The 57,671-nt window shown below is 36.4% G+C and carries 48 protein-coding genes and 2 tRNA genes (1 of these 50 only partly in view); 32 read left to right on the top strand and 18 right to left on the bottom strand.

Going from position 1 to position 57,671, the window contains the following annotated elements; genetic code table 11:
* The 24 genes from LUA91_RS08975 to feoB form a co-directional block, all read left to right on the top strand.
* Positions 1-1,113 carry the 3' portion of an amidohydrolase family protein gene (locus LUA91_RS08975; protein WP_231425710.1) on the top strand. The gene continues 54 nt to the left of window position 1, outside the view, so only the last 1,113 of its 1,167 coding nucleotides appear in the window; its start codon lies off the left edge, out of view; its stop codon occupies positions 1,111-1,113.
* A 3-nt stretch (positions 1,114-1,116) separates the two neighbouring features.
* Positions 1,117-2,070: a nitronate monooxygenase family protein gene (locus LUA91_RS08970; RefSeq protein WP_231425709.1), complete on the top strand. Its 954-nt coding sequence runs from the start codon at positions 1,117-1,119 to the stop codon at positions 2,068-2,070.
* Positions 2,071-2,124: 54 nt separating this feature from the next.
* Positions 2,125-2,409, top strand: a complete 285-nt coding sequence (locus LUA91_RS08965) for an acylphosphatase (RefSeq protein ID WP_231425708.1) — start codon at positions 2,125-2,127, stop codon at positions 2,407-2,409.
* Between the two features lie 144 nt (positions 2,410-2,553).
* Positions 2,554-4,038, top strand: a complete 1,485-nt coding sequence (locus LUA91_RS08960) for a lipopolysaccharide biosynthesis protein (protein ID WP_231425707.1) — start codon at positions 2,554-2,556, stop codon at positions 4,036-4,038.
* 46 nt (positions 4,039-4,084) lie between these two features.
* Complete coding sequence (gene dut, locus LUA91_RS08955) at positions 4,085-4,519, top strand: dUTP diphosphatase (RefSeq protein ID WP_231425706.1); 435 nt, start codon at positions 4,085-4,087, stop codon at positions 4,517-4,519.
* 73 nt (positions 4,520-4,592) lie between these two features.
* Entirely contained in the window at positions 4,593-6,287 is a 1,695-nt protein-coding gene (locus LUA91_RS08950) for a tetratricopeptide repeat protein (RefSeq protein WP_231425705.1), read from the top strand.
* Positions 6,265-7,056, top strand: coding sequence for a DUF4292 domain-containing protein (locus LUA91_RS08945; protein WP_231425704.1), 792 nt, complete (start codon positions 6,265-6,267; stop codon positions 7,054-7,056). The genes LUA91_RS08950 and LUA91_RS08945 overlap by 23 nt, the downstream gene beginning before the upstream one ends.
* 237 nt (positions 7,057-7,293) lie before the next feature.
* Positions 7,294-8,598 carry a murein hydrolase activator EnvC gene (locus LUA91_RS08940; RefSeq protein ID WP_231425703.1) on the top strand — a complete coding sequence of 435 codons (1,305 nt, stop codon included), beginning with the start codon at positions 7,294-7,296 and terminating at the stop codon, positions 8,596-8,598.
* 45 nt (positions 8,599-8,643) lie between these two features.
* Positions 8,644-9,006 carry a twin-arginine translocase TatA/TatE family subunit gene (locus LUA91_RS20695; RefSeq protein WP_304622635.1) on the top strand — a complete coding sequence of 121 codons (363 nt, stop codon included), beginning with the start codon at positions 8,644-8,646 and terminating at the stop codon, positions 9,004-9,006.
* An 11-nt stretch (positions 9,007-9,017) separates the two neighbouring features.
* Positions 9,018-9,218 carry a twin-arginine translocase TatA/TatE family subunit gene (locus LUA91_RS08930; protein WP_029287719.1) on the top strand — a complete coding sequence of 67 codons (201 nt, stop codon included), beginning with the start codon at positions 9,018-9,020 and terminating at the stop codon, positions 9,216-9,218.
* Between the two features lie 17 nt (positions 9,219-9,235).
* Complete coding sequence (gene gatA, locus LUA91_RS08925) at positions 9,236-10,657, top strand: Asp-tRNA(Asn)/Glu-tRNA(Gln) amidotransferase subunit GatA (RefSeq protein WP_231425702.1); 1,422 nt, start codon at positions 9,236-9,238, stop codon at positions 10,655-10,657.
* 46 nt (positions 10,658-10,703) lie between these two features.
* Complete coding sequence (locus tag LUA91_RS08920) at positions 10,704-12,107, top strand: lytic transglycosylase domain-containing protein (RefSeq protein WP_231425701.1); 1,404 nt, start codon at positions 10,704-10,706, stop codon at positions 12,105-12,107.
* 18 nt (positions 12,108-12,125) lie between these two features.
* On the top strand, positions 12,126-12,542 hold the full coding sequence (locus LUA91_RS08915) for a hypothetical protein (protein ID WP_231425700.1): 417 nt from the start codon (positions 12,126-12,128) through the stop codon (positions 12,540-12,542).
* Between the two features lie 161 nt (positions 12,543-12,703).
* Positions 12,704-15,232, top strand: a complete 2,529-nt coding sequence (locus LUA91_RS08910) for a phosphocholine-specific phospholipase C (protein ID WP_231425699.1) — start codon at positions 12,704-12,706, stop codon at positions 15,230-15,232.
* A gap of 210 nt (positions 15,233-15,442) precedes the next feature.
* Complete coding sequence (locus LUA91_RS08905; protein WP_231425698.1) at positions 15,443-17,761, top strand: NADP-dependent malic enzyme; 2,319 nt, start codon at positions 15,443-15,445, stop codon at positions 17,759-17,761.
* A gap of 58 nt (positions 17,762-17,819) precedes the next feature.
* On the top strand, positions 17,820-18,404 hold the full coding sequence (gene ruvA / locus LUA91_RS08900) for a Holliday junction branch migration protein RuvA (RefSeq protein ID WP_231425697.1): 585 nt from the start codon (positions 17,820-17,822) through the stop codon (positions 18,402-18,404).
* A gap of 12 nt (positions 18,405-18,416) precedes the next feature.
* Positions 18,417-25,613 (top strand): cell surface protein SprA, encoded by a 7,197-nt coding sequence (gene sprA / locus LUA91_RS08895; protein WP_231425696.1) that lies wholly within the window; start codon positions 18,417-18,419, stop codon positions 25,611-25,613.
* Positions 25,614-25,769: 156 nt separating this feature from the next.
* Complete coding sequence (locus LUA91_RS08890) at positions 25,770-26,000, top strand: LuxR C-terminal-related transcriptional regulator (RefSeq protein ID WP_231425695.1); 231 nt, start codon at positions 25,770-25,772, stop codon at positions 25,998-26,000.
* A 496-nt stretch (positions 26,001-26,496) separates the two neighbouring features.
* Positions 26,497-26,877: a glycine cleavage system protein GcvH gene (gene gcvH / locus LUA91_RS08885; protein ID WP_231425694.1), complete on the top strand. Its 381-nt coding sequence runs from the start codon at positions 26,497-26,499 to the stop codon at positions 26,875-26,877.
* Positions 26,878-26,889: 12 nt separating this feature from the next.
* On the top strand, positions 26,890-27,288 hold the full coding sequence (locus tag LUA91_RS08880) for a VanZ family protein (RefSeq protein WP_231425693.1): 399 nt from the start codon (positions 26,890-26,892) through the stop codon (positions 27,286-27,288).
* A gap of 258 nt (positions 27,289-27,546) precedes the next feature.
* Complete coding sequence (locus tag LUA91_RS08875) at positions 27,547-30,363, top strand: outer membrane beta-barrel protein (RefSeq protein ID WP_231425692.1); 2,817 nt, start codon at positions 27,547-27,549, stop codon at positions 30,361-30,363.
* 163 nt (positions 30,364-30,526) lie between these two features.
* A complete protein-coding gene (locus LUA91_RS08870; protein WP_231425691.1) occupies positions 30,527-33,295 on the top strand; it encodes an outer membrane beta-barrel family protein in 2,769 nt (922 codons plus the stop codon).
* Positions 33,296-33,423: 128 nt separating this feature from the next.
* A complete protein-coding gene (locus tag LUA91_RS08865; protein WP_010600239.1) occupies positions 33,424-33,639 on the top strand; it encodes a FeoA family protein in 216 nt (71 codons plus the stop codon).
* 10 nt (positions 33,640-33,649) lie between these two features.
* Positions 33,650-35,758: a ferrous iron transport protein B gene (feoB, locus tag LUA91_RS08860; RefSeq protein ID WP_231425690.1), complete on the top strand. Its 2,109-nt coding sequence runs from the start codon at positions 33,650-33,652 to the stop codon at positions 35,756-35,758.
* 208 nt (positions 35,759-35,966) lie between these two features.
* Here the strand turns inward: feoB and LUA91_RS08855 are convergent, their stop codons facing one another.
* On the bottom strand, positions 35,967-36,443 hold the full coding sequence (locus tag LUA91_RS08855) for an Lrp/AsnC ligand binding domain-containing protein (RefSeq protein WP_056848148.1): 477 nt from the start codon (positions 36,441-36,443) through the stop codon (positions 35,967-35,969).
* 155 nt (positions 36,444-36,598) lie between these two features.
* On the opposite strand from LUA91_RS08855, the gene LUA91_RS08850 reads away from it, so the two are divergent.
* The 3 genes from LUA91_RS08850 to LUA91_RS08840 all read left to right on the top strand — a co-directional run bounded on the left by LUA91_RS08850 (position 36,599) and on the right by LUA91_RS08840 (position 38,121).
* A tRNA-Asp gene (locus LUA91_RS08850) sits at positions 36,599-36,707 on the top strand.
* A gap of 83 nt (positions 36,708-36,790) precedes the next feature.
* Positions 36,791-36,934: transfer RNA gene (locus LUA91_RS08845), tRNA-Asp, on the top strand.
* A 164-nt stretch (positions 36,935-37,098) separates the two neighbouring features.
* Positions 37,099-38,121, top strand: coding sequence for a LacI family DNA-binding transcriptional regulator (locus LUA91_RS08840; RefSeq protein ID WP_231425689.1), 1,023 nt, complete (start codon positions 37,099-37,101; stop codon positions 38,119-38,121).
* A 55-nt stretch (positions 38,122-38,176) separates the two neighbouring features.
* Here the strand turns inward: LUA91_RS08840 and frr are convergent, their stop codons facing one another.
* The 7 genes from frr to rplM form a co-directional block, all read right to left on the bottom strand.
* Positions 38,177-38,740, bottom strand: a complete 564-nt coding sequence (gene frr, locus LUA91_RS08835; RefSeq protein WP_231425688.1) for a ribosome recycling factor — start codon at positions 38,738-38,740, stop codon at positions 38,177-38,179.
* 37 nt (positions 38,741-38,777) lie between these two features.
* Positions 38,778-39,482, bottom strand: coding sequence for a UMP kinase (pyrH, locus tag LUA91_RS08830; RefSeq protein WP_231425687.1), 705 nt, complete (start codon positions 39,480-39,482; stop codon positions 38,778-38,780).
* A 64-nt stretch (positions 39,483-39,546) separates the two neighbouring features.
* Positions 39,547-40,641, bottom strand: coding sequence for an N-acetylglucosamine-6-phosphate deacetylase (gene nagA / locus LUA91_RS08825; RefSeq protein WP_231425686.1), 1,095 nt, complete (start codon positions 40,639-40,641; stop codon positions 39,547-39,549).
* Between the two features lie 300 nt (positions 40,642-40,941).
* Positions 40,942-41,787 carry a translation elongation factor Ts gene (tsf, locus tag LUA91_RS08820; protein WP_231425685.1) on the bottom strand — a complete coding sequence of 282 codons (846 nt, stop codon included), beginning with the start codon at positions 41,785-41,787 and terminating at the stop codon, positions 40,942-40,944.
* Between the two features lie 99 nt (positions 41,788-41,886).
* Positions 41,887-42,747, bottom strand: coding sequence for a 30S ribosomal protein S2 (gene rpsB / locus LUA91_RS08815; protein ID WP_231425684.1), 861 nt, complete (start codon positions 42,745-42,747; stop codon positions 41,887-41,889).
* Positions 42,748-42,765: 18 nt separating this feature from the next.
* Positions 42,766-43,152: a 30S ribosomal protein S9 gene (gene rpsI / locus LUA91_RS08810; protein ID WP_055913282.1), complete on the bottom strand. Its 387-nt coding sequence runs from the start codon at positions 43,150-43,152 to the stop codon at positions 42,766-42,768.
* A gap of 3 nt (positions 43,153-43,155) precedes the next feature.
* The gene (gene rplM, locus LUA91_RS08805) at positions 43,156-43,599 is read right to left on the bottom strand and encodes a 50S ribosomal protein L13 (protein WP_010602007.1); all 444 of its coding nucleotides are present in this window, start codon (positions 43,597-43,599) and stop codon (positions 43,156-43,158) included.
* Between the two features lie 522 nt (positions 43,600-44,121).
* On the opposite strand from rplM, the gene LUA91_RS08800 reads away from it, so the two are divergent.
* Positions 44,122-44,601, top strand: coding sequence for a hypothetical protein (locus tag LUA91_RS08800; RefSeq protein ID WP_231425683.1), 480 nt, complete (start codon positions 44,122-44,124; stop codon positions 44,599-44,601).
* A gap of 242 nt (positions 44,602-44,843) precedes the next feature.
* Here the strand turns inward: LUA91_RS08800 and LUA91_RS08795 are convergent, their stop codons facing one another.
* From LUA91_RS08795 to LUA91_RS08780, 4 genes are all read right to left on the bottom strand, one after another.
* Positions 44,844-45,305: a hypothetical protein gene (locus LUA91_RS08795; RefSeq protein ID WP_231425682.1), complete on the bottom strand. Its 462-nt coding sequence runs from the start codon at positions 45,303-45,305 to the stop codon at positions 44,844-44,846.
* 97 nt (positions 45,306-45,402) lie between these two features.
* Entirely contained in the window at positions 45,403-46,011 is a 609-nt protein-coding gene (locus LUA91_RS08790; RefSeq protein WP_231425681.1) for a superoxide dismutase, read from the bottom strand.
* 160 nt (positions 46,012-46,171) lie between these two features.
* Entirely contained in the window at positions 46,172-46,639 is a 468-nt protein-coding gene (locus tag LUA91_RS08785; RefSeq protein ID WP_231425680.1) for a nucleoside deaminase, read from the bottom strand.
* Positions 46,640-46,763: 124 nt separating this feature from the next.
* Positions 46,764-47,099: a tRNA-binding protein gene (locus LUA91_RS08780; RefSeq protein ID WP_231425679.1), complete on the bottom strand. Its 336-nt coding sequence runs from the start codon at positions 47,097-47,099 to the stop codon at positions 46,764-46,766.
* Positions 47,100-47,348: 249 nt separating this feature from the next.
* On the opposite strand from LUA91_RS08780, the gene LUA91_RS08775 reads away from it, so the two are divergent.
* The 4 genes from LUA91_RS08775 (at position 47,349) to LUA91_RS08760 (ending at position 52,592) form a co-directional block, all read left to right on the top strand.
* A complete protein-coding gene (locus tag LUA91_RS08775; RefSeq protein WP_231425678.1) occupies positions 47,349-48,827 on the top strand; it encodes a xylulokinase in 1,479 nt (492 codons plus the stop codon).
* Between the two features lie 20 nt (positions 48,828-48,847).
* Positions 48,848-50,179, top strand: a complete 1,332-nt coding sequence (xylA, locus tag LUA91_RS08770) for a xylose isomerase (RefSeq protein ID WP_231425677.1) — start codon at positions 48,848-48,850, stop codon at positions 50,177-50,179.
* A gap of 114 nt (positions 50,180-50,293) precedes the next feature.
* Complete coding sequence (locus LUA91_RS08765; protein ID WP_231425676.1) at positions 50,294-51,961, top strand: sodium/sugar symporter; 1,668 nt, start codon at positions 50,294-50,296, stop codon at positions 51,959-51,961.
* Positions 51,962-52,319: 358 nt separating this feature from the next.
* The gene (locus LUA91_RS08760; RefSeq protein WP_231425675.1) at positions 52,320-52,592 is read left to right on the top strand and encodes a glyoxalase/bleomycin resistance/extradiol dioxygenase family protein; all 273 of its coding nucleotides are present in this window, start codon (positions 52,320-52,322) and stop codon (positions 52,590-52,592) included.
* Here LUA91_RS08760 and LUA91_RS08755 read toward each other — a convergent pair whose 3' ends face one another.
* The 6 genes from LUA91_RS08755 to LUA91_RS08730 all read right to left on the bottom strand — a co-directional run bounded on the left by LUA91_RS08755 (position 52,593) and on the right by LUA91_RS08730 (position 57,617).
* Complete coding sequence (locus LUA91_RS08755) at positions 52,593-52,976, bottom strand: hypothetical protein (RefSeq protein ID WP_231425674.1); 384 nt, start codon at positions 52,974-52,976, stop codon at positions 52,593-52,595.
* A gap of 1 nt (position 52,977) precedes the next feature.
* On the bottom strand, positions 52,978-54,204 hold the full coding sequence (locus tag LUA91_RS08750; RefSeq protein WP_231425673.1) for an ABC transporter permease: 1,227 nt from the start codon (positions 54,202-54,204) through the stop codon (positions 52,978-52,980).
* A gap of 69 nt (positions 54,205-54,273) precedes the next feature.
* The gene (locus LUA91_RS08745) at positions 54,274-54,912 is read right to left on the bottom strand and encodes an MBL fold metallo-hydrolase (RefSeq protein ID WP_231425672.1); all 639 of its coding nucleotides are present in this window, start codon (positions 54,910-54,912) and stop codon (positions 54,274-54,276) included.
* Positions 54,909-56,210 (bottom strand): alpha/beta fold hydrolase, encoded by a 1,302-nt coding sequence (locus LUA91_RS08740; RefSeq protein ID WP_231425671.1) that lies wholly within the window; start codon positions 56,208-56,210, stop codon positions 54,909-54,911. Before LUA91_RS08740 ends, LUA91_RS08745 begins: the two co-directional genes overlap by 4 nt.
* Before the next feature lie 6 nt (positions 56,211-56,216).
* Positions 56,217-56,804: a gliding motility lipoprotein GldD gene (locus tag LUA91_RS08735; protein ID WP_231425818.1), complete on the bottom strand. Its 588-nt coding sequence runs from the start codon at positions 56,802-56,804 to the stop codon at positions 56,217-56,219.
* A gap of 69 nt (positions 56,805-56,873) precedes the next feature.
* Entirely contained in the window at positions 56,874-57,617 is a 744-nt protein-coding gene (locus LUA91_RS08730; protein WP_231425670.1) for a shikimate dehydrogenase, read from the bottom strand.
* Positions 57,618-57,671 lie beyond the last annotated feature (54 nt).

The raw sequence follows: 57,671 nt of genomic DNA, 5'->3' as shown, positions 1-57,671 counted from the left end.
AAAAATGGAGTAATTGCAGTTAACCACGATGGCGAAATAAAAGAAATCTTAACCGCAGCTGCCGCCCAAAATCTTAATTTAGAGGTAAAGAAGAATAAAGGCGCAATTGTTCCAGGCTTTATTAATACACATTGCCACTTAGAACTTTCGCACATGTTAGGCCAAATTCCGGAGCATATGGGCTTGGTAAAATTTGTGCAAACGATTATTAAAAGCAGGCAAGCCAATGCGGAACAAGTTAACATTGCGATGCAAAACGCAGACGCAAAAATGTTCGAAAATGGCATTGTTGCCGTTGGCGATATTTCCAATCAAATCGCTTCAAAGGATATTAAACAAAACAGCAAAATCTATTACCACACTTTTGTAGAGGCAATGGGTTTTAATCCGGAAAGGGCAAATGCAATAATGGATTATGCAACAGGAATAAGAAATGAATTCTCACCATTGCCTGCCTCTGTAGTTCCACATGCGCCATATTCGGTTTCGCCAGCACTTTTTGGTTTAATAAACGAAGCGGCAGAAAAAGAAGAAACTTTTATCAGCGTTCATAACCAGGAAACTACCAATGAAAATGATTTCTTTAAAAACAAAACTGGAGGTTTTTTAGAACTGTATAAATTCCTCGGATTAAACATTAATTTTTTTGAGCCATCAAACAAAACATCATTACAAACCTGGTTGCCTTATATCAAAAAGCAAAAAACACTTTTAGTTCATAATACCTTTTCAAGTAAAGCAGATATTGAATTTGCAAAACAAAACCATCAAGATTTATATTGGTGTCTTTGTCCGCAGGCTAACTTATATATCGAAAATACTTTGCCAAACGTTGATTTACTTCTATCAGAAAATATTAAAATCACCTTAGGTACCGATAGTTTAGCCAGCAACCACCAACTGAATATTTTATCAGAAATGAAGATTTTACAACAGTACAAAAATGTTGCTTTTGAAACACTTCTGCTTTGGGCAACGCTTAATGGTGCCGGGTTTTTAGGCTTAAGTAATCAATACGGTAGTATAGAGGCCGGAAAAAAACCAGGATTAAATCTTGTTCAATTATCTGATGATTTCGTGATTGAAAGCGATAAAGTGATTAAATTGATTTAAAGTATGAACCCAATCTGCAATCTATTTAACATTAAATACCCAATCATCCAGGCCGGAATGGTATGGTGCAGCGGTTGGAAACTGGCATCAGCTGTTTCAAACGCAGGCGGTTTGGGCATTATCGGTGCAGGCTCTATGTATCCTGCGGTATTGCGGGAGCATATCCAGAAATGCAAACTTGCAACAGAAAAACCATTTGGCATTAACATTCCTTTATTGTATCCAAACATCCAAGAGATTATTGATGTAGTAATTGAAGAAGGTGTAAAAATCGTTTTCACATCGGCAGGCAATCCTGCTACCTGGACAAGCCTTTTAAAAGAAAATGGAATTACAGTTGTTCATGTTATAGCAAATACAAAGTTCGCACTAAAAGCACAAGAAGCTGGTGTAGATGCCATCGTTGCTGAAGGCTTTGAAGCTGGCGGACATAATGGTCGCGAGGAAACCACCACCATGTGTTTAATACCAATGATTAAAGCTGCAGTGAATATTCCCGTAATTGCTGCTGGTGGAATAGGTAGCGGAAAATCGATGTTGGCCGCTTTCGCTTTAGGAGCAGATGCTGTTCAAATCGGTTCGGCTTTTGCCATTGCTGAAGAGTCATCTGCACATCCGGAATTCAAAAATAAAATAATCTCATCAGCAGAGGGCGACACCAAACTCGCCATGAAAAAACTCGTTCCCGTGAGGTTATTAAAAAATGAATTTGCCGATGCCATTGCACAGGCAGAAGCAGAAGGCGCTGATCGAAACACATTAATGGAATTGTTGGGTAGAGCCAGAGCAAAGTTGGGCATGTTTGAAGGCGATATGGATAATGGCGAACTCGAAATCGGGCAAATATCAGCTATGCTGAATGAAATTAAACCTGCCAAACAGATTTTGGAAGATATTTGGGCAGAATATCTTTCGGGATTAAAATCGTTCAGGGATTTGTATGATGAAACAGTTTAATGCGCAATCGTTTATTAACTTTGCAACGTTAAAACATTTCAATTTCCCATACCAATGAAACACATTAATATAAAAGTAACGGGTAAAGTGCAGGGCGTTTTCTTCAGGGCAAGCACCAAAGCTGTTGCCGATCAAATGGGCATTAAAGGCTTTGTGAAAAATGAAAAAGATGGCTCGGTAAGTATTGAAGCAGAGGCGGAACAATTTATTTTAGAGCCATTTATTGACTGGTGCAAAGAGGGACCTGATAAATCGGTGGTTGAGAATGTAGAAATAAGCGATGGCGACCTGAAAAATTTTCGCAATTTCGAAGTGGTTAAAAAGAATCTTCTTTGGTAAATATAATTACGATTTTAGTTTGAAGAGTTACAATTTCAAAGCCTAAAATCAATAATGATATAGTTTAAAATAAATTAATAACAGGTTAGGATTATAAATTGGCAATGCTAATCTAAAATCGTAAATCTAAAATCTTAAATTCTTTTGTCGGTATATAAAAAATTTCTGGGGCAAACAATGGTTTATGGTATTAGTACCATTCTCTCACGCTTGTTTAATTTTATTTTAACACCCATTTACACCACAGTTTTTGCTCCGGGGGTGTACGGCGTTTTTACCAAAATGTTCAGTTACGTTTCCATCATTAATCCCATTTTGGCATTTGGGATGGAGACCACGTTTTTTAGATACTTAAATAAACATGAAGACAAAAAACAAGAAGTTTACAACAACAGTTTCTTGGTTATTGCTTTCATCTCTTCACTGTTTTTAATAACAGCACTAGTTTTTACTGATTTTCTGGCAAAATACACTCTGAACGGGAACATTTCTGGCTTTGCTGATCAAAAATCTTACATACAATTTTTCGCATGGATCCTATTTGTAGATGCCATTAGTGTAATTCCATTTGCAAAATTAAGAGCAGACGGTAAACCTTTTAAATATAGTTTAATCAAATTTATAAATATTGGCACATTCATCGGTTTCAATTTGATATTCATTTTCGTTATTCCGCTGCTTATTAAACACGATATTTTAGCTGATTGGTGGTCTAGCTGGTACAAGGGTAGATGGGTAGGCTACGTTTTTGTAGCAAACTTAATTGCAAGTGTAGTTACTTTGATAATGCTTGTACCACAGTTTTTAGAACTTCGATTAAAATTCAACAAAGACCTGTTTTACAATATGTTTGGCTATAGTTGGCCAGTTTTAATTGCAAATTTATCCTTTATCATTAACGAAAATCTCGATAAAATCTTATTAGGTAAATATCTGCCAAATAACATTGCCAACCATGATGTTGGTATCTATGGCGCAGTATGTAAGTTAGCCATTTTCATAAGCATTTTTAATACCGCTTTCAGATTGGGAGCCGAACCTTTCTTTTTCAGTCATGCTAAAAACGAAAATGCAAAACAAACTTATGCTACCATTTTATATTACTTCGTTTTAGCTTTATCTATTTTATTTCTTGGATTAACAGCCAACATCGAAATCATTAAACATTTTATCAATTCGAGATATTGGGAAGGACTAAATGCCGTTCCAGTATTGCTTTTTGGCTATGTTTGCCTCGGCATCTATATGAATTTGTCGGTATGGTACCGCCTTTCCGATCAAACCAGATATGGTTTATATATCTCTTTGGTTGGTGCAGTTTTTACTATTGTGATGAATATTATTCTCATTCCAAAATATAGTTACATGGGCTCTGCATGGGTGTCGATGTTTGCCTACTTTATTATTATGGTTATTTCGTATTGGTTAGGTCAGAAACACTATCCAATACCTTATAAACTCAAATCAATGAGTGCGTACATCATCATTTCTATCATTTTTGTTGGCTTATCTTTCTGGGTATTTCACCGCAACATTTACATTGGCAACGCCATTTTAATTTTATTTTTAATAGGGATATTTTATTTTGAGAAGGATAACGTAAAGAAACTTTTAAAAAAAGGATCTTGATATTATAGATTTGACATACGCAGGAGTCATTTATGATAAGTAATATATGAACATAAAAATCATCAATAAATCCGAACATCCATTACCACAATACGAAACAGCACATGCTGCCGGAATGGATTTAAGAGCATCGATTACTGAAGAAATTATGCTCAAACCTTTACAGCGTCAATTAATCCCGACAGGTTTATATATTGAACTACCAACGGGTTTTGAAGCGCAGATTCGCCCGAGAAGCGGATTGGCATATAAGCACGGGATTAGTATTGTAAATTCTCCAGGCACAATTGATGCCGATTACCGAGGAGAATTAAAAGTTTTATTGGTTAATTTATCAGATACCGAATTCAAAATCGTTAATGGAGATAGAATTGCGCAAATGGTTGTGGCTAAACATGAAACAGTTGAATGGCAGGCCGTTGAAGAATTAGGAGAAACTTTGAGGGGTGAAGGTGGTTACGGGCATACGGGAAAAGGTTAATGAGAGAATTTGAGAATGATTGATTGAAAGAATAAGGAAATAGCTGAATATTCACTCATTCAAAATTTAATTTATGAATAGAACATACGTTTTTCTTGCAGCAATAATTTTAAACCTAAATGCCTTTGGGCAAATGCCCGTTGTATCCAACGCCACTAGAGATAGCAACATGGTTAAGCAATTGTTTTTTGCCGGTTTGCGAGAAAAAATGTCTGATAATTACATGCTTGCCGCTACAAACTTTAACAAAGTTATTGGGTTAGATGCCAGCAACCATGCCGCTTATTTCGAATTGGCAAATGCCAATCTCCGCTTAGATAAATTAGCCGAGGCTGAAATAAACATCAAACAAGCCATCAAATTAAATAATAACAACCCCTGGTATTATCGCATTCTGGGTGAAGTATATAAACGCAGCAATAAAATGCCAGAATTGGTAGAGGTATTTTCACAATTGATACGCCTTGATCCAGAAAATGATGCCTATTATTTTGATAAAGCTAATGCACTTTATTTATCCAATAAAGTTGAGGAAGCCAAAAAGGTTTACGATCAGATAGAAATAAAATTTGGAGAATCAAGAGATTTGATTACAGCCCGAAGAAGAGTCCAATCAAATGGAAATGCTTCTGAAAGTGATATTGTCAAACTATTGGAAGGCAACCAAGCAGATGTAAAAAACTATCTCTATGCAGCCGGCTTGCTATTACAAAAAGGCAACGACCCAGAAGCATTAAAGGTACTTTTAAAAGCACAACAAATAGAGCCTCAAAATTTTGAAGTTAATTTAGCCCTTGCTGATATCTATCGCAAACAAAAAAATGATGATGCCGCATTTTCATCACTAAAATTAGCATTTGGCAGTATCGACATGCCACTAACTGAAAAGGTAAAGATTGTGGCTGCACTTTTTTCTAAAATAAGTGAGCCCGTTGTAGCTAAAAACCTTACTGATTTAAGCAAAATTGTAGCTGAACAGAATCCAAAAGATGCAAAAGCTTTAGCGCTTTATGGCGATGTGCTGTATCAGCAAAATAAACTGAGAGAAGCGCTGGTTCAATATCAGGAAGCATTAAAATTGAATGAGCAAGTTTATGTAGTTTGGGAGCAGGTAATCAACATCCAAAGCCTGATCGGGCATTATGCCGAGGCGGTGAAAATAGGCGATGAAGCACTTACCATTTATCCCAATCAAGCCAGTTTATATTATTACATGGCTTATGCATTGTACAAAACCAGCAAATTTGATCTTGCTTTAAATAATCTGAAAACTGCATTACAGCTTGATGTGGATAATAAAAGTATGCAAGCCCAGGTTTACGCACTTCAGGGTGATATTTACATCAGCCAAAATAATTTCAATCAGGCAAAAAATGCTTTCGAAAAAGCAATTGCAACAGAACCCGATAATTACCTCATCATGAATAATTATGCTTATTATCTGGCTCTGAAAAATGATGATTTAACCAAGGCTGCAAAATATGCCGAAACCGCTGCCAATGCAATGCCTTTTAATTCTTCGGTTGCAGATACTTATGCCTTCATTTTATTTAAGCAACAAAAGTATGATTTGGCAAAAACCTGGATCGAAAAAGCACTTCAAAACAATACCAATAAGAATGGTGTTTATTTGGAGCATTACGGAGATATTCTGTATATGAAAGGCGAAAAAGATGATGCTTTGTTGCAATGGCAAAAGGCAAAAGAAGCCGGAAATGGAACCGAAATTTTAAATAAGAAAATTAATGAAAAGAAATATTTTAAATAGCGCAATTATTATCAGTACAATTTGCTTTGCAACAGCCTGTAAGCCGAAAAAAGAGATTGTTACAGTTCCTACCAAGCCTACAGAAATTCCTACCGACAATACAAAAGCGCAAGCCCTATCAGCATTAAACGATAAGCAATTAAAATTCAACACGCTCTCATTAAAAGCAAAAGCTACATTAAATATTTCTGGCGATGCAAATGATGTGACCATGAACTTCAAAATGAAAGATAAGGAAACCATTTGGGTAAGCATTACGGCATTGGGCGGCCTGGCCGAAGTAGCCAGAGCTTTAATTACGCCAGATAGTATTAAAATTATGAACAGGCTTAAAAGCGAATACATTAAAAAACCTTTCAGTTACATTTATACATTCACCAACAAACAAGTTAACTTTAATACGCTTCAAAGTATTTTAACCGGAAATGCCATGGGCGAATTTTTAACCCAGCAATCTGATGTTAAGCAAGAAAATGGGGTTTGGGTAGTTTCGGGCAGAAAACAAGAACTTGATTATCGTTTGCTTTTCAACACGCTTTTAAAAGTATCGGAAACTAATTTAAATGATTCTAAAAATGGTCAGGCTTTAAAAGTTAACTATACCGATTATCAGAAACTAAATGAGTCGCTGTTTCCAAGTGCACTTCAAATCAATACATTATCTGGAGCTAAAAAAATTAATATCGATTTACAATATGTAAAAATTGATGGCAATGTTCCTGTAGATTTTCCGTTTAGTGTTCCAAAGAGATACACGCTTATTAAATAGGATTTAACTTTTTACTTAAAATTTTCTTATTTTTTTTGATTCAATGACAATTAATGAAACTCTATTATCTGATTCATTAAGTAGAAATTGTTTACGCATATGCCGAATGATTTTGATTGTATTGTTAAATTAAAATTTGATGAAGAATAAGTGAAGATCGTTAAACACACCATTTTAATGATTTAAGTATCTCAATTTTAATGTATTTTCCTATAAAATTTTTATACTTTTGGCTCAATGAAGCTACACAAACTCGTATTTATTCTGTTTTTAAGCGGTTTTGCCTTTTCAGCCCTAGCGCAAACTGAAAGTCAATTAAGAAGAAAGAAGGAAGCTATACAACGTGAAATTGAGCAGCTTCAAAAGAATTTAAGTAAAACAGCTAGTGGTAAAAAGCTAACACTGCAGCAAATTAACGGCATCAATGCGCAGATTAGATTGCGTCAGGAAAAAATTGGAACCATCAACTCTGAAATTAAAAACCTTGATAGCCAAATCTCTCAGAACACGAATACCGTACATACATTACAAGGCCAGTTAGGCGACCTTAAAAAGGAATATGCGGGCATGATTCGCTTTGCACAGCGAAACAGAAACTCATACGATAAAATGATGTTTATTTTTGCTGCAAAAGATTTTAACCAAGCTTACAAACGAATAAAATACTTACAACAGTTTAGTCAGTACCGCAAAAAACAAGCAGGTTATATAGAAAATACGCAGCAAGATCTTAATGGAAAAATTAAGGTTCTGGATAAAACCCTTCGTGAAAAAAGTGAGCTTTTAAGAGAGCAGGAAAAGGAGAGGGAACGTTTAGGTAAAGATAAAAACCAGCAATCTGCTGTACTTGGTAAATTAAGTAAACAGGAAAGGCAGTTTACGCAAGATATTGCTTCGCGAAGAAGACAGCAAAAGCAGATTGATGCCGCTATTGATGCCGCCATTAAACGGGCAATTGAAGCAGCCAGAAGAAAAGCAGCAGAAGAAGCAAGAATAGCCGCAGCAAAACGTGCTGCTGAAGAAAAAGCAGCTGCAGATAGAGCAAGAGCAGAAAACAGACCTGCACCTGCACCAAGCAAAGCGCCGGTGGTGAAAGAAAAAACCACAAGCGAAGCGCTAACTGCAACGCCAGAGGCCGCCCGGTTATCAGCAGGTTTTGAAGGGAACAGAGGAAGGTTGCCTTGGCCGGTTTCAACGGGTACAGTTACCGAACGATTTGGCTTGCACAAGGTAGATCAAGCATCATACACAAATGATGGTATTGATATTACTACCGCTGATGGAGCTGCAGTAAGGGCTGTTTTTGCTGGTAAGGTTTTACTTGTTCAATATATTCAGGGTCGTGGGGTAGTTATCATTATGCATGGTGAATACATTACGGTTTACCAAAACCTGAGAAATGTATCGGTAAGCACAGGTAGTGATGTAGATACGAAACAAACCATCGGAGTGGTGGCAAACACTGGCGATGATGCTATCCTAAAATTCCAGGTTAGAAGAGGAAATAATGTTTTAAACCCCGAGGCTTGGATTAGTAAATAAAGAAGACAGTATAAATTGTTTATATTTGTATAAAATAGATTAGTGATGTATCAAGGCACGTTATTAGAATTTTTAAACATGGGTGGATCAGAGATCATACTCATTTTAGTGGTGGTTCTTTTGTTATTTGGAGGTAAAAAATTACCCGAACTGGCAAGAGGATTAGGAAAGGGAATCAGAGAGTTTAAAGATGCATCTGATGGTGTTAAGCGTGAAATCCATAGAAATATTAATGCTATGGACTTAGACAAAGAAGAAGCAGAAGAAACGGTTGCAAATAATAATAATCAACGTCATCATCCAACTGATGAAACACCAGTTGATGAAAAAGTAGAGCCGAATTTAACCAAAACTCATCCCTCAGTTAATCCCATCGATGAAACAGTAACTGATAATCAAAAAGTTTAAACAAAAAAGTTATGTTAAATACAACAATAGCAGCAATGCTTGGAACACCAGAAATTATCATTATCGCTGTAGTGGTTTTGTTATTGTTTGGTGGTAAGAAAATTCCTGAACTGATGAGAGGATTAGGAAAAGGTGTTAAAGAATTTAAAGATGGTAAAGATGGTGTTGATGGAGAACAAGTAGATCCATCTAACCGTGATAAAACTGTTTAATTGCAAATAAATTAGTTTTGAAGAAATACAGTTCTCTTAAGGAGATACAAGCGCTCATTTCGCAAAAGCAATTAACTTTAACCGATTTATTGGCTTATTATTTTAAGCAAATTAAAAATAACGAACACCTCAATGCATTCAACGAGGTGTTTTTTTATTCGGCAGAAGTTCAGGCTAAAGCGGTACAGGAAAAAATAGATAATGGCACAGCAGGAAAACTTGCTGGGATGGTTATTGGTATAAAAGATAATATCTGTTATAAAGACCACATCGTTACAGCATCTTCAAAAATGCTCGATGGTTTTGTTTCTCCATATTCTGCCACTGTAGTGCAAAGATTATTACAAGAAGATGCGATCATTATTGGCCGCTTAAATTGTGATGAATTTGCCATGGGCGGCTCTAACGAAACTTCTTATTTTGGACCGGCTAAAAATGCAGCCAACCCTGAGCTCGTTCCGGGCGGCTCATCTGGTGGTTCGGCAGTAGCTGTTCAAGCCGATATGTGTTTGGCAACTCTAGGCACTGATACCGGCGGCTCCGTTAGGCAGCCAGCTGCTTTCTGCGGTCAAATCGGCTTAAAACCTACTTACGGACGAATTTCCAGATATGGCGTAATCGCATATGCTTCGTCATTTGATCAGGTTGGACCAATTACTTCTTCTATCGATGATGCAGCTTTGCTTTTACAAGTTTTAGCTGGCGCAGATGAAAACGATTCGACAGTTTCCCCCTTAGAAGTGCCTAATTATTCAGCGCATTTAGCAGAAATTAAAAAACAAAAAATAGCCGTTTTAAAAGAAACGATTGAGAGCGATGCCCTTGATCCGGAAATTAAAGCAGCCATATTAAAATCGATAGAAGATTTGAAGGCTAAAGGTCATACCGTTGAGTATGTATCTTTTGATCTTTTGGATTACCTTGTTCCTGCTTACTATATTTTAACTACCGCAGAAGCTTCCTCAAACCTTTCCCGTTACGATGGCGTACATTATGGCCACCGCAATACCGAAGCAAAATCATTAACCGAACTCTACAAATTATCTCGGGCTGAAGGTTTTGGTGAAGAAGTAAAAAAGCGGATATTACTTGGAACCTTCGTTTTAAGCGCTGGTTACTACGATGCTTATTATCAAAAAGCACAACAAGTACGCAGATTAATTAGAGAAAAGTTAGATAATCTTTTTGTAGAATACGATTTGATTTTGTCGCCGGTGGCACCAACAGCAGCATTTAAAATTGGCGATAATGTACAAAATGCACTTGTAATGTACATGGCCGATATATTTACCGTTTTACCATCATTAAGTGGTAATCCAGCCATTGCTTTGCCATTAGGCAATAATTTAGCCGGCTTGCCGTTAAGTATTCAATTTATAGCCAAACATTTCGAGGAAGATAAGCTACTTGCTTTCTCTAAGGCATTTTTATTAAGCTAGTCCGGAGTCCAAAATCTGGGATCCGAAATTATCATTGAAATAGCCCATGATTAGAAAACTACTTTTTACCTCTATTTGTGCTTTATTTTTTAGCGTTACCGTTTCCAGCGCACAGCAAATTTTAAAATTAGATAGTATTTCTAAAAAGCAGAATAACATATTCGTTAATACCGATACTGTTGCTGTTCCTTTAATATACGAAAACCCATTACTGATGGGCCAGAATTATATTTACAAGTTAAGGCTGGATTCTATTGTTAAAACTGTTCCACTTCCTTATAACGAATACGTTCAGCAGTACATCGATATCTATGCAAAACGCAAGGATATGTTTGGTAAAATGATGGGGCTTTCTAATTATTACTTCCCCATTTTTGAAAAGGCATTAAAAGATTTTGAGATTCCACAAGAAATCAAATATTTAACCATTGTAGAGTCACAGATGAATCCACACGCCATTTCACGAGTTGGTGCAACAGGCATTTGGCAGTTCATGTTTGGCACAGGCAAAGCTTATGGCTTGAAAATGGATAATTTTGTTGATGAGCGAAAAGATCCCATTCAGGCAAGTTATGCGGCAGCGCAATATTTTAGAGATGCTTACGAAGAACTTGGCGACTGGCTTTTGGCCATTGCAGCTTATAATTGTGGCAAAGGAAATGTTACCAGGGCTATGATTAAAGCCAACTCCAGAGATTTTTGGGAAATCAGACAATTCCTCCCGAAGGAAACACGTAATTATGTTCCCGCTTTTATTGCAGCGGTTTATGTAATGAATTATTCCAAACACCATCAAATTAATGCCCAAGCCTGCAATATGTTTTTGAAAACCGATACGGTTCAAACCAGTCGTTTTGTTTCATTGACAAGTTTAGCCCAAGCACTAAATGTAGATGAAGCTTCGCTATTTGCTTTAAATCCATCATACAAAAAGAAAATTGTAAACGGCACAGAAGAAGCGCCAAAACGTATCGTGATGCCAAAACTTAAAGACATTGATTATGCCAATGTTTACGAAGTTTTATATAATACCGATCTCGATGTAAACATGCAAGTGGTTCAGGCCAGTACGGATGATGTTAGGGATTTGCGCAAAAAGGAGGTGAAACCATTTTCATCAAATACAGTGGTTTATCATAAAGTTTCATCCGGACAAAACCTTACTACGGTAGCCAATAAATATGGCGTTGAAGTTCAAGATTTAAGGGTGTGGAATGGCTTAAAAAGTAAAACCATTGTACCAGGTCAAAAGCTTAAAATATTTGCCAAAAATCGTGTTCAGCCAAAAGCACCTGCCTCATATTTGAGTTACAAAGTTAAAACTGGTGATACCTTATCAGAAATTGCAGAAAAGTTTAACGGAGCAACCGTACAGAGCATTAAACGAGATAATAAACTGAGCAAAGCAGGTTTACAGACCGGTATGGTATTGAAAATTAGCAAAGGGTAACGACTATAGTAGGGTAAGTTGAAAAAAATTAGCAATATCTATTTTTACGATTGGAAATCAATTTTTCAGGTTTCTGGATTCATTCTAGCCTTTTTCTTGATACTATTTATTTGTTTCAATCTTTCTTTTGTAGGCATGCTTTGGCATAGCATTGACAAATCAGGTAAAACTACTGGCGAAATCACAGCAAGAAAAGAGTTCTCTGCCAATATCCAAAGTGGCGCACAAGGAAATAACACAGTGACTGATAAAATCGAATTTATTTATGTTTTTACCGTTAATGGAGTAACTTACAGTAATTCCTGTGTTTTAGGACATTCGATTATGAACTCAAGATCATTGTCAAGAATCAGGAACAGCCCGTTGCCAGTTAAAGTAGAGGTTAAATATAATGCATTAAGAAAGCGAGAAAATATACTTTGGCTAATCGACTGATAGCTACTTTCCTTCTTTAAAAGGCGTCCTCCAATTTTTTCGAAGTGCAATTGACTGCTCTTTGTCTGTAACATTATCATCGATTAACATACAATTAACTTTCGCTTTATTTAATAGCTGTTAAAATAACTTTAATTTGCTTTAAAATTATTTTATCAAACATGGATACCAGAAGAGAATTTCTCCGTAAATCTTTACTGCTTTCAGGCGCAACAGGTTTAGCATCTGCGGTACCTTCATCAATTCAAAAAGCTTTTGCAATCGATCCTGCACCAGGTAGTTCGTTTTTAGACGCAGAACATGTGGTAATTCTTATGCAGGAAAATCGATCCTTCGACCATGCTTTTGGTAGCTTACAGGGCGTTCGCGGTTTTAACGACCCGCGAGTGGTAACACTTCCCAATCAAAAACCAGCTTGGTTTCAAACGGATGCCACGGGAAACACTTATGCTCCATTTCGGTTAAATATTAAAGATACAAAGGTAACTTGGATGGGTTCATTGCCACATTCCAGAGCAAGCCAGGTTGATGCATACAACCAGGGAAAATATGATAAATGGTTAATTGCCAAAAAGCCTGGCAACAAAAATTATGCGCACATGCCACTAACGTTAGGTCATTATGTACGCGAAGATTTACCTTTTAACTATGCCTTGGCTGATGCTTTTACCATTTGCGATCAAAACTTTTGTTCAGGAATGACGAGCACTACGCCAAACAGATCTTTCTTCTGGACGGGCAAAATTACCCATGAGGAAAATGGTATTTTAAAGGCGAACATCAGAAATGATGATTTCGCTTATGGAAAACATGTTTGGAAAACTTTTCCTGAGTTATTGGAAGAAAATAAAATTGCCTGGAAGTTTTATCAAAATGAAACCAGTTGCGGTGGCGGTTTCAAAGGAGAAGAACGTGCCTGGCTTGCCAATTTTGGCTGCAACTTATTGGAATTTTTCAAGGCATATAATGTAAAGTTTAAAGATAGATTTGTAGAGAATTTACAAAAGCTGGTAGATACCTTACCAGCAGAAATTAATAAACTGCAAGAGGAAAGTCCTTCTAGCGATGCTGCAGCCAAAAAAATCCAAAGTGATTTAAAAAATAAAATAAAAGCTTTGGATGATGCTACTGCCGACCTCGAAAAATGGAATGAAACCAACTTCGCCAAATTAACGGATGAGCAGAAAAGCTTGTTTTACCGTGCTTTTGTAGTAAATAAAAACGATCCTGATTACCGGAGTATTTCTGCCATTAAATATGAAGATAACGGCAAAGAAAGAGAAGTAACCGTACCAAAAGGTGATGTTCTGCATCAATTCAGAACTGATGTAAATACTGGCAAGCTACCTACAGTTTCCTGGCTGGCTGGTCCACAGAATTTTTCCGATCACCCGAGTGCCCCTTGGTATGGTGCATGGTTGGTTTCTGAAGTGATGGACATTTTAACCAAAAATCCCGAAGTATGGAAGAAAACCATTTTCATTGTAACCTATGATGAAAATGATGGTTACTACGATCACGTGGTACCGTTTTCTATTCCCGATAATAATAAACCCGAAACTGGTAAAGTTTCTAAAGGTATTGATACCGAAGTGGAGCATGTGCGCCTGGTAAATGAACTTAAACAAGGTGTACCAGAGAAAGGTGCCAGAGAAGCGCCAATTGGTTTGGGTTTTAGGGTACCAATGCTGATTGCTTCGCCCTGGAGTAGAGGTGGGAAAGTGAATTCGCAGGTTTTTGATCACACTTCTACCCTTCAGTTTTTAGAAGAATTTGTAAACCGCAAATACAATAAAAACATTCGCTTGGATAACATCAGCGAATGGAGAAGAACAATTTGTGGCAACCTGACTTCTGCTTTTACACCATTTGATGCCGCTTCAGAAAAATTGCCGTTTTTACAACGTGATGCTTTTGTAGAAACCATTTTCAATGCAAAATTTAAAGAGGAGCCGAAAATTTCTAATGCTTTAACAGATCGTGATTTAAATAATATAACGTCGCAAACCAATTTTGCTAATGTGATGTCTCAGCAAGAGAAAGGAATCCGTAAAGCTTGCGCATTACCCTATCAATTGGAAAGTGAAGGTTCACTTCTGGCAGATAAACAGAGTTTTCAGATCAAAATGTCTGCTGGCACAAAACTGTTTGGCAAAAAATCTGCTGGTGCGCCATTTACCGTTTATGCTCCTGCTAAATTTAAAGATGATCAGCAGGAAGAAAGTTGCAGAAATTGGTCGTTCGCAGTGAAAGCTGATGACGAGTTGACTTATCAATGGCCATTAAATGCGTTTGAAGATGGGAAATACCACCTTCGGTTAAATGGACCGAATGGATTTTTTCGTGAATTCGAAGGCACATCAAGCGACCCATTATTAACCATTTCTGCTGTTCCCGAATTAAATCGAATTACAAAAGTGCCTACTGGAAATGTTAAGGTGCTAATAAAAAATAGTGGAGAAAATGCAATAGGATTTCAGCTGAATGATTTGGCCTATAAAAAAAGTGCAATTAAAAAATATGTCGCTGCAAAAGCAGAAGAAATAATTGTTTTGGATTTGAAATCAAGTTACGGCTGGTACGATTTTGAAATTACAACAAATCCGAATGGGTTATTTGCACAGCGATTTGCAGGAAGAATTGAAACTGGAAAGGAAACCTATACCGATCCACTGATGGGAAGGGTTTAGCCAATTCAAAGCACCTAGGTTTTTTCTAAACCTAAGCACTTTGGCATTCACGAATGAATTGCAGAAATATTATCTCATAAATCATTTACCTGTGATTATCATCCAAACGGTAAGAATTTTAGCGCACAGAGAATTAATTTTTTGCTAGGATATTTATTTTCTGCCTAATAAAAGAATTGTACCTTTGCGGCGTCACTAATAAGTTACGTAATGAGTAAAACCACTAGAAAGCAAGATGCGCTTGATTACCACTCGCAAGGCCGTCCGGGAAAGATACAAGTAGTACCTACAAAACCTACAAATTCGCAAAGAGATTTAACTCTAGCCTATTCTCCAGGCGTTGCAGAGCCATGTTTAAAAATTGCTGAAAACACAGAAGATGTTTATAAATATACTGCAAAAGGAAACCTTGTTGCAGTTATTAGTAACGGTACTGCCGTATTAGGTTTAGGCGATATTGGTCCTGAAGCTGGTAAACCGGTAATGGAAGGTAAAGGTTTATTATTTAAAATTTTTGCTGATATTGATGTATTTGATTTAGAGTTAGATACCAAAAATGTTGATGATTTCGTAAAAATCGTTAAAGCTTTAGAGCCAACTTTTGGTGGTGTAAACTTAGAAGACATTAAAGCGCCAGAATGTTTCGAAATTGAGCGTCGCTTGAAAGAGGAAATGAATATTCCGGTAATGCATGATGACCAACATGGTACAGCAATTATTTCGGCTGCTGCGTTGTTAAATGCTTGCGAAATCATTAAGAAAAAAATGGACAAGATTAAAATTGTGGTAAACGGTGCTGGCGCCGCTGCAATTTCTTGTACCAAACTATATGTTTCTTTAGGGGCTAAAAAAGAGAACATCGTTATGTGCGATCGTTCCGGCGTAATTCGTAAAGACCGCGAGGTTTTAGATGCAATTAAGGCTGAATTTGCTACGGATAGAAAAATCAACACTTTGGCCGAAGCCATGAAAGATTCTGATGTTTTCATCGGATTATCTTCTGCTGATTGTGTTACTGTCGAAATGTTAAACTCGATGGCCAAGAATCCAATCGTGTTTGCAATGGCAAATCCGAATCCGGAAATTGCATACGAATTGGCTATCAAAACACGTAAAGATATCATTATGGCTACTGGCCGTTCTGATTATCCTAACCAGGTGAACAATGTTTTAGGATTTCCATATATTTTTCGCGGTGCGCTTGATGTTCGTGCAACAAGTATTAACGAGCCAATGAAAATTGCGGCCGTTAAAGCCATTGCTGAATTGGCAAAAAAATCTGTACCTGAGGCTGTAAACTTAGCCTATAATGCCCGCAACCTTAAGTTTGGCAAGGAATACATCATTCCAAAACCTGTTGATTTTAGGTTGATTACGGAGGTTTCTACAGCGGTTGCAAAAGCAGCTATTGAAAGTGGTGTTGCCCGTAAAATTATTACAGACTGGGATGCTTACAACGAAGAGTTAAGAAAACGTTTAGGTTTAGATGATGCGATTATGCGTTCTATTACCACTAAAGCTAAAATGGATCCTAAACGTGTTGTTTTTGCTGAAGCAGATAACTATAAAATTTTAAAAGCAGCTCAAATTATTAAGGATGAAAACATTGCAATTCCTATTTTATTAGGAAATAAAGAGAAAATCCAATCGATTATTGATGAGCATGCACTGGAATTGGAAGGCGTAGAGATCATTGATCAGATGCAAAACCCTGAAAAAACCAAACAATACGCGGCTTCTTTATACAAAAAACGTCAGCGTAAGGGAATTTCATTAAATGATGCTACAAAATTATTGAGAGACCGTAATTATTATGGTGCATCGATGGTAGAATTTGGCGAAGCTGATGCGATGATTTCAGGTTTAACAAAAGACTACGGATCTACCATTAAACCAGCTTTACGTGTTATTGGTGTAGACCCAAGCGTTAAACGCGTTGCGGGTATGTACATGATGATGACCAAAAAAGGCCCGGTTTTCTTTGGCGATACTACCGTAAATGTAGATCCAACAGCAGAAGAATTGGTTGATATCACTTTATTATTGGATAAATCGGTAAAGCAGTTTAACATTAAACCACGTATTGCATTATTATCTTACTCAAACTTTGGCTCGAACGATGGTGTTACGCCAAACAAGGTTAGAGAAACTGCCCGTTTGTTGCATAAAAACCATCCAGAAGTAATTGTTGATGGAGAAATGCAAGGCAACTTTGCCATTAACAACGAATTGTTAAAAGAGAATTTTCCATTCAGTACACTTGCCAAAGAGCCTGCAAATACATTGGTTTTCCCAAATTTAGAATCAGGTAACATTGCCTACAAACTATTGCAGGAACTTGGTGGTGCCGAAGCTGTTGGTCCGATTTTATTAGGATTAAATAAACCTGTTCATATTGTTCAGTTAGGAAGTTCGGTAAGAGAGATCGTAAATATGGTTACTATTGCAGTAGTGGATGTTCAGGCAAAAGAAGAAATTGCAGATTCATCGAAACGAAAAGGTATATTTACAAAAACAAACAAAAAATAATCGATTTCAGGTTTGACTCACAAACCTGAAATCGCAAATCTAAAATCGTAATCAGGAAATGTACGCCTATATTGATGGTAAATTGACGTTCAAAAACCCAGCTTTTGTTGTGGTTGAAGCTGGAGGTGTAGGCTATCACATTAACATTTCTTTGAATACTTATAGCGCATTGGGAGATACAGAAAGGTGTAAATTATACACCTGGCTACACGTAAAAGAAGATGCACATACATTATACGGCTTCGCCGATGAGGGCGAACGCCGTTTATTTTTACACCTTATATCCGTATCCGGAATAGGGCCAAATACCGGCAGGATGATCTTATCATCCATTACTCCAACGGAAATTCAAACGGCGATTGTAAAGGCTGATTATCCTCTTATACAACGCATTAAAGGTTTAGGTGCTAAAACAGCGCAACGTTTGGTTTTAGAGTTACAAGACAAGCTAAAAAAAGAAGGTGCAGATTCATTAATTTCTATGCCTCAACACAATACAGTTAAAGATGAAGCGTTATCTGCATTGGTAATGCTCGGATTCGCCAAACAAACAGCCGAAAAAACTATTGATCAGATTTTAAAGGGAACAGAAGGGACGCTTTCGGTAGAGCAACTAATTAAACAAGCTTTAAAAAATTTATAGATATAACGGCCTTTGAAGAGAATTTCTACACTCCTATTTCTCATCCCACTTTTCTTATTTGCTACAAAAAACGCCTTCTCTCAAGCTGTTCCGAGCAAAGCTGATACCGCTACGCTTAAAAATAACTTTGGTCTTCGCGAAAAACAACTCCTTGGTTTAGGCTCATCAAGCAATCCTTTTTATCCACTACCAAATAATGTGAAAAGGGTGGTAGAATACGATGCCAAAAATAAACGTTATATCGTAAAGGAGTTAATTGGCGACAAATATGTTACGCAAACGCAGTATTTAACTATTGATGAATATTCCCGTTTAGTTAATAGCGAAATTAAACGAGGCAACTGGAGAAGCATTTCCAATGCAGAAGTTAGCGATTATCGAAATACAGGTATTATTCCTAAAATTCAAGTTAACAGCAAGGCTTTTGAGAAACTTTTTGGCGGTACTACTATTGATATTCAACCACGTGGAGAGGCCGAACTAACTTTTCTTGGGCGAATAAATAAAAACGAAAATCCGCTTTTTAATGAGCGCCAGCGTGTTCAAACCAATTTTGATTTTAATCAAAGGATTCAAATGGATTTGGTCGGCAACATTGGTACCAAGCTTAAAATAAGAAGTAATTACAATACCGAAGCTCAATTCGATTTCGAAAATCAAATTAAACTTGATTATACAGGCGGTGCTGATGATATCATTAAAAAAATAGAAGCGGGTAACGTAAGTTTACCTTTAAATACCTCGTTAATTACAGGTACGCAGGCACTTTTTGGTATCAAAACCCAATTGCAGTTTGGCAAGCTGAACGTTACAAGTGTTTACACCCAACAAAAATCCGAATCGCGTGAGTTACGGATTACCAATGGTGCGCAACAAAACGAATTTAGGGTAAGTGCCGATAGTTATGAGGCCAACAAACACTTTTTTTTAGCGCAATATTTCCGTAACAATTACAACAAGCATTTAGCCAATGCGCCAATTATTACATCGCCTTTTCAGATTACTAAAATAGAGGTTTGGATTACCAATAAAGCAGGTACAACAACCGATTCGAGAGATATTTTGGGTTTGTTGGATTTGGGTGAAAACCAACCTTATAACAATACTTTACTAACCGGTGGAACTTCGGCTTTGCCAGCCGGATCAACTGCAACGGGATTTGGACAGCAATCAAACAACTTAATTGCACAGTTAAATACCTTCCAAGGTGGAGCAGCACGATTAACAAATTCGAACGCGGTAATTTCCTTTTTTCAATCAACCGGTGTTACCGATAACTTTGCCAAGTTAACCTACGCTAGAAAATTAACCGAGCGTGAGTTTACTTTCCAGCCTCAGTTGGGTTATATTTCCTTAAATAATCCACTAAATGGCGATGAAGTTTTAGCGGTTGCTTATCGTTATACCTACAACGGAGTCGAATATCAGGTAGGTGAGTTTTCTACCGATGTAAGTTTTGATGCGGCAAATCCAAAGGTGCTTTACGCTAAAATGCTGAAGAATGATATCAACAAGATTAATTTGCCAACCTGGGATTTAATGATGAAAAACATCTATTCAATTGGTGGATATCAAATTAGTCCGGTAAACTTTAAATTGGATATTTTTAGGATTGATAACGAAACCGGTGTTGAAAAACCAATCATGACTGAAGGCCAGAATACAGCCAACAAACAGTGGATTGCGCTGACCGAATTTGATAGGCTTAATCAACAGAATGAGCGGAAACCCGATGGAATTTTCGATTTCGTGGCCGCCAATAATGCATTTGGCTCTTACTTTTCATCCAGCAGCCAAAACCTGAATAGCCCGTTTGGGTCCAATCTTTCGAACACGGGATTAGCGGCGTTAACCAATAATACCAATACTGGCTACATCACCATTGATCCGGCAAATGGAAGAATTATTTTCCCTTTAATAGAACCATTCGGTCAGGATTTAGCTTCGAAGTTTTTACCGAGCGAGCAAGCGTTAATTGATAAATACACATTTACAGCGCTTTACGATTCGACACAAACTATTGCCAAACAGCTTTTCCAAAACCAGAACAGATACATTTTAAAAGGAAATTATCAATCGGAAATTTCTTCGGAATTTAGCTTAAACGCGATAAATGTTCCAGAAGGATCGGTAAAGGTATTTGCCGGAACAATGCCTTTAACAGAAGGAGTAGATTTCACTGTCGACTATCAGGGCGGAAGAGTAAGTATCATTAATCAAGCTTTGCTTACTTCTGGCCAGCCAATTAGAATTACAACAGAAAATAACGAACTGTTTGGTCTTCAACAACGGTCGCTTTTTGGAACACGTTTAGATTATCGTGTAAATAATAAGCTTAATTTGGGTGGTACCATCATGAACTTGACCGAAAAGCCACTTACCCAAAAAGTTAATTTAGGCGAAGAACCAATTTCCAACACCATTTGGGGCGCTGATATCAATTATAGTTCACCATCAAGATTTCTAACCAAACTAGTAGATAAATTACCATTTCTTTCTACCAAAGCACCATCGAGTGTAAATTTTTACGGTGAATACGCACAATTAATTCCCGGACATCCAAGAGCATTAAACTTTGCTGGCACTAAAAACGGTGTAAGTTATCTGGATGATTTCGAGGCTTCGAGATCAATCATCGATTTAAAAAGCGCCATTTCGTGGCAACTTTCCGGTACGCCTCAAGATTTTCCCGAATCACAATTGGTTGATAATTTAGAATATGGCTACAACAGAGCGAGAATTGCATTTTACAATATCGACCCAACTTTTTACAATTCTGCAGCTTCTACAACGCCAACGAATATTCGTAATAACAGGAATGAGCTTTCTAACCACTATGTAAGAGAAGTAATTGAGCAAGAAGTTTTCCCATTTAAAGAAACTGCAACCGGACAGGCATTTAATATAACCACTTTAGATGTGGCTTACTATCCTACTGTTCGTGGTCCTTACAATTATGTAACAACAGGTTTCCAGCCCGATGGTCAATTTATTACCCCAAGAACTAAATGGGGAGGCTTTCAACGTAAAATCGAAACCAATGATTTTGAGGCTTTAAATGTGGGTTTTATTGAGTTTTGGGTACTCGATCCATTCATTTATAACAAATCGAATACAGCAGGTGGAGATCTTTACTTCAATCTTGGTAATATTTCAGAAGATATTTTAAAAGATGGCAGAAAATCTTTGGAAAATGGTTTGCCAGCCGGAGAAGATCCATCAAAATATGATGAAACAAATTGGGGAAGAGTGCCAAAACTGCAACCAGTAATTCAGGCTTTTGATAACGATCCGGATGCCCGTAGAGCACAGGATGTAGGTTTAGATGGTTTATCGGATGCAAATGAAAGAACAAAATTTGCTACGGCCATCAACCAAATTAAAGCACAGCTGAACGGAACTGCAGCCGCAGCCATTGATGCGGATCCATCATCAGATAATTATACTTATTTCAGAGGCCCACAATTAGATGCCATAAATGCTGGTATTTTAAAGCGATACGAGAAATACAATGGTCCAGAAGGAAACTCGAAAACTTCGCAACAATCACAAGCAGAGTTGGGGATCGAAAATTCTGCATCAACAGCTTTACCTGATGGTGAAGACATTAATCGCGACAACAACATGACGCAGAGCGATGAATATTTCCAGTACAAGGTTTCTATGCGTCAAAATGATTTAGTTGTAGGGCAGAACTTTGTTACGGATAAAGTTACGTCGCAGGTTAAATTGGCCAATGGAAATACGCAGGCTGCAACATGGTATCAGTTCCGTGTTCCTATTTCACAATATCAAAAGAAAGTAGGTAACATTCAGGATTTTAAATCTATTCGTTTTTTCAGATTGTTTATGACAAACTTTGCTGATACCACTATTTTGCGCTTTGCTAAATTGCAGTTAATTCGTGGCGAATGGAGAGAATACAACGTTAAGAATGAGGCCAATCAGGTAATTGTTGATCCATCTTTACCTGCGCTAACGCCAGATAATTCTACAGTTGAAGTATCAACAGTAAATATTGAGGAAAATGGAAAACGTTCTCCAATTCCTTATGTAACGCCTCCAGGCATTCTTCGCGAGCGTGACTACTCAAACTACAGAGGCGACACCCGGTTGAATGAGCAATCGCTTTCGGTAACGGTTAAAAACCTACGCGATGGTTACGGCAGATCAGCCTTTAAAACGGCTTACAGTGATTTTAGATCTTATAAACATTTAGAAATGTTTGTTCATGCCGAAGCGGTAAACAATCAAATATTAAATGATAGAGATGTAGCGGCTTTTTTAAGAATTGGAACAGATAACCAGGATAACTATTACGAGTATGTGATGCCGCTAAAGGTAACGCTGCCAGGAACAAGTGATCCTGATGCGATTTGGCCAGAAGCAAACCGCATGGATATCGATTTAACTTTGTTTCAGAATGCTAAGCTTGCCCGTAATGTTGCAAAGCAAAGTAGTGGGCAGCCTTGGCCAATTAATGTACCATTTACCTATACCGATGGCGACAGAACGGTTGTGGTAAAAGGCCAGCCAGATATGAGTAAAGTAAGGGTTTACATGTTGGGGATTAAAAATCCACTTCGCGGTTTATCCAATGCAGAGGCTGATGATGGCTTGGATAAGGATGCTTTGGTGTGGTTTAACGAATTACGTTTAACTGAGTTTGATGAACGCGGTGGATGGGCTGCTACAGCAAGATTGAATTTAAAATTGGCAGACTTTGCTGATGTTAACATATCTGGAAGTAAATCAACTATCGGTTTCGGAACAATTGATTCGAAAGTGAGCGAACGTAACCGGGCAGATAATGTGCTCTTGGATGTATCTTCTGCTGTAGAATTGGGTAAGTTTTTACCACAAAAATCGGGTGTTAAAATACCAATGTTTGTAAATTATTCGAAACAGGTTTCAACCCCGCAGTTTAATCCCCGCACTCCAGATATCGAATTGAAAAATGCATTGGATCAATCTACAAAAGCAGAAAAAGATTCAATATTAAATTTCTCTCAGGATTACACTGTTCGGAGAGGAATTAATTTTACCAATGTGCGCAAAGAGCGTACAAATAACGCCAAACCTGTTCGTTTATGGGATATTGAAAACTTCGCCGTTAGTTATGCATTCACGGAATACAATCACCGCGATTTCATTAATCAAAGCAGCATTCAAAATACCTATCGAGGATCATTGCAATATAGTTATGCCAAAGAAGCTAAAACGTATGCACCATTCGAAAAAATTATCAAATCGAATATGCTGGCACTTGTGCGTGATTTTAACTTCAGTATTTTCCCAAGCGCCATCAACTTTAGGATTGATGTAGATCGTTTATACTCAGAAAATACTTTGAGAAATAATGATCCAAATAACAGCATTCCAATTTATCAGAATGGATTTGGCACAACCTTTAACAAGAACTTTAGAATGAGCAGGATTTATGGCATTGCCTGGAACCTCACCCGCTCTTTACAGCTTGATTTTAACGCGACAAATTATTCGATTATTGATGAACCTGATGGTAGATTAGAAGGCTTAAAACGCGATACCGTTTGGCAAAATTTAAAACGCCTAGGCCGTACAACGGATTATAACCACAATTTAAATGTAACCTATAATCTTCCGATTGATAAAATCCCGGGCATGAATTGGGTTACCGTTAAAACCCGTTACGGAACCAATTTCAACTGGCAAACGGAACCATTATCGACTTTGTTAGATCCAAATATTAACCTGGGCAACACCATTCAAAATAGCAGAAACATACAGGTTAACCCAAGTTTGAATCTCGTTACTTTATACAACAAATTTGGTTTTATCAGAAATGCCAGCAACAATCAAGATGGTGCAAAAGTTAAAAATTTCTTCATCAACTTAATAACGAGTGTTAAAAATTTAAATGCCAATTACGTTCAAACAAAAGGGATATTTTTACCTGGCTATTTGCCAACTACGAGATACTTTGGTATTGATAATGCCACAGGTGCACCGGGTGTAGGTTTCGCATTTGGTAGTCAACGTGATATTCGTGATATGGCCTTAAACAACGGATGGTTAACTACTGATACTTTGCAAACGCAACTTTATGTAAATACTTTAAGAGAGGATTTACAATTCACTGGGCAAATTGAGCCATTTAAAGATTTACGAATTACCTTACGTGCTAACAAAGCGCAAACCCGAAATTTTTCTACCAACTTCAGGTACGAAGCCAGTGTAGGTTCATTTGAAAATTTAAGCGCTATTACCACTGGCGATTACAGTATTTCTTACATCGCTTTAGGAACCGCATTCAAGGAGAAAAATTCAAGCATTATCTCTACACTGTTCAATCAATTTATGGCCAACAGAATTATCGTTTCCAGAAGGTTGGGCGCACAAAACCCTAACTCTGGCGGACAAACAGCTGGTTTTGCAGATGGTTACAGCAAAGAAAGTCAGGATGTAATTATTTCGGCTTTTATGGCGGCGTATGCAGGTAAAGATCCAGGTAAAATGAAGCTAAATGCATTCCCTCGTATTCCTTTACCAAACTGGAGTTTAACCTACAATGGCTTAACAAGAATTCCTTTCATTGCCGATAAATTTTCTTCGGTCGATATTCGCCATGGTTATCGCTCAGCCTATAACATTAATGGATTTAATTCATTGTTGAGGTATCAGGAAACTAATGGTTTTTCTGTTAACAGAGATGCAAATAATAATTTCTTACCAGAATACCAATTTGCTCAAGTTACCATTTCAGAATATTTCTCTCCTTTGGTTGGTGTAGATACCAAGTTTAAAAATAACCTAACTGCTACTTTTGAGCTAAACCGATCGAGATTATTAGGACTAAGCTTGGCAAATAGTCAATTGGCTCAACTATCAGAGAACAATATGGTTTTAGGTCTGGGTTACAGAACCAACAAATTCCGTTTCCCATTCGGTTGGTTTAAAAGTTTAAAAATGGATAACAACATGGACTTTAAACTGGATGTTGCCATTCGTGATAATAAAACGGTAATTTACCGTGCTGATGTTACCGAAGCTGAAATATCATCCGGAGCAAAAAACATCACACTCAGACCAAGTGTTGATTATGTTTTAAATCAGAAATTCAACATCAAATTATTTTACGATTCCAATATTACAAAGCCTTATACTTCGCAAACGTTTAATACGGCATTTAGCAATTTCGGGTTTAGTTTAAGATTTACGCTAAACTAAAACATGATTTTACCCGATATTACTAAACACAAAAATGCTCTTTTGTTATAATTTGAGTTTAAATCTCAAATCTAGAATTCATAAAGTTTAGATTTTGTAGTTGTAAAAAGGCTAGGTCAAAACATTTTGGCTACATTCTTGTTCATTTCATTCACTATGGAAAGCAATAATGTGGCCATCCCAAAACTGATGGGAATTGATGATCAGGAGATTAAGACGATTGAACTGATAGCAGAAGGTCTTACTTATAGTCAGATAAGCCAAAGATTAAACCTTAATGAAAACAAAATTGAAGCGATAAGAAAAACCTTATTCGCTAAAACCAAAACAAAAAATAGTGCATCTTTGGTATCATTTGCTTATAAATACGGCTTACTTAAGGTATAATAAAAGCCTTCCAAAATTGGAAGGCTTTTAAATATTTGGTTAGAAAAAAACGCTTTGCTATTTAACAAGCAAAGCGTTTACTATTTAATCTATCGTCCCGAATAAATTAACAATGCAAAATTAGGTCGTTTCTAGCATTCATAAAATAGCCATTTAGGGTCAGTAAAAACTTTAAATAATTATTTTGACAAGCCAAAATTATATCTGAATCCCGCTACTAAGCTTGTATTATTATTTGCATTTGATCCTCGGGTATAAAATTCGATGTTATCTCCCTTTTAGTATAATAGCTTGAAAGTATTTTAAGTAATTAGATAAAATGCGATGAATATCCAAAACTTATTTAGCAGTCTTTGCTAATGGCTAAACTAAATTGTATTTTTGAGGCCTTGGCATGCTTGAACTGTTGGCAATTAAATTAATGTTTGCAAAAAAGCACTGCTATACCAAAAACGAAACTAACACAAGGCATTCATAGTAAACAAGTTAAATCATAATGAATTTTCCATCAGAATTAAAATACACAAAAGACCACGAATGGGTTAAGGTTGAAGGTAATGAAGCTTTTATCGGTATTACTGATTTTGCACAACGCGAATTGGGCGATATCGTTTACGTAGATATCAACAGCGTAGGCTCTGAAGTGGCTAAAGAAGAAGTTTTTGGCACTGTTGAAGCGGTTAAAACAGTTTCAGATTTATATATGCCAGTAACTGGAACCGTTTTAGAAATCAATGCTGAATTAAATGATAACCCAGAATTGGTAAATTCAGATCCTTATGGTAAAGGTTGGATGGTTAAAGTTTCATTATCAGAATTAGCTGAAGTTGAAGAATTACTAACCGCAGAAGCTTACCAGGCTTTAGTTGGCGCTTAATTTTACCATATTTTGTACGAAGCACTAAAACGACAAAAATGGGCCATATTCTGGACAATTGTTGTCTTGGTGCTTTGTAATATTAAAATGCCAGATTCTGATGGAGATGGTTTTTTCTTTAAAGGCTTTGATAAAATGGCCCACTTGGGCTTTTTCTTTGTCCTTTCTGTATTATTATTTTATGGCAAAATAAAATATCAAAATAATTACGGCTTTAGAACGTTAACCATTTTTAAAATCATCCTGATTAATGCCATTATTGGTGGTACAATCGAAATATTACAGTGGAAAGTTTTTACTTACCGTTCGGCAGAATGGTGGGATTTTGGCTGCGATATGTTAGGTGCTTTTATGGCTGTATTTAGTTACATACTACTTCACAAATTAAACCTCGATGAAAAAAATACTTAGTTTACTGATTGTTGGCGCATGTTTAAGCTTAAGTAGCTGCGGTATTTTTAAAAAAGGCTGTAATTGCCCAAAGGTTTATTATAAAAGTTATCCATCAACTAATAAATAGATTAATTTTAACGCTCAATCTTCCCAATACGGCTTCATCCTAAATGCTGTATTTAAAATGTTACCTTTCATTTAACACATCTTAACCAAACCTTTTAAACTTCGCTTAGTCTGATAGCTTAGTTTTGTATTAATATCTAATTTTTTCTAATGAAGAAGAACGTTCAAAGAGCAGTTTTCATTGTTCTTATTTTTTGCGGTTATTTCGCTCAAGCTCAAAATACCGGATCGATTACTGGAAAGGTGATCAGTGCTAAAGATAAAAAACCTGTTGATTATGCAACCATAGCTGTAAGAAGTTTAAAAGATTCTGCAGTGGTAGCTTCGGGCCAAAGTGACCCCGATGGAACATTTAGCTTTAAGGCCATTGCTCCTGGAAAATATAGAATATATGCTGCCTTTCTAGGTTTGAAAACAACAACAAAAGATATTGAAGTGGCCAAAGCCGCAGTGAATGCCGGAGAAATTGCCATGAGTGATGATGGTCTCGACCTGAAAGATGTAAACGTAACGGCAAGTATTCCTGTTGTTGTTAAAACAGATACATTAGAATTTGATGCAAAATCAATTAAAGTGCGTGAAAATGCGGTTGTAGAAGATGTTTTAAAGAAACTTCCTGGTGTAGAAGTGGCAAAAGATGGAAGTATAAAAGCACAAGGCGAAACCGTTACCAAAGTTAAGGTAGATGGAAAAGAATTCTTTGGAAGCGATCCTCTTTTGGCTACAAAAAATCTTCCAGCCGATATGGTTGATAAAATTCAGGTAATTGATGAAATGTCGGAGCAATCACAATTTTCTGGAGTTGATGATGGTACACGTAGCAAGATATTAAACATCACAACGAAAGCTGGTATGAAGAAAGGTTATTTCGGGAATAGCACTGTTGGTTATGGTACTGATGATAGATATGATGCCAGTATTAACGTAAACAAATTTGATAACGATCAGCAATTTAGCGTAATCGGGCAGTTTAACAACGTAAATAAACAAAGTTTTGGCCAGGGTAATGGCGTTGGAAATGGATTTGGTGGCGGTGGCCGTGGTAACTTTGGTGGTGGCGGAAGTGGCGCAGGTAGCGGTGGTATTACCAATACAAATGCTGGCGGTTTAAACTTTGCCGATACTTACAAAGATGGAACTCAAATCCAAGGAAGTTACTTTTTTAACCGATCGGATGTTTCTAATCAGCAAACCAGTTTTACACAAAACTTATTGGGAAATTCGATTACCACCGTGAACAACACTGCAGATAACAACACAGATCGAATTAACCACAGGTTAAATTTTATGATTGATACCAAGCTGGATTCATCTACAACCATAAAAATTCAACCAAATGTTTCATTTACAGAATCGGATGCAACAAATTTAAGCACTTACAATAGAAACCTAATCGCTACATCAACTATTGGAGATCAGCGGTATATCAGTAATTCTTCTACACCTAACATTACCAACAACTTATTGGTTCGCAAAAAATTTAAGAGACGTGGCAGAACGATTTCATTAAATGTAAATACCAGCATTAATAATAACGATGCAGATACATACAATTACATTTCTGAAAGCAATACAGTAAACAATGTAACTACACCTTCACTAATAGATCAATTGAATAAAGTTAATAGCAATTCGATTAACAATACATCTAGGGTAGTTTATACTGAACCACTTTCTAAAACAACAAGTTTAGAGTTAAATTATCAGAATGGATATTCCCATGATAATCAGGGCAGACAGGTTTTAGATTTTAATTCTGCAAGTGGGCAATATGATTTAGTAAATTTAGATTATACCAACATTTACGAAAATCAAACTTTAACAAATGCTGCTGGTGTGAGTTACACTACAAATGAAAAAAAATACAATTGGAATATCGGTATTGCCGCACAACAAACCAACCGTGTAAATACAAACGTTACCACGGGTATGGTGAGAACACAAAACTTTATCAATTTAACACCTTCGGCTAATTTCAGGTATAACTTTAGTAACGCAAGAAGATTAAATATTCGATACAGAGGTAATACTCAACAGCCAAGCATTAATCAAATTCAACCTATACCTGATAATACCAATACCCAAAGTGTATTTGTAGGTAATCCTGGATTGAAACCGGCGTTCAATAATAATTTAACTATTAACTATAACAACTTCGATTTTGCTAAAAGCAGAATGTTTTTCGCTTTCATAAATTTAAGCCAAACTTTTAATGCAATCGGAAACAGCAGTCAATTGGTTACTGATCAAAATGATGTAGATTTTGGTAAAATTAGAACAACGTATGTTAATGTTGATGGAGTATATTCAGGTACTGGAAGCATAAACGTTGGCTTACCACTTCTTCCTGAAAGAAAGCTAAACTTAAATGCTTCACTTAATGCTAATTACAACAGAAACGTAAACTTTACAACAGCCAATAACAACCCTGCTGATTTGCTTAGAAACGTAACCAATACTTACGCTTTAACAAATCGTTATAGTTTGGTAACCAACTTTGATAAGTTCGATTTAACAGGTGGTATTTCCGGAACGTACAACAGGGCTACCTATTCTGCTAATCCGGCTCAAACCACCAATTTTTATACGCTAAACCCAAGTTTCGATATCAGCTACGTGTTTCCTGGAAATATCCGTTTGGCTATTGATTTGGATTACATTAAAAATACAGGCCGTGGAGAAGATTATAATACCGAATTTACTTTGGTAAACTCATACATCAGCCGCCAGTTCTTTAAAAATAGAGGAACATTTAAAGTTGCGGTAAATGATGCTTTCAATCAAAATCAAGGTATTAGCAGAACAGCAACTAATAATACCATTACCGATTTAAATTACAATGTGCTAAAAAGATATTTCATGTTCTCGTTTACTTACTCATTAACCCGCATTGGCGGCAGAAATATGAGTGGCGATATGCAAATGCCAAACCAAGGTGGCGGCGGCGGCATGAGGATGAGAATGTAATCCTTTATTTACAGCGTTTAAAGTCCCGGTTCTCATCGGGACTTTTTTATTTTCAGGATTTATAACTGTTAAAACGACAGTTACGTATTTCAATTGTTACTTAAGCGAAATAAACCTTTAATGTGGTTGGTAGTCTTTATTTTAGAATCAGAAAACTAGCCGAATGAAACAACTCTTTACCCTAATTTTAATATTATCGTTTTACATTACTTACGCTCAAAATAATGGATCGATAAGTGGAAGAGTGCTTCAATCTAAAGACAAAAAACCTATTGATTATGCTTCAATAGCGATTAAGAACCTATCTGATTCGAGTATGGTTGGTGCGGTGAGCACTACAGAAGATGGGAAATTTATCCTCAAAGGCTTAAAGCCTGGCGCTTACAGACTTTATGCTGCTTTCTTAGGATTAAAAAATACAACAAAGGATTTTACCATCACTGCTGAAAAATTACAAGTTGATATTGGGGATATCATTTTAGAAGGTGGTGCGATAGATCTTCAAACGGTTGAGATTAAGGCTGAAGTTCCACCTATCGTGGTTAAAAAAGATACTTTGGAATTTAATGCCAGTTCTTTTAAGGTGGTGGAGAATGCTGTGGTAGAAGATTTATTAAAAAAACTCCCAGGTGTTGAAGTTGATAAAGCAGGAACCGTAAAAGCCCAGGGCGAAACCATTACCAAAGTGAGGGTAGATGGGAAAGAATTTTTTGGCAATGATCCATTATTGGCAACCAAAAATTTGCCTGCAGATATGATTGATAAAATCCAAATCATTGATGAACTTTCTGATCAAGCACAGTTTACTGGCATTGATGACGGAACGAGAACCAAGATTATCAACATAACCACCCGCAAAGACAAAAAGAATGGTTATTTCGGCAATACCACGGCTGGTTATGGCTCTAACGATCGCTATGATATTAATGCCAACATCAATCATTTTAATCAAGATAGAAAGCTAAGTGTTATAGCTCAATTTAATAATGTTAACAAGCAAAATTTTGGTGGAGGTTTGGGTGGCGGAAATGGTGGAGGCAATGGTGGCCGTGGTGGAATAACTGATACTAAAGCCGCCGGGTTTAATTATAATGACACATATTCTGATCAAACCGAATTCAGTGTTAATTATTTCGTTAACAAATCTGAAAATTTAATACTGAGAAACAGTGTTACTCAAAATTTCTTAGGTGATGTAACCACCATTTTCAATAACAATCAAACCAATAATTCGCAGCGTTTAAATCACCGTTTAGGTTTTATGGTAGATACCAAAATTGATTCTTTAACTTCATTACGAATTCAGCCTAATTTAAGCTATACCAATAACGAAGGTTTAAATTTTAGTGAATATACACGAGACTATAATACTTACCGCATTAACGGTTCGCAAGCATTAAGTAATCACGGAACATCTCCTTCCATCAGCAATAATATCTTACTCCGGAAAAAATTTATGCGCCGTGGGCGAACATTATCATTGAATTTAAACACCAATATCAATAATAACGACGCTAATAATTATAACAATAATCCCGAAACCAGGATTGAAGGAAATACAATAACTCAAAAGCTTACCAATCAGTTAAACGATCAAGAGAGTGAATCCATAAATCAAAATACACGTTTGGTTTACACCGAACCTTTAAGCAATAGCCTAAGTTTTGAACTCAATTATCAAAACGGATATAACCACAACACTTCTGATCGTTTTACTTATAATTTTAACCCTGCAACGTTACAATATGATTTACTCGATCAAACTTTTAGCAATTCATACGAGAATACCATTTTAACCAACACGGCAGGTTTCAGCATCAATAAATCGGCTAAAAAATACAATTGGAACGCTGGTATGGCGGTTCAAAATACCGATAGAACCAATAACAATATTACCCGAGGCTTTATATTGAAACAAAATGTGTTTAATTATACGCCATCGGCCATGTTCAGGTATAATTTTAGCAACAGCAAGCGATTGGTTTTCAATTATCGTGGTAGAACCAATCAACCTACCATTCAACAATTACAACCCATTCCAAACAACACCAATACTCAAAATATACCAATTGGTAATCCCGATTTAAAGCCAGAATTTGATAACACCTTAAGAATTGCTTACAATACCTTTACAGTTGGTAAAAATAGGTCGCTCTTTGTAAATATCAATCTAACCCAAACCTCAAATAAAATTGCCAATAGCAGCAGTTTAATCCAGAGCGGGCCCGACCAGGGAAAGCTGGCCATTACTCCTATCAACGTGAATGGTGTCTATGCCGGCAGCGTATCGTCATCATTGAGTTTGCCAATTATGAGTGAAAATAAGCTTAACTTCCACATTAATGTTTCCGGAAATTACGATCGCGATGTAAATTTCACCAATACACTAAAAAATATTACAAACAGTTGGTCCATCACCAATGGCTACCGTTTGGTTTCCAATTTAGATAAACTCGATCTAACAGCTGGTGTTAATGGTTCAATAAACCGTGCTACCTATTCTGTACAACCCAATTCAAATACTCGCTTTTATACTTTCAGTCCTAATATTAGTATTAGTTATCTTTTCCCTGGGGATATTCGGTGGTCTGTAGATGCCGATTACAATCAAAATACGGGTCGTGGCGAAGCTTTTGATACCCACTTTACGCTTGTAAATTCATACATCAGCAAGTTATTTTTTAAAAACCGGGGAACTTTTAAAGCTGTAGTTAACGATTTGCTCAACGAGAATCAGGGCATTAGCAGAACGGCCAATAACAACACCATTCAAGATGTAAGCTTCAATGTTCTTCAGCGATACTTTATGTTTTCGTTTACTTATTCACTTAATAGAATGGGTGGCAAGAACCGAATAAGAGGAAATGAAGGTGGTGAAGGCAGACGCGGGAATGGCGGCGGAGGTTTTGGCGGAGGAAGGCAGCGTAATTAAATCATCAATTAGTAAAACAAGTTTTTTAACATCAATGTTAGGCAACGTTATTTGGAATAAATCTAAAGAAAGGGTAACTTGCGCCTGAATTTAATACATGAAACCATCGTGTTTTAATATAATAACAGATGAAACTTTCCAATTTAAAAGTAGGCGAAAAAGGCACAATTATTTCTTTTACAGATTTGGATTTGTCTGTAAAACTAATGGAAATGGGCTGTTTGCCCGGCGAAGTTGTTGAAGTAGAACGTTTCGCTCCATTGGGCGACCCGATGGCTATTCGTGTTGCTGGTTATCAGTTATGCTTGCGTAAAAGTGAAGCTGATGTTATTATCATTCAATAAATAGGCAGGTTTGGATATTAAAGTTGCATTAGTTGGAAATCCCAATACAGGTAAATCTACACTCTTTAACCGTTTAACAGGGTTAAATCAAAAAATTGGAAATTTCCCGGGAATAACTGTTGATAAGAAAACAGGTTACATGAAAATGCTTGATGGCAAGCAAGCAGAAATAATCGATTTACCGGGAACCTATAGTTTATATCCAAAAAGCAGCGATGAGAGTATTGTTTTCCAGGTATTGGCCGATCAAAAAAACAGCAGCCATCCTGATGTTATTGTATTAATTGCCGATGCCTCAAACCTCAAACGCAACATGCTGCTTTATTCGCAAGTTGCAGATTTGGGTATTCCAATGATATTGGCCTTGAATATGATCGATCTTGCCGAACAACAAGGCATCGATGTTAATTTAAATAAGCTTTCAGAAAAACTAGGCATTCAAGTCGTTTCCATTTCTGCCAGAAACAACATTGGTATCGATCGTTTAAAACAAGCAATAGCCAATACCACTAAAATTGCTACACAATTTCAAGATGTTGATGTAAACAGTTTAGCGCCAGCTGCAATTAATGCCATCAAATCAAAATTAAACTCTGATAATGATTATTATGCTTTGCAGGTGTTGCATCAGCATGAATATTTAACTTTTTTCAGCCCGAAAGAACAAGAGGAAATTGAGCAGATTGAACAATCACATAACTTCCAATCTTCAAAAGTTCAGGCCGCAGAAACCGTAGCCCGTTACCAGCATTTAGGCAAAATATTGGCTGATGTGGTAACGGATAGTGGAAAAGCACAAAAATTTTCCTTTAGCGATAAATTAGATGCCATCTTAACTCACAAAGTTTGGGGCTTTGCCATCTTTATATTAATACTCTTCGTAATTTTCAATGCCATTTTCGCATGGTCATCTTACCCAATGGATTGGATTGAAAGTGGTTTTGGTTTTATAACAGAGTTTGGCCACGAGCATCTCCCGGCAGGAATGCTTACCGATTTAGTGTTGGATGGCGTTATAGCTGGTTTGGGTGGAATTTTCGTATTTATCCCTCAAATCGCGATTTTATTTGCTTTTATATCCATTCTGGAAGATACGGGTTACATGGCTCGGGTAACCTTCATGATGGATAAAATTATGAGTAAGGTAGGCCTAAATGGTAAATCTGTCGTACCAATGATCGGCGGACTCGCTTGCGCCGTTCCATCCATCATGGCAGCCAGGAATATCGAAAACTGGAAGGATAGAATGATTACCATCATGGTTACACCTTTGGTAAGTTGTTCGGCCAGACTGCCAGTTTATATTTTGATTATTTCTTTAATCGTTCCATCGCAAACCGTATTTGGCATTTTTAATATGCAGGGTTTAGCATTAATGATTATGTATTTAGTTGGGATTATTGCTGCGGTTTTGGTGGCTTGGGTTATGAAAATCATCATCAAAACCAAAGAGCGTTCTTATTTCATCATGGAGCTGCCCATTTACCGTATGCCACGATGGAAAAATGTTTTCTACACGATGTATGAAAAATCAAAGACCTTCATTATAGAAGCCGGAAAGGTCATCATTGCCATTTCTATTATTCTTTGGGTTATGGCAACTTTCGGCCCTGGCGATCGCTTTGAAAAGATCGATAAAAAATACGCATCGGCCCTTGCAGATACAACTAAGAATACCACTCACACCGAAACACTTATCGCTACAGAAAAGCTTGAAAATTCTTACGTAGGCATTCTGGGTCATTGGATTGAGCCAGCCATTCGTCCGCTTGGTTACGATTGGAAAATCGGAATTGGGTTAATTACTTCCTTCGCGGCTCGCGAGGCTTTTGTAGGTACCATGGCTACCATTTACAGTGTTGATGGAGGCGATGAAGATACCTCAACCATTCGCGAGCGCATGGCTGCATCAAAAAACAGCCGCACCAATTTGCCTGTTTACACCTTTGCCACTGGCATTTCACTGATGTTGTTTTATGCCTTTGCCATGCAGTGTATGAGTACTGTTGCTATCGTTTACCGCGAAACCAAAGGTTGGAAATGGCCGATTATTCAGCTGGCTTACATGACAGCTATGGCATATTTCGCTGCCCTGATTGCTTATCAATTACTAAAATAATTTTATGCAGAGCAGGTTTCTTCATTTTTATTAATGTATGCTCCCGCTTTCCGTTTTACTACGCTCACAGCAGAAAAAGCTGTGGCTTCGTGTTCACTGCAATCGGGTCTAAAAAGAAACTGTTGTGCAAGTATTAAAACGTTGAAAAGCCTAAACTTTATACTTCCCACTTTGTGCTTTCAACTTTATACTTTCCACTTCCCCACTCTTACCCCAGCTCAATCTGTCTTTTAATACTTTCCTCAAGCGAGATTAAAGTTTCTGTACGCTGTATTCCATTTACTGCTTGAATTTCTTCGTTTAATACATGGCGCAAATGATTTGTATCCCTACATATAATTTTAGCGAACATACTGTAAGATCCTGTAGTATAATGCAATTCTACCACTTCTTTAATTTTGCTTAGTTGAGCAACAGCATCCTTATATTGTATACCCTTTTCAAGGTATATTCCTAAGAAAGCACAAATATCATAGCCAGCTTTTTGTGGATCAATAATTAAATGGGAGCCTTTAATAATACCCATTTCTTGCAGTTTCTTCATTCTAACGTGAATAGTCCCTCCAGATACAATCAAATCTTTTGCAATCTCTGTATAAGGTTTAGTAGCATCCTGCATCAACTGCTTTAATATGTCGATGTCGAGGTTGTCAATTTCTAAATTGGAATTGTCTTTTTTAAGCATATTTTTGAATTATGATAAGCGAATTTACGAATATTTATCAATATTATAAAAATAAAATTAAATGTTTAAAATATTTGCAAGGTATTGATACTTCTTTTACATTTGTATCAAGCAATCAACAAAAAGGAACGTTCTTTAACTATTGCTAAACATAATGTAGGGTGGTGAAACAGGCAGACACACCTCCTTGTCTCGGTGGCGGAGAAATTGGGAAAACCAGCAATGGCTAACCACTCCTTGAAGGTTCGATTCCTTCCCCTACAGCACTAAAGTTATAAATGTTTTAAGTTGTACGTTATAAGTTCGACTTACCACTTAAAGCCTATCACTTATAACTTAGTATAAAATGTTGGGTGGTGAAATTGGCAGACACGCCTCCTTGTCTCGGTGGTGGGGAATAATGGGACAAACGCAGTTTATTGGGTTGACCACAATTAATTTTTTGAACTGTAGCTAACTACCCCTTGAAGGTTCGACTCCTTCCCCAACAGCATTTTTTATGAATAATAAGTTAGTTAATTGAGCAATCCCGGATGGGTTGCTCTTTTTCTTTTATTACCTATCATCCCTATTCTGTATCACATCAAATCTTATCTGGCTTTAATATTTAAATAATTCATATATTTCGAATTCTAATTATTGCCAACAAAGATTAATGAAGAAAAAAATTCAAATAAAAGATATAGCTAAAGAGTTAAACATTTCCATTACAACGGTATCATTTGTAATTAATGGTAAGGCCAAAGAAAAAAATATAAGTAAGGCAGTTACCAAAAAAGTACTCGATTTGGTAGAAAAATGGGGCTACCAACCCAACACACTTGCCAAAAGTTTACGCACAGGTAAAACGAATGTAATCGGCTTTTTGGTTGATGATATTTCTGAACCTTTCTTTTCACAAATCGCTCATTTTTTGGATCAAAAGGCATCAGAAAGTGGCTATAAAATTCTTTTTAGCAGTACGCACAATAATTATGGCAAAGCAATTGAATTGCTTCAAATTTTCCGCGATAGGCATGTAGATGGTTATATCATGGCCCTACCGGAGGGACTTGAAAATGAAATTAAAAACTTAATACAAACAGATATTCCTGTAGTTTTATTTGACCGCTATGTTCCTGATCTCGAAACAGATTATGTTATTATTGATAATGTTGGTGCAACATTTAACGCTACTGAACATTTAATAAGCAATGGCTATAAAAACATTGCTTTTGTAACGCTCGACACGGAATTACAACAAATGCTTGATCGCGAATCTGGTTATGAGCAAGCAATGATAGCACATAATTTATCCTCAAAAATCAAAAGAATAGCTTATCATCAGTCTGATGATAGTCCAATTGAGCAGATGAAAAGGTTTTTTAACGAAGAAAAGCAATTAGAAGCCGTAATTTTTGCTGCGAACTATATTTGTTTAGATGGATTGAGAACCTTTAAACATATGGGTATAAAATCATCACCTAACGTTGCGGTAGTATCTTTCGATGACTTTGAATTACTTGAATTTTATAATCCTGCCATCACAGCTATTGCTCAGCCTGTCCAGGAAATTGCAGAAAATCTAATGAAAATATTATTATCTAAGTTAGAATCTAGTGGTTCAAGAACAGCCTTTAAACAGATTGTACTTTCTACCAATTTGAATATCAGAGAATCCACTGAAGGAAAAAATTAAAAAAAAAGCGGAATAAGTAATTACCTATTCCGCTCTGTTATTTTTATTTAAAGGATTAAACCGTCATTACATCCTTTTCTTTAGCCTCTGCGTGCTTGTCAACCTTGATAATGTAGGCATCAGTTAGTTTTTGAACTTCACCCTCGCCAGTTTTAATTTCATCATCAGAAACACCATCACCTTTTAATTTTTGAATTTTTGTGTTGGCATCTTTTCTGATATTACGAACCGTAATACGGCCGCGTTCAGCTTCCTCTTTAACCTTTTTAACCAAATCTTTTCTACGTTCTTCGGTTAATGGTGGTACTACCAAACGAATAACAATACCATCATTTTGAGGATTGATACCAATATTAGCATTTTGGATGGCTTTTTCTATCGGGCTCAATAATGATTTTTCCCATGGCTGGATAACAATGGTTCTTGCATCTGGCGTATTGATGCTCGATACTTGAGACAATGCTGTAGATGCACCATAGTAATCTACAAAAATACCATCTAGCATTCCTGCGGAAGCTTTACCTGCTCTAATTTTAGTTAATTCTGCTTCGCAATGATCGATTGCCTTATCCATAGAAGATTGAGCATCCATTAATTGCAATTGTATGAGTTCGTTCATAATAGGTGTATTTCTACAAAAATATAAATTTAATGCTTTATTTTACTAGCGTTCCAATCGGCTCACCATTGGCAATTTTCATGAAATTACCGTGTTTATTCATATCAAACACAATAATCGGAACTTGGTTTTCTTCACATAGTGTAAAGGCAGTCATGTCCATTACGTTTAATCCTTTTGCATAAACTTCTTTGAATGAAATTTCGTCGTACTTGGTTGCTAAAGGATCTTTTTCAGGATCTGCTGTATAAATACCATCAACACGTGTACCTTTTAATACGGCATCAGCTTTAATTTCAATTGCTCTTAATGCTGCTGCAGAATCGGTTGTAAAATATGGATTTCCGGTACCGGCTCCAAAAATAACTACACGGCCTTTTTCTAAGTGGCGAACAGCTCTTCTACGGATAAATGGTTCGCAGATTTGCTCCATCTTAATCGCAGTTAACAGACGGGTTTTTAAGCCCACTTTTTCCAAAGCATCCTGTAAAGCCATTGAGTTAATTACTGTTGCCAACATGCCCATATAATCAGCCTGAGCTCTATCCATCCCACTTTTTTCGGCACTTAAACCTCTAAAAATGTTTCCTCCTCCAATTACGATTGCGATTTCTAAACCTTTATCGTGTACTGCCTTAATATCTTCTGCGTACTGTTTAACACGCTCATTATCAATACCGTATTGTTTATCGCCCATAAGCGATTCGCCGCTAAGCTTTAGTAGGATGCGTTTGTATTTCATGACTCCAAAAATATTAACAATTTTTTAATACCTGGCTATGCTTTTTAACAATTGATGTAAATATTTAGATTGATATTTTTTCACCCTTAAATATCACTTCCTTTAAATTTAAAGCTTCATCTAAAACCAACAAATTGGCAACTTCTTCTTCGGCTATAGTTGCAGTTATATTTTCCAAACCAATCAAATTTGCAGGATATTTTGTTGCCATGTTAATTGCTTCATTTAATTGAATGTCGCAATGATTAACGCAATTTTGAACCGCTTGCAACATGGTTAACGAAGAGCCAGAGAGTGTTCCATCTGGCATCACAAATTTATCTCCATTTTTAACATGTTGGTACGGACCATTTGTACATTCTGTTACGGCATCGGTAATTAAAAACAAACGCTCTTTTAAAAGTTTTTTCGCAAATTTTACCACTTCAAAATCAACATGCTGTCCATCTACAATTATACTGGCGACAGCATTATGATGATTAAAAACTGCAGATGGAATGCCAGGTTCACGATGATGGATGGGACTCATTGCATTAAATAAATGTGTTGTGGTTTGAATGCCGGAGTTATATGCCTCTGTTGCTTCTTCAAAGGTGGCATTACTGTGCCCAAGTGAAACAAGAACTCCATTATCCAAAAGATACTGAACAACGTCATCATCATTACATTCAGGAGCAATCGTTATCATTTTGATCACACCATCACCAAAATCCAATAGTTTCTTTATTTCATCTAAAGATGCTCTACGAACAAATTCAGGAATGTGTGCGCCCAAACGCTTTGGATTTAGGAAAGGTCCTTCCAAATGCAAGCCCAAAAAGTTTCTTGCACTTTTACGGTGCTCCTTTGCAGCTACAATACAAGCATTAAATACTTCTGAAGTGTTGGTAGCCATACAAGCTAAAAATCCAGTGGTACCCTTTTTTAAAAGATCGTTTTCCATAATATTCAACGATTCTACTGTCGGGTCAGCTGAGAATAAACGTCCGCCTGCTCCATAAATCTGTAAATCGATAAAACCCGGAACAACTAATGATTCGGTTGAATGGATAGGTTCTGAATTTTGAATGGAAACGATTTTACCATCTTGAATATTTATACTTTTTCTTTCTTGTAAAGTATCGTTGTGATAAAATTTTGTATTTGATAGGTATAGCATAAGTTCATCTTTAAAGCATCTAATTTACTAAGTTGGAAGTGAATTTTAGGTGCTTATGAAGAAACTGTTATCATAAACCCGATAGCGTGGAAATACTTTTTGTTTTGTTATCGTCATAGATTGCCATGTTGCTCCCCCTCGCAATAACGATGTAGGAAAGGAAGAAGAGGCCAAAAAGATTGAAACAATTGCGGGGCTGCTATTGCCGAAGAATTACTGCCCGTTCATTTTCTAAAAAAGAATAAGCATAAAAAAACCGCCCTGATTTGCATCGGGCGGTTTCTATAATGTTATAAATGCTTATGCACCTAATTGAACACGTTTGAATGCTGTTACTGTTAAACCTTTAGAAGTATTATCTAAAAATTTACGAACATCTACTGAACTATCTTTAACAAACTCTTGGTTTAATAAAGTACTGTCTTTGTAGAATTTGTTCAATTTACCAGCAGCGATTTTCTCAACCATTTCTTCTGGTTTACCTTCAGCACGAATTACATCTTTAGCAATTTCGATTTCACGCTCAATAGTAGCCGGATCAACACCATCTTTATCAACAGCAACCGGGTTCATAGCTGCAATTTGCATTGCAACATCTTTACCTGCTTCAGTAATATCAGCACCATTAGCACCTTCAAACACTACTAAAACACCCATTTTACCGTTAGAGTGGATATAAGAAACGATTTTTTCACCAGAAATATTTGCATATTCCTGAATAACAATTTTCTCTCCAATTTTACCAGTTAATTCAGTGATGGTTTCTGCAACTGTACGTCCATCTTCTAAAGTAATTGCTGATAATTCTTCAGCAGAAGCAGGGTTATTTGCAACTGCTGCTGCTAAAACTGCTTGAGCTAAATTACGGAAATCCTCAACTTTAGAAACTGGTTCAGTTTCACATGCTAAAGCAACCAATTTGCCATTTGTACCATCTGCTGAAACAGCGATTGATACCAGACCTTCAGAAGTAGCATTACCAGAACGAGCGGCAGATACTTTTTGACCTTTTTTGCGCAATAAATCAACTGCTGCTTCGAAATCGCCGTTTGCTTCAACTAAAGCTTTTTTGCAATCCATCATACCAGCGCCAGTTTGTTGGCGTAATTTGTTCACATCTGCTGCAGAAATTTGTACTGTAGACATTTTTTTAGTTTTTAGGAATTTTTTATAAAATGATAAAAGTTACAGGTTAAAGGCTGCAAGTATTTACTTACAACTTATAACCTATAACTCATAACTTAATTATTCTTCTGTTTTTGTTTCTTCTGATGAAGGTGCTTCAACTTCCGCTTCAGCAGTTACCTTTTTAGTAGTTGGTCTTTTTTCACCAGCTGCTCTAGGCTCTTTTGTTTCAGGAGCATCAGCTGCAACTTTCGCTGCTACTGCTTCTTTTTCAGCTTCATCATCTTTTTCGCGTTTACGCTCATCTAAACCTTCTTCAATTGCTTTGATAATTACATCAGTAATTAAAGAGATTGATTTCGTAGCATCATCATTCGCCGGAATAGGGAAATCGATGTTTGAAGGATCAGAGTTTGTATCAACCATCGCAAAAGTTGGGATGTTTAATTTTAACGCTTCAGTTACTGCGATGTGCTCTTTCTTAACATCAATTAAGAATAAAGCTGCAGGTAAACGGTTTAAATCAGCAATACCACCTAAAAGTGATTCTAATTTAATACGTTCACGTTGAATCATCAAACGCTCTTTTTTCGAAAGAATCGAATAAGTACCGTCTTTAGTCATTTTATCGATGGTAACCATCTTTTTAATTGACTTACGAACTGTAGCAAAGTTAGTTAACATACCACCTAACCAACGCTCGGTTACGAAAGGCATGTTTACTTTTTTAGCTTGCTCAGCTACGATTCCTTTTGCTTGTTTTTTTGTTGAAACAAATAATACTTTACGTCCTGATTTTACGATTTGTTTAATCGCAGCCGCAGCTTCTTCAGTTTTAGTTAAAGTTTTATTTAAATCTATAATGTGAATTCCATTACGCTCCATGAAAATATAAGGAGCCATTTTTGGATTCCATTTACGGGTAAGGTGACCAAAGTGTACACCTGCATCCAATAAGTCTTGATAAGTTGTTCTTGCCATTGTTCTTGCCTCCTGTGATTAACGTTTACTGAATTGGAATTTCTTACGAGCCTTAGCACGTCCTGGTTTCTTACGCTCAACCATACGCATATCACGCGTCATTAGGCCTTTAGCACGTAATGCAGGTTTTTTCTCCGCATCTAGTTCAACAATCGCTTTAGCAATAGCTAAACGAACAGCTTCTGCTTGTCCTTTTACTCCACCACCTTGAACGTTTACAGTGATATCATAACGACCTGTAAGCTCAGAAACTTCTAAACTTTGGTTTACGATATATTGCAAAGGTAAAGTTGGGAAATAAACTTTGTGATCTTTACCGTTAACGGTAATTGCTCCGGCACCATCTTTTAAGTAGATACGTGCAACAGCTGTTTTTCTTCTTCCTGAAGTGTTAGTAACTGACATTTCTTAAAGTTTAATGGTTTTTGGAGATTGAGCTGCATGAGGGTGAGTTTCACCAGCATACACAAAAAGATTGGTGTAAAGTTTTTTACCCAATTTAGTTTTCGGTAACATACCACGTACCGCTTTCTCGATTACACGTTGAGGGTGTTTCGCCATTAACTCCTTAGGAGAAATAAAACGTTGACCACCTGGATAACCAGTATAAGAAACATATTGCTTTTCGCTGAATTTGTTTCCTGTCAATTTAACCTTGTCTGCATTGATAACAATAACATTATCTCCGCAATCTACGTGTGGGGTGTACTCAGGCTTGTTTTTACCACGGATGATCATAGCGATCTTCGATGACAAGCGCCCCAAAATCTCGCCTTGTGCATCAACAACAATCCACTGTTTGTTAACAGTTTTCGCATTGGCAGAGACAGTTTTGTAACTTAACGTATTCACTTGCTTGTATTTAATTAATTAAACAATTATTTATTCCCATTAAATTTGGGACTGCAAAGATAGATAGAATACTTTTATTATCAAATAGTTGATGGAAAAAAGTTTGATCATAATCGTTATTGTAAAGAACTTAGCGATGTGGCAATCTGATTAGAAGATTATTTGAAAAGCAAAATCAGTAGTTCTTCGTCTAACTTCGGCCCCGCTTTTTGTTGCAATCTTTTTTACAAAAGCCATTGCCTTTTATTTCGCCATTGCCAGGAAGAACTACCAAGCAATCTCACTTGTTCAGTTCAGCAAAAAAGTATTTCCACTGCAATCGGGTTTAGAGAGCATTTGCTTGTAATCTCTATTTATGGCCATTGCAATACCGATATATCATCTGGCTTATAACCAATCCGCTTTCTTATCCTAATCTTCTTTTCAATCAAATCTGTTCAATTCATTCCTTATTACTAATAGAAACAAGAATTATAAAATTCTTCTCTAAATTGGAACATCTAATTAAACTTTTATTACGCTATGTTCAATATTCAATTTTTATCCTCAACAGGCAAGAAAACTGATTTGCTAAACCAGAATAGTTTTGAGGTACAAAGCTTTTGCAAAAGCATCGATTGGTTACAAGAATGGAAAAATTATTATTATGCCTACCGCAGCGATGAAAACTTAAGTTATGAAGACTATTGGTATTTAGATCTGTCAGATGTTGACAATAAAAGAAACCTCAATGTTTTTTCCAACTATATCGATGAAAGAAACCTTCATAATGAAAATTTGAGCCTGATTGTAACCTTATCCTGGTATCATCTCGAAAGTTCAGGTTGGTTTACCAAATTAATTACTGGCAAAGCGGAGCAAAAAGTTTGGGATGCCAGACATGCAAACGAAATATTAATTCAAGATCTGTCTCAGATTGTTAAATGGTTTTTAGAAGGAGATTTAATACAGCTTAATTCAATTTTGCCAAATGAAGGTGAGCATCAATTCGATGTGGATTAAAAGCTTAAGTATTTATTAGTTTTTCCCGACATGATCCGCTAATTTATAGCCAGCGCTATTCGGATTTTTATCCTCTAAACAAATTAATATAATTAACGAAATTATTGGGATTAAGAAAGATATCAAAAACCAAAACCAGAAATTTCGACCAGTACGCTTGGCAAAAAAGCCAGCTAGCAATTGTGGCGATAACAATAGGCCAAGTATGATTGTACCAACAATAATTTCAGGCACAGCCTAATTTATTGTTTCTGCGGATCAAGCGGTGGTGCAGAAAGCAAACCTTTAATATCGCTTTCAACTTCTTCCTCTTCACCTTTTTTCTTTTTCTTCTTTTTATCTTTATTTGCCTTGCCGCTTAAACGTTCTTCAATAACCCTATCGTATTCAGTCTGCTGTTCGCCTTTTAAAACGTTGCGAATGTTTTTCGAAGTTTCGTTCTGTAGTTTATAGAATTTATCTACGTCCTCATCACGCGTGTTACCAGCCTGTTGTCTTTTAATCAAATCAGCTTGCTCTTTAGCCTGGTTGTATGTAAAGCGATAAATCACACTTTTTTGAGTGTCGTTTAGCTTCAATCTTTTATCCAAATCCTCCACATTTTTCTTTGCAATTTCATCTGGAGTTGGCATTTTATTTTGTTGTGCATTTGCTAAACCACTCATTCCAATCACCAAAAGAAATAAAAATATAATCTTCTTCATTTTGAATATTTTATAGTTGCAAAGTTACTTAATTATCTTAAAACAAGAAAGTCCCGATTTGCATCGAGACTTTCTAACGTTTTAATAAGTGAAAAACCTACAATGCTTTTTTATAAAGCTCTGAAACGGCATCCCAGTTAACTGCATTCCAAATAGCCGCCAAATAATCAGGGCGTTTATTTTGATATTTTAAATAATAAGCATGTTCCCAAACATCGATACCGAAAATTGGCGTACCTTTTACTTCAGCAACATCCATTAACGGACTATCTTGATTTGGTGTAGAAGAAACCTGAAGTTTTTTATCAGCACCAACTGATAACCAAGCCCAGCCAGAACCAAAACGAGTAGCTCCAGCATCTTGTAATTTAGTTTTCAATTCAGCAAATGAACCAAAAGTTTCGTTAATTGCTTTAGCTAAATCGCCAGTTGGCTCACCACCTTTATTCGGACCTAAAACTTTCCAAAACAAAGAGTGGTTGTAATGACCACCGCCGTTGTTTCTAACTGCAGCAGGATATTTCGAAATGTTTTTAACGATTTCTTCGATACTTAAACTTGCTTCAGGTTTACCTTCAACAGCTTTGTTTAAGTTTGTAACGTAAGCTTGGTGATGTTTATCATGGTGAATTTCCATGGTAGTTTTATCAATATGCGGTTCTAATGCATCGGTTGCGTACGGTAACGCAGGTAATTCAAAAGCCATAGTATTATGTTTTTAGATTTTAAAATGTTTCTAGTAGCAAATATAACATTCGTAGGTTAAGATTTGTTCATGATAATATCATCAAATCATTTTGCATAAGCCAAACGAAGCAATTCAGATTGTAAGTTTTTGGTATTTAATGGTGTAGCTAACAAAAATCTTATCTCTTTTTAGCAAAGAAATTTTTCATCAACGCTGCAGATTCATCGGCCAAAACACCTCCTTTGAGTTCGGTTTTAGGGTGCAGCAAGTTTGCATTTTTTGAAATAAAGCCTCGTTTCTCTTCTCTTGCGCCGTAAACAATACGACTAATTTGAGTCCAATAACTGGCACCGGCACACATCACGCAAGGCTCGATGGTAACGTACAAAGTACAATCTCTTAAATATTTTCCACCTATAGTTTGTGCAGCCGATGTAAAAGCCTGCATTTCTGCATGTGCAGTTACATCATTAAATTTTTCCGTTAAGTTATATCCACGACCAATTATTCTGTTTTTTGAAACAACAATTGCTCCAATTGGGATTTCATCTTCAGCCAATGCTTTTTTGGCTTCTTCTAAAGCCAATTTCATGTAATGAATATCGGCCTCTTCAGGATCGGTATTTTCGAAATTGTAAAAACTCATGAGGCAAATATAGTTTATATTGATAGTGAATGGGTGGTTATAACTTTTGAAGCGCAATACTTGTGCCCATCGATTTCTTTCCTCCATCTTTTCATATATCCTGCGGATAGAATCATTAAACAAGCTAGATCAACTTACTGCCGTTTGGAACCTTTTTATCAACTGCTGTTAAAACGATATCGCCATTTTCATCTGCGAAACCAGTTACCAAAAACTCCGACATAAATTTACCAATCTGCTTTTTCGGAAAATTTACAACACCAACAATTTGTTTTCCCGGTAGCTCTTCTATAGTATAATGTTTTGTAATTTGAGCACTGCTTGTTTTTATACCCAATGGCCCAAAATCTACCCTTAATTTATAGGCTGGTCTTCGTGCTTCTGGAAATTCAAAAGCTTCTAAAATTGTACCAACGCTCAATTCAACTTTTTCAAAATCATCCCAAGTAATTTGTTGCATAAACTCCATATTTTTATTTTAACAGCAGCTAATTTATTAAATAAAGTAAAAATAAATCATACATAATTAATTGATTTTATCATTTATTCAAACGGTTGCATTGAGCTTATTAGCCAAGTTAATCGTTTTATTAAATCAACATAAATATTTTTTTTGCATAGATTATTGAAAAAAATTTGCGAATTATAATTTAACAACTATCTTTATGCAACCGTTTGCATAACCAGATATTAATTTTAACCAAAACAAATGTATTTATTAGGTATTGATATAGGCACTTCGTCTATAAAAGTTGCAGTTGTAGATGCGAATAGTCAGAAATGTGTAGCAACAGCACAATATCCTGATCAAGAAACAGAAATAAAATCTGTTAAGGCGGGCTGGGCCGAACAATCACCATTAGATTGGTGGCACAATATGCAGCAGGCTATTCTGAAATTAAATGCAACAAAATTATTTAACCCTAAAGATATTTCAGCCATTGGCATTGCCTACCAAATGCATGGTTTAGTTGTAGTAGATAAAGATCAAAATGTTTTACGTGATAGCATTATCTGGTGCGACAGTAGAGCGGTGGAAATTGGCGACAAAGCATTTGATAAAATTGGTCATGAAAAAGCTTTAAGTAATTTACTAAATTCTCCAGGAAATTTTACAGCCTCAAAGCTGGCTTGGATAAAAGAGAATGAGCCTAACGTTTATCAAAAAATCGATAAAATTATGTTGCCTGGAGATTTTATCGCCATGAAGCTAACTGGAGAAATTACGACAAGCATTTCCGCACTATCAGAAGGTATTTTTTGGGATTTTCAGAAAGACGAGATTTCAAAAGATGTGATGGATTGCTATGGGTTAGATTATAATTTCATTCCAAAGGTAAATAAGCTTTTCTCTTCTCATGGAGTTTTAAAAGAAGGTATTGCTAAATTATTAGGTTTAACTGCAGGGATTCCAGTCGCTTACAAATCGGGTGATCAACCCAATAATGCTTTATCATTAAATGTGCTAAAACCAGGAGAAGTGGCTGCTACGGCAGGGACTTCAGGTGTAATTTACGGCGTTAGCGATAGCTTAACTTATGATAATCAATCTCGTGTAAATACTTTCGCCCATGTAACTTATTCTCCAACAGAAAAAAATACGGGTGTATTATTGTGTATTAATGGAACAGGCAGCATGTACCGCTGGGCAAAACATACCTTCGCACCAAAATCTACTTATCAGGAACTAAACCATCTGGCTAATCAAGCACCAATTGGCAGCAAAGGTTTAAAAGTTTTACCTTTCGGAAACGGAGCAGAACGCATGTTAAATAACAAATTTACCGGCGCTCAACTTTTAGGCATCGATTTAAACATCCACAATCAATCTGATATTTTTAGGGCTGTACAAGAAGGCATCGCATTTTCATTCAGATATGGTTTGGATATTATGCGGGAGAATGGGATGAAACCAAAAGTAATTAGGGCAGGGCGGGCTAACCTTTTTTTAAGTGATGTTTTTGCGCAAACCTTTGTAGATGTTACGGGTGTTCCTGTTGAATTATATGAAAACGATGGCAGTGTTGGTGCTGCGCTAGGGGCAGGAATAGGAGCTGGAATTTTCAAAACTGCAGAAGAAGCTTTTACACAACAGGAAGTTATCAAAACATTAATCCCTAAAAATTCGGAAGAATACGAACCCATTTATCAGGAGTGGAAAGAATTATTAATTAAAGCATTAAAATAGAACCACATAAATATATCACAATGACAAAAGTAGTAACAGGAGCAAAAGAATTTTTCAAAGGTATAGATCAAATTCAGTTCGAAGGATTAGAAAGCGATAACCCATTAGCATTTAGATGGTACGATGCCAATAAAATTGTAGCTGGCAAAACCATGAATGAGCACTTTAAGTTTGCGTGTGCCTATTGGCATTCATTTAATGGAAATGGCGCTGATCCATTTGGCGGTGCAACACATGTTTTTCCTTGGGATGAAAAAAGCGACGCAGTAGAGAGAGCTAAAGATAAAATGGATGCCGCATTTGAATTTATCACAAAAATGCAATTGCCATACTATTGTTTTCATGATGTGGATGTGGTTGATTATGGTGATAACGTTGTTGAGAACGAGCGCAGGTTGCAAGCTTTAGTAGAATATGCAAAGCAAAAGCAAGCAGAAAGTGGTGTAAAATTACTTTGGGGAACAGCAAACTTATTCAGCCATAAACGCTACATGAATGGTGCTTCAACAAATCCTGATTTCCATGTTTTGGCACACGGAGCGGCACAAGTGAAAGCTGCACTTGATGCAACAATTGCATTGGGTGGCGAAAATTATGTGTTCTGGGGCGGTAGAGAGGGCTACATGAGCTTACTAAACACGAATATGAAACGCGAACAAGAACACTTGGCCAAATTTTTACATACCGCAAAAGATTATGCCCGCAGCCAAGGTTTTAAAGGAACATTTTTTATTGAGCCAAAACCATGTGAACCATCTAAACACCAATATGATTACGATGCAGCAACTGTTAAAGGATTTTTGCAGGAGTACGATTTGCTTAATGATTTTAAATTAAACTTAGAGGTAAATCACGCTACATTGGCCGGGCATACTTTCCAACACGAATTGCAAGTTGCAGTTGATAACGGATTATTGGGATCAATTGATGCCAACAGGGGCGATTATCAAAATGGTTGGGATACAGATCAGTTTCCAAACGATATTAACGAATTAACAGAATCAATGTTGATTATTTTAGAAGGTGGTGGCTTAAAAGGTGGTGGTGTAAATTTTGATGCAAAAATCCGCCGCAACTCAACTGATCCTGCAGACCTATTTTATGCTCACGTAGGTGGAATGGATATTTTTGCAAGAGCTTTGATAACCGCTGATGCCATTCTTCAAAAATCTGATTACAAAAAAGTAAGAACCGATCGCTATGCCTCGTTCGATAGTGGGAAAGGTGCAGAATTTGAGCAGGGAAAACTAAGTTTAGAAGATTTAAGAAACTATGCCGCAGAAAATGGAGAGCCTGAAGTTCGCAGTGGTAAACAAGAATATTTAGAAAATTTGATCAATAGATATATATAAAATCTTGCCATAGCGAATAATAAATGTCGTATTAACATTTTTAAATCAAATAAATTAAAATTTAATTTATGATTTTATTACATTTAGCCTTCTAAACCAAATAACTTATCTTAAATGAAAGTAACAGATTACATTATTTTTCTAGCCTATTTTGCGCTCGTAGCAATTTATGGTTTCTGGATTTATCACCGTAAAAAGCAGGCTCAAATGAGCAGTAAGGATTATTTCCTTGCTGAAGGATCGCTTACCTGGTGGGCAATCGGAACGTCGTTAATCGCATCGAACATTAGTGCAGAGCAATTTGTGGCTATGAGTGGCGATGGATTTAAAATGGGATTAGCCATTTCTACTTACGAGTGGATGGCAGCTGCAACGCTGGTAATTGTGGCCACATTTTTTATCCCGGTATATCTTAAAAACAAGATTTATACCATGCCGCAGTTCTTAAGTCAACGATATAATGGTACCGTTGCCATGATTATGGCTGTGTTTTGGTTACTATTGTACGTGGTAGTAAACCTCACCTCAATACTATATCTTGGTGCGTTGGCGGTAAGCAGTATTTCGGGTATAGGCTTTTGGTATTGTATGACTGGTTTAGCCGTTTTTGCAGTGATTATTGCATTAGGTGGAATGAAAGTAATCGGTTATACCGATGTTATTCAGGTGGCTTTCTTAATTTTTGGTGGTTTAGCAACAACCTATTTAGCATTAAACCTGGTAAGTGATCACTTTGGTGGTGATGGTGTTTTAGATGGATTGGCATTTTTACGGGAGAAGGCTCCAGATCACTTCCATATGATTTTCAAAAAAGATAGTGCCAATTATGCTTCACTTCCAGGTATGACCGTTTTATTAGGCGGTATGTGGATTGTGAACTTAAACTATTGGGGCTGTAACCAATACATTACTCAACGTGCTTTAGGTGCCGATTTAAAAACTGCCCGTGCCGGTATTTTGTTTGCTGCATTTTTAAAGCTTTTAATGCCTCTAATTGTGGTTTTACCGGGTATTGCTGTTTATATGTTGTACCAGGAAAAAACTGGTATTGATGTAAATTCAATGATGCCAGGTGGCGAACTTCGCCCGGACAGAGCTTATCCAACATTATTAAACATTTTACCTACAGGCTTAAAAGGATTATCATTTGCCGCACTAACTGCAGCAATTGTGGCGTCTTTAGCTGGTAAGATCAATAGTATTTCTACTATCTATACCTTGGATATTTTTAAGAAACACATTAGAAAAGAAGCATCGGAGAAAAGTTTGGTTAGAACAGGTAGATTGGTTGTAATTGTTGCAATGGCCATTGCGGTAGCAATTTCTCCTTTCCTTGGTATTGATAAAAAAGGTGGATTCGAGTTTATTCAGGAGTACACAGGTTTTGTGAGTCCTGGTATATTTGCAATGTTTATACTTGGTTTCTTCTGGAAAAAAACGACATCAAACGCTGCATTATTTGCAACCATTGGCGGATTCGGTTTATCCGTTTTATTAAAATTCTTACCAGGAATGATGGATTTATCATTTTTGCATGATTTTGGCTTCTCTGTAGCCAATGCAGAAGGTATTTACGAAATACCTTTCTTGGATAGGATGGGCTTTGTATTTGTAATCTGTATTGTGGTGATGTTTACCATCAGTATGATTGAAAACAAAAAAGGCGATAAATCAAACGGTTTAGAAATTGATAGCAGTATGTTTAAGGTTGACCCAGGTTTTGCCGTTGGATCATTATTGGTTTGCGGAATTTTGGTAGCACTTTATTCTATCTTCTGGTAGAAAATAATATTGAATTATGAAAAGGGCTTTCTGGTTTAATTAAACTAGAAAGCCCTTTTTTTTAAGAAAATTGATAACTTTATAATGGTCTGCAAATGATTAGCAATTAGGGTTTTGCGTTAACGATTGAAGCGGCATCCCCCGATTTTTCATCGGGAATATAGCGGAAAGCGTGTTAAACCGAGGCTTTGCCGAGTTCATTGATACCAAGCAATAGAAACTTATCAATAAACGCCCCAAATAAACAAAGACTTATGAAAGCACCAGATTATTATCAACCAATTATGCCTTACCTCATAGTTAAAAACGCAGAAAATTTTATTGAATTTTTAAAAGCTGTTTCAATGCTGAAATTAAGTTGGTAGTACCCAGAGCAGATGGAACGGTGATGCATGCCGAGGCAGTGATCGATAAGGGAACCATTATGTTTGCCAATGCAAATGCAGATTGCCCATCATTTCCTGCAGGAATGTTTATTTTCTCACCTCGGGCAATTTCATTTTATGATCAGGCTATCGCTTATGGAGCAAAATCTGTACAAGAGCCAGATTTAAGAGAATATGGTTTAAATGCAGGCTTTGAAGATAAATGGGGTAATATGTGGTGGGTTACGGTTCCTGCAGTAGATTAATTATTGCGCACAAGGTCCATCAGGAATTTCCTTACTAATCTTAATTACCTTTGTCACTACTATTGTAGAATCGAAATCTGCTGAAACTGTTGAGGTATCAGATTTTGCAATATATCCTTCTAACTCTACATATACGGGTTCGTATGGCTTTTCAAAACCTAAGTTACTGTATGATAGCTCTAAATTTTTCACACTGTCAGTTACCCAATATTCTCTACCGTCTTCGCAAAGAGTAAAAGATTTCATTTCTGGTCCAAAACTGTAAAGTCCTTTTACAATTTTTAATTTACTTTTCCCGCCTTCAGCTTTTTCCGTTCTATTACAAGCGGTAGCCGCTACGCCAAGGAGCACAACAAATACAAATGCTTGTTTAAATAATCTCATCCTATATTGCTTGATTAATCTGGTCTATCTTTTTAACACTTAAATTTGATGACAAAGCAGATGCCAAAAATGAAAAAGTACCAACTGTGATAAACACTAAAATAAAGTCTTTCCATTTCAGTCCGATGGGATAGGAATTAACTAAAGTTCCTTCGCCCATTTTTATCAGACCAAATGTATGTTGAACATAATAAAAAGCTACACCAATTAATAGCCCTAATACGCATCCAGACATGGTTATCATCATGCCTTCGAATAAAAAAATACGTTTTATTAATTTTTTACTAGCCCCTAAGCTGCTTAAAATGGCAATGTCTTTTACCTTATCAATTACCAGCATGGTAAGCGAACCAACTATATTAAATATAGCAATTATTAAAATAAAAGTTAAAATTATATAGACCATACTTTTTTCTGAATTAAAAATATGATGTAAGGAACTGTTTTGCTGTGCCCTATTTTGCACAACATAAGCACTTCCTAATTTTTGGGCTATTTCATCCTTGTAACTATCAACATCTACATTCGGATTAAAATCGATCTCAATGGCAGAAACATTCTTGCTTTCATCAAGCAATTCTCTGGCAAATGCAAGCGGTACAATAATCCCGTTATCAAACTCCTGCTGCACCTCAAATACACCACTTACGCGAATGCTTTTGGCAATAAAATCATCGGTTGGATTTAATGAGTTTACCGAGATATCTTTTTTGGGAGAATAAATTTCCAGTTCGGTAAAAGGATCTAAAGTATTTACAGCCAAATAGCTTTGCAATGCAGAACCCATCACTCCATTGAAACCGCTTTTATTTTGAAGGATAAATCTGCCTTCTTTTATTGTACTATCTAACTTTGTATTTTTTAGATAATCGGCGCTTACTCCTTTCACTAAACCCACAGCTTGCTTATCGTTATATTTTAACAAGGCCTTTTCTTGTAGCACTTCTGAAAAAGCATATACATCTTTATTTTTTTTTAGGCCGTTAAAATACTTGGTGTCTGGATCGAAAGTTTTTCCTTTTGCAGGGGTTATCGCTATTTGGGGCGTAATGGTATCAAACATGCCCAAAACCACGGTTTCTAATCCATTAAATACAGAAAGAATAATAATTAAAGCCGCACTGCCAACCATAACACCCAGCATTGATATACCCGATATCAAGTTAATGGCATTGGTAGATTTTTTAGCAAACAGGTAACGTTTTGCAATATATAGTGCGGTGTTCACAGTGGCAAAGATAATTAAAAGGTTGAGGGTTTAAAGGTGAAAGGCAGATGGTCTAATCCATTTTTACACTTAAAAAAACGGGTTATTTTGTTTCTCGAAACCAATCGTAGTAGCTGGCCCATGACCAGGATAAACATTTGTTTCATCAGGTAAAACGAAAAGTTTTGATGAAATGTTTTGAATTAATTGCTGATGATTTCCACCAGGCAAATCAGTGCGACCGATACTACCATAAAACAATACATCACCGCCTATTAAAATCGCATCCTCCTCACTGTAAAAGCATAAATGTGCAGGCGAATGTCCGGGAGCAAAAATCAGCTTTAATGTAGTATTACCAAAGCTAATGCTTCCAGTTTCGGGTAAATACTCATCTGGTAAAGGAGAAATATCATATTTTGTGAAACCCATAGATGGTGCATAACTCGGCACTGCCTGCAATACCTGCAATTCACCTTCATGAAATTTAGGCTTTAAGCCATAAGTATCATAAATGAATTTGTTACCAAAAACATGATCGATATGACAATGTGTATTGAGGAGCAAAACCGGTTGAAGATTTTCCTGTTGAATAAAGGCAGTTAGCTCATTTTGCTCAAATCCCTCGTACATACCTGGATCAATAATGATGCATTCTTTCGTTTCATCATAAAGGACGTAAGTATTTTCGCTATAAGCGTTAAACGTGAATATTTTTACGGTGATCATAAGTTGTTGTGAATGAAATTTGAGATATCAATAATAACGTATTCAGGAATATTTGCTGGAATATTATATTCTGCTGGATTACTTAATTTGCCTTCTCCTTCAGTGAATGAATGATTGAGCTTTGGATAGCTTTTAATTACTACATTTTTAGATTTTCCGATTGCCTTCTTCCAGATATTGAGATCGGTTAAGGTAACCTGATAATCTCGTTCTCCCTGTAAAATCAACATAGGCAATTTTAATTTTTTTGCTGTTGAAACTTGATTTCTTTTATTAAGATCGGTAAAATAGCTTGCATTTGCTCCCATTAGCAGTTTGTTTTGATTTTTAATGGTGTCGGCATGAGCAATTTGTCCAGCCAATTTTAAGTTTGCCGCCAAGGCAACAGAATCTTTTACCAAATAACGAAATTGTTCATTGAGCATTTCACCAATCGGCCTGGCGGGAGCTGCCAACATCACTATTCCAGATAACAACTCATTGTTTAATGCAATTTCGGGAGCAAGTTGTGCACCTAAACTATGCCCTAAAAGAACGACTTTTTTCAGCTTCGAATTATTTAATTTGCTGGCAAATAGAATTGCAGATGAAGCATCATCTATTACCTCTTCTTTAACACCAACATTTTTACCATCAGCTACCGATTTACTACCATAAATCCGTGTACGTTTATCATATCTTACCGTTGCAATTCCCTTTGCCGCCAAACCTAAAGCCAAATCGCGAAATGGTTTTAAGTTGCCAGTTTGTTCATCCATATTTTGAGGACCTGAACCATGAATTAACACCACTACAGGGTAATTAGCACCTACTTTTGGTTTTGTTAGTAAGCCCGGTAGTTTAAAATCGCCAGTTTCTATGAAAATATTTTCTTCTATATAACTATCCTTTTTTACATACAACGGATCGGTATATTTAATGATGTAATTCTCGGCAGTAATAAAAAGTCCGGCAATTTTATTTTGATCATTTAAGGTTAATGCGAATACTGGTTTTGCCCGATCAAATGCAACGGTAAGTAGCACATAGTTTATGTTTTTTTGAGTGTAAGTGCTCGCTTTAATTATAGAATTAAAACTTCCATAACTTGTTAGAAACTGTTCTTGTAGTGATTTTATTTTTTCGATACTTACTTTAGATTGGAATTCTTTATCAAAATAAGGATAAGCTTTCGCCATATCTCCACTGATAAAAGAATTAAAAAATTGATTGGCCTGTACCAACGTACTGTCTGATTGTGAATAAGCCACTCGAGTGAAAAGCAGGAAGCTGATTAAAAATAATGTAAGTTTATGCATGCTATTTTAATTTTTCCATCTAAAAGTCGAGATCAATGTATCAATATCGGTCTTTATAAATTTTACTACCGGAGCAATAGAATCATATTGCGGTCGCTCGTTAAAATACAAAGCGCCTCTAAAATAATGTTTGGCACTATCAGTTAAAAAGAACTGAACTGAAGAAGCTGTATTCCCTTCAATGGCATAATAAATGCCATAAACTTTTTGTTTTGGGTAATTGATGATGCGTTGATCAATTGCACTTGCCTTTATCGTGTGTTTAAAAGCCAGTTTTCTTGCATCTTCTACCATTTCATCATATTCGCCTTTACCAGAAACATCATAATAAGTGAGGTGCAAATAGCCATTGAATTGCTTAAAATGGAGGTTATACCAATTTGCTTTGGCATCCCTGCTTTGATCTTGCTCTACAGTTGCATAGGTTGGGTACTCAAATTGATAAGGAACAGGCTTCGAAAATTCAGTGTATGCTTTCTTTGGGAATTCAATTCTATAATAACCTTTAGGTTTTGGGCTATAATCGTTATTCTGACAAGCGGCAAAGCATAAAAGCAATATAAAAGGAAGAAATATTAACTGTTTAATTTTCATCATATGATTGGCATAGAAATTTGATCCTCCAAAATCGGGATTCCTTTTTGTAATGACGATAAATAACCGTTATTTATTCCAAATTGCCCAAGCTTTTTCAGCTTGCTTGTATAACATTTCCAGGCCATTCTTAATTTGAGCGCCCTGTGCCGCAGCTTTTGCTAAAAATGCAGTTTCTAATGGATTATAAACTAAATCGTAAGCTAAATGTTCGCTCCCCAACTGTTTATAATCAATGTCAGGACAAGTATCTACATTTGGCGACATGCCTAATGGAGTGGTATTAATGAGCAATTTATGGCTGTTTAAAATATCCGAAGTAATTTCTGAATATAAAATTGCACCCTGAACAGGCTTGCGAACTACAATTTGGTATTTGATACCAAGCTTTTCCAACACATATTTAACAGCTTTTGCCGCCCCTCCATCACCGAAAACTAAAGCCTTATCATGTTGGGTACCAAGCAAAGGTGTTAACGATTTTTCGAAGCCATAAGCATCGGTATTGAAACCTTTTAAATAAGTTTCGCCTTCAAACCCTTTTATACAAATACAATTTACTGCACCTATTTTTTCAGCCGCCTCTTCGATCTCATTTAAAAAGGGCAGAACATTTACTTTATGAGGTATGGTTACATTTAAACCGCAAAGCGATTGATTTTCGTTCAGAAGATCAGCTAAAAACTTAATATCTTCTATCGGAAAAAGTTCATATTGGTGATCAGCAATCCCTTCGTTTAGAAATTTTTCAGTAAAATATTTTTTAGAGAAAGAATGAGATAACGGGAATCCGATTAGGCCGTATGTTTTCATAAGCAAATGATACATCATTTAAAGTATGAAGCAATCTTATGATATAGATCACTT

Origin of the sequence: Pedobacter sp. Leaf250, from assembly GCF_920984735.1 — a bacterium.
GTDB lineage: Bacteria > Bacteroidota > Bacteroidia > Sphingobacteriales > Sphingobacteriaceae > Pedobacter.
The sequence above is the reverse complement of the archived record's forward strand: the minus strand, read 5'-3'. Positions and strand labels throughout refer to the sequence as shown.

Bases quoted from the DNA above. Each gene is read 5' to 3' on its own strand.
- LUA91_RS08970 (WP_231425709.1), top strand. From the start codon at position 1,117: ATGAACCCAATCTGCAATCTATTTAACATTAAATACCCAATCATCCAG.
- LUA91_RS08965 (WP_231425708.1), top strand. From the start codon at position 2,125: ATGAAACACATTAATATAAAAGTAACGGGTAAAGTGCAGGGCGTTTTC.
- dut (WP_231425706.1), top strand. From the start codon at position 4,085: ATGAACATAAAAATCATCAATAAATCCGAACATCCATTACCACAATAC.
- LUA91_RS08950 (WP_231425705.1), top strand. From the start codon at position 4,593: ATGAATAGAACATACGTTTTTCTTGCAGCAATAATTTTAAACCTAAAT.
- LUA91_RS08945 (WP_231425704.1), top strand. From the start codon at position 6,265: ATGAAAAGAAATATTTTAAATAGCGCAATTATTATCAGTACAATTTGC.
- LUA91_RS08940 (WP_231425703.1), top strand. From the start codon at position 7,294: ATGAAGCTACACAAACTCGTATTTATTCTGTTTTTAAGCGGTTTTGCC.
- LUA91_RS20695 (WP_304622635.1), top strand. From the start codon at position 8,644: ATGTATCAAGGCACGTTATTAGAATTTTTAAACATGGGTGGATCAGAG.
- LUA91_RS08930 (WP_029287719.1), top strand. From the start codon at position 9,018: ATGTTAAATACAACAATAGCAGCAATGCTTGGAACACCAGAAATTATC.
- LUA91_RS08920 (WP_231425701.1), top strand. From the start codon at position 10,704: ATGATTAGAAAACTACTTTTTACCTCTATTTGTGCTTTATTTTTTAGC.
- LUA91_RS08910 (WP_231425699.1), top strand. From the start codon at position 12,704: ATGGATACCAGAAGAGAATTTCTCCGTAAATCTTTACTGCTTTCAGGC.
- LUA91_RS08905 (WP_231425698.1), top strand. From the start codon at position 15,443: ATGAGTAAAACCACTAGAAAGCAAGATGCGCTTGATTACCACTCGCAA.
- ruvA (WP_231425697.1), top strand. From the start codon at position 17,820: ATGTACGCCTATATTGATGGTAAATTGACGTTCAAAAACCCAGCTTTT.
- LUA91_RS08890 (WP_231425695.1), top strand. From the start codon at position 25,770: ATGGAAAGCAATAATGTGGCCATCCCAAAACTGATGGGAATTGATGAT.
- gcvH (WP_231425694.1), top strand. From the start codon at position 26,497: ATGAATTTTCCATCAGAATTAAAATACACAAAAGACCACGAATGGGTT.
- LUA91_RS08875 (WP_231425692.1), top strand. From the start codon at position 27,547: ATGAAGAAGAACGTTCAAAGAGCAGTTTTCATTGTTCTTATTTTTTGC.
- LUA91_RS08870 (WP_231425691.1), top strand. From the start codon at position 30,527: ATGAAACAACTCTTTACCCTAATTTTAATATTATCGTTTTACATTACT.
- LUA91_RS08865 (WP_010600239.1), top strand. From the start codon at position 33,424: ATGAAACTTTCCAATTTAAAAGTAGGCGAAAAAGGCACAATTATTTCT.
- LUA91_RS08855 (WP_056848148.1), bottom strand. From the start codon at position 36,443: ATGCTTAAAAAAGACAATTCCAATTTAGAAATTGACAACCTCGACATC.
- LUA91_RS08840 (WP_231425689.1), top strand. From the start codon at position 37,099: ATGAAGAAAAAAATTCAAATAAAAGATATAGCTAAAGAGTTAAACATT.
- frr (WP_231425688.1), bottom strand. From the start codon at position 38,740: ATGAACGAACTCATACAATTGCAATTAATGGATGCTCAATCTTCTATG.
- pyrH (WP_231425687.1), bottom strand. From the start codon at position 39,482: ATGAAATACAAACGCATCCTACTAAAGCTTAGCGGCGAATCGCTTATG.
- nagA (WP_231425686.1), bottom strand. From the start codon at position 40,641: ATGCTATACCTATCAAATACAAAATTTTATCACAACGATACTTTACAA.
- tsf (WP_231425685.1), bottom strand. From the start codon at position 41,787: ATGTCTACAGTACAAATTTCTGCAGCAGATGTGAACAAATTACGCCAA.
- rpsB (WP_231425684.1), bottom strand. From the start codon at position 42,747: ATGGCAAGAACAACTTATCAAGACTTATTGGATGCAGGTGTACACTTT.
- rpsI (WP_055913282.1), bottom strand. From the start codon at position 43,152: ATGTCAGTTACTAACACTTCAGGAAGAAGAAAAACAGCTGTTGCACGT.
- LUA91_RS08800 (WP_231425683.1), top strand. From the start codon at position 44,122: ATGTTCAATATTCAATTTTTATCCTCAACAGGCAAGAAAACTGATTTG.
- LUA91_RS08795 (WP_231425682.1), bottom strand. From the start codon at position 45,305: ATGAAGAAGATTATATTTTTATTTCTTTTGGTGATTGGAATGAGTGGT.
- LUA91_RS08790 (WP_231425681.1), bottom strand. From the start codon at position 46,011: ATGGCTTTTGAATTACCTGCGTTACCGTACGCAACCGATGCATTAGAA.
- LUA91_RS08785 (WP_231425680.1), bottom strand. From the start codon at position 46,639: ATGAGTTTTTACAATTTCGAAAATACCGATCCTGAAGAGGCCGATATT.
- LUA91_RS08780 (WP_231425679.1), bottom strand. From the start codon at position 47,099: ATGCAACAAATTACTTGGGATGATTTTGAAAAAGTTGAATTGAGCGTT.
- LUA91_RS08775 (WP_231425678.1), top strand. From the start codon at position 47,349: ATGTATTTATTAGGTATTGATATAGGCACTTCGTCTATAAAAGTTGCA.
- xylA (WP_231425677.1), top strand. From the start codon at position 48,848: ATGACAAAAGTAGTAACAGGAGCAAAAGAATTTTTCAAAGGTATAGAT.
- LUA91_RS08765 (WP_231425676.1), top strand. From the start codon at position 50,294: ATGAAAGTAACAGATTACATTATTTTTCTAGCCTATTTTGCGCTCGTA.
- LUA91_RS08755 (WP_231425674.1), bottom strand. From the start codon at position 52,976: ATGAGATTATTTAAACAAGCATTTGTATTTGTTGTGCTCCTTGGCGTA.
- LUA91_RS08745 (WP_231425672.1), bottom strand. From the start codon at position 54,912: ATGATCACCGTAAAAATATTCACGTTTAACGCTTATAGCGAAAATACT.
- LUA91_RS08740 (WP_231425671.1), bottom strand. From the start codon at position 56,210: ATGCATAAACTTACATTATTTTTAATCAGCTTCCTGCTTTTCACTCGA.
- LUA91_RS08735 (WP_231425818.1), bottom strand. From the start codon at position 56,804: ATGAAAATTAAACAGTTAATATTTCTTCCTTTTATATTGCTTTTATGC.
- LUA91_RS08730 (WP_231425670.1), bottom strand. From the start codon at position 57,617: ATGAAAACATACGGCCTAATCGGATTCCCGTTATCTCATTCTTTCTCT.